The organism is Amycolatopsis sp. VS8301801F10 (assembly GCF_046195355.1).
GTDB lineage: Bacteria > Actinomycetota > Actinomycetes > Mycobacteriales > Pseudonocardiaceae > Amycolatopsis.
Genome location: NZ_CP176065.1, coordinates 8,014,268 through 8,070,923, shown reverse-complemented (window position 1 = coordinate 8,070,923; position 56,656 = coordinate 8,014,268). Strand labels below are relative to the sequence as shown.

The 56,656-nt window shown below is 69.5% G+C and carries 55 protein-coding genes (2 of these 55 cut by a window edge); 31 read left to right on the top strand and 24 right to left on the bottom strand.

Annotated elements, in window-relative coordinates; translation table 11 throughout:
- A protein-coding gene (locus tag F9C11_RS36965; protein ID WP_409181980.1) for a crotonase/enoyl-CoA hydratase family protein crosses the window boundary here: on the bottom strand, positions 1-3 show its 5' portion. The gene continues 786 nt to the left of window position 1, outside the view; 3 of the gene's 789 nt are visible here — the first part of the coding sequence; it begins with the start codon at positions 1-3; its stop codon lies beyond the left edge, outside the window.
- Positions 4-68: 65 nt separating this feature from the next.
- Between F9C11_RS36965 and F9C11_RS36960 the strand changes: the two genes are divergently transcribed.
- Both F9C11_RS36960 and F9C11_RS36955 read left to right on the top strand, forming a co-directional pair.
- On the top strand, positions 69-1,664 hold the full coding sequence (locus F9C11_RS36960; RefSeq protein ID WP_409181979.1) for an acyl-CoA synthetase: 1,596 nt from the start codon (positions 69-71) through the stop codon (positions 1,662-1,664).
- 8 nt (positions 1,665-1,672) lie between these two features.
- Complete coding sequence (locus tag F9C11_RS36955; protein WP_409181978.1) at positions 1,673-2,779, top strand: NAD(P)H-dependent flavin oxidoreductase; 1,107 nt, start codon at positions 1,673-1,675, stop codon at positions 2,777-2,779.
- Positions 2,780-2,782: 3 nt separating this feature from the next.
- On the opposite strand, the gene F9C11_RS36950 is transcribed toward F9C11_RS36955, so the two are convergent.
- Entirely contained in the window at positions 2,783-3,676 is an 894-nt protein-coding gene (locus F9C11_RS36950) for an alpha/beta hydrolase (protein WP_409181977.1), read from the bottom strand.
- A 61-nt stretch (positions 3,677-3,737) separates the two neighbouring features.
- On the opposite strand from F9C11_RS36950, the gene F9C11_RS36945 reads away from it, so the two are divergent.
- Entirely contained in the window at positions 3,738-4,199 is a 462-nt protein-coding gene (locus F9C11_RS36945; RefSeq protein WP_409181976.1) for a MarR family winged helix-turn-helix transcriptional regulator, read from the top strand.
- A gap of 736 nt (positions 4,200-4,935) precedes the next feature.
- On the opposite strand, the gene F9C11_RS36940 is transcribed toward F9C11_RS36945, so the two are convergent.
- Both F9C11_RS36940 and F9C11_RS36935 read right to left on the bottom strand, forming a co-directional pair.
- A complete protein-coding gene (locus F9C11_RS36940; protein ID WP_409181975.1) occupies positions 4,936-5,745 on the bottom strand; it encodes a S1 family peptidase in 810 nt (269 codons plus the stop codon).
- Positions 5,746-6,011: 266 nt separating this feature from the next.
- Positions 6,012-7,229: an APC family permease gene (locus tag F9C11_RS36935; protein ID WP_409181974.1), complete on the bottom strand. Its 1,218-nt coding sequence runs from the start codon at positions 7,227-7,229 to the stop codon at positions 6,012-6,014.
- 75 nt (positions 7,230-7,304) lie between these two features.
- Here F9C11_RS36935 and F9C11_RS36930 point away from each other — a divergent pair, with 75 nt between their 5' ends.
- The 10 genes from F9C11_RS36930 (at position 7,305) to F9C11_RS36885 (ending at position 15,731) form a co-directional block, all read left to right on the top strand.
- Positions 7,305-8,081 (top strand): GntR family transcriptional regulator, encoded by a 777-nt coding sequence (locus F9C11_RS36930; RefSeq protein WP_409181973.1) that lies wholly within the window; start codon positions 7,305-7,307, stop codon positions 8,079-8,081.
- A 251-nt stretch (positions 8,082-8,332) separates the two neighbouring features.
- Positions 8,333-9,451 (top strand): TIGR03364 family FAD-dependent oxidoreductase, encoded by a 1,119-nt coding sequence (locus tag F9C11_RS36925; RefSeq protein WP_409181972.1) that lies wholly within the window; start codon positions 8,333-8,335, stop codon positions 9,449-9,451.
- On the top strand, positions 9,445-10,131 hold the full coding sequence (locus tag F9C11_RS36920) for a phosphonatase-like hydrolase (protein WP_409187056.1): 687 nt from the start codon (positions 9,445-9,447) through the stop codon (positions 10,129-10,131). The genes F9C11_RS36925 and F9C11_RS36920 overlap by 7 nt, the downstream gene beginning before the upstream one ends.
- Entirely contained in the window at positions 10,128-11,162 is a 1,035-nt protein-coding gene (locus F9C11_RS36915) for a 2-aminoethylphosphonate ABC transporter substrate-binding protein (RefSeq protein WP_409181971.1), read from the top strand. Before F9C11_RS36920 ends, F9C11_RS36915 begins: the two co-directional genes overlap by 4 nt.
- Complete coding sequence (locus tag F9C11_RS36910) at positions 11,159-12,226, top strand: ABC transporter ATP-binding protein (RefSeq protein WP_409181970.1); 1,068 nt, start codon at positions 11,159-11,161, stop codon at positions 12,224-12,226. Before F9C11_RS36915 ends, F9C11_RS36910 begins: the two co-directional genes overlap by 4 nt.
- Positions 12,223-13,086 (top strand): 2-aminoethylphosphonate ABC transporter permease subunit, encoded by an 864-nt coding sequence (locus tag F9C11_RS36905; protein WP_409181969.1) that lies wholly within the window; start codon positions 12,223-12,225, stop codon positions 13,084-13,086. Before F9C11_RS36910 ends, F9C11_RS36905 begins: the two co-directional genes overlap by 4 nt.
- Positions 13,064-13,861 carry an ABC transporter permease gene (locus F9C11_RS36900; protein ID WP_409181968.1) on the top strand — a complete coding sequence of 266 codons (798 nt, stop codon included), beginning with the start codon at positions 13,064-13,066 and terminating at the stop codon, positions 13,859-13,861. Before F9C11_RS36905 ends, F9C11_RS36900 begins: the two co-directional genes overlap by 23 nt.
- A gap of 75 nt (positions 13,862-13,936) precedes the next feature.
- A complete protein-coding gene (locus tag F9C11_RS36895) occupies positions 13,937-14,419 on the top strand; it encodes a hypothetical protein (protein WP_409181967.1) in 483 nt (160 codons plus the stop codon).
- 44 nt (positions 14,420-14,463) lie between these two features.
- Positions 14,464-14,970, top strand: coding sequence for a hypothetical protein (locus F9C11_RS36890; protein WP_409181966.1), 507 nt, complete (start codon positions 14,464-14,466; stop codon positions 14,968-14,970).
- A gap of 323 nt (positions 14,971-15,293) precedes the next feature.
- Complete coding sequence (locus tag F9C11_RS36885; RefSeq protein ID WP_409181965.1) at positions 15,294-15,731, top strand: SRPBCC family protein; 438 nt, start codon at positions 15,294-15,296, stop codon at positions 15,729-15,731.
- A 21-nt stretch (positions 15,732-15,752) separates the two neighbouring features.
- Here F9C11_RS36885 and F9C11_RS36880 read toward each other — a convergent pair whose 3' ends face one another.
- From F9C11_RS36880 to F9C11_RS36865, 4 genes are all read right to left on the bottom strand, one after another.
- Entirely contained in the window at positions 15,753-17,414 is a 1,662-nt protein-coding gene (locus F9C11_RS36880) for a fumarate hydratase (RefSeq protein WP_409181964.1), read from the bottom strand.
- 957 nt (positions 17,415-18,371) lie between these two features.
- The gene (locus tag F9C11_RS36875) at positions 18,372-19,403 is read right to left on the bottom strand and encodes a sigma-70 family RNA polymerase sigma factor (RefSeq protein ID WP_409181963.1); all 1,032 of its coding nucleotides are present in this window, start codon (positions 19,401-19,403) and stop codon (positions 18,372-18,374) included.
- A 278-nt stretch (positions 19,404-19,681) separates the two neighbouring features.
- Positions 19,682-20,107 (bottom strand): D-aminoacyl-tRNA deacylase, encoded by a 426-nt coding sequence (gene dtd, locus F9C11_RS36870; RefSeq protein WP_409181962.1) that lies wholly within the window; start codon positions 20,105-20,107, stop codon positions 19,682-19,684.
- Entirely contained in the window at positions 20,104-21,636 is a 1,533-nt protein-coding gene (locus tag F9C11_RS36865; protein ID WP_409181961.1) for a methyltransferase, read from the bottom strand. Before F9C11_RS36865 ends, dtd begins: the two co-directional genes overlap by 4 nt.
- Here F9C11_RS36865 and F9C11_RS36860 point away from each other — a divergent pair.
- Together F9C11_RS36860 and F9C11_RS36855 are read left to right on the top strand one after the other, a co-directional pair.
- Positions 21,629-22,921 (top strand): amidohydrolase, encoded by a 1,293-nt coding sequence (locus tag F9C11_RS36860; RefSeq protein ID WP_409181960.1) that lies wholly within the window; start codon positions 21,629-21,631, stop codon positions 22,919-22,921. The two genes, F9C11_RS36865 and F9C11_RS36860, sit on opposite strands and share 8 nt — an antisense overlap.
- Positions 22,922-22,929: 8 nt before the next feature.
- Entirely contained in the window at positions 22,930-23,274 is a 345-nt protein-coding gene (locus F9C11_RS36855) for a DUF3099 domain-containing protein (RefSeq protein WP_409187055.1), read from the top strand.
- 263 nt (positions 23,275-23,537) lie between these two features.
- Here the strand turns inward: F9C11_RS36855 and F9C11_RS36850 are convergent, their stop codons facing one another.
- Genes F9C11_RS36850 through F9C11_RS36840 form a run of 3 tightly spaced genes read right to left on the bottom strand, consistent with a single transcriptional unit; the run spans position 23,538 to position 25,984 of the window.
- Positions 23,538-24,407 (bottom strand): carbohydrate kinase family protein, encoded by an 870-nt coding sequence (locus F9C11_RS36850; RefSeq protein WP_409181959.1) that lies wholly within the window; start codon positions 24,405-24,407, stop codon positions 23,538-23,540.
- A complete protein-coding gene (locus F9C11_RS36845; RefSeq protein WP_409181958.1) occupies positions 24,404-25,318 on the bottom strand; it encodes a pseudouridine-5'-phosphate glycosidase in 915 nt (304 codons plus the stop codon). Before F9C11_RS36845 ends, F9C11_RS36850 begins: the two co-directional genes overlap by 4 nt.
- Positions 25,319-25,327: 9 nt before the next feature.
- Positions 25,328-25,984 carry a hypothetical protein gene (locus tag F9C11_RS36840; protein WP_409181957.1) on the bottom strand — a complete coding sequence of 219 codons (657 nt, stop codon included), beginning with the start codon at positions 25,982-25,984 and terminating at the stop codon, positions 25,328-25,330.
- An 84-nt stretch (positions 25,985-26,068) separates the two neighbouring features.
- Between F9C11_RS36840 and F9C11_RS36835 the strand changes: the two genes are divergently transcribed.
- Both F9C11_RS36835 and F9C11_RS36830 read left to right on the top strand, forming a co-directional pair.
- Positions 26,069-26,311, top strand: a complete 243-nt coding sequence (locus F9C11_RS36835; RefSeq protein ID WP_037358817.1) for a DUF3039 domain-containing protein — start codon at positions 26,069-26,071, stop codon at positions 26,309-26,311.
- Positions 26,312-26,435: 124 nt separating this feature from the next.
- Positions 26,436-27,284, top strand: a complete 849-nt coding sequence (locus tag F9C11_RS36830; RefSeq protein WP_409181956.1) for a hypothetical protein — start codon at positions 26,436-26,438, stop codon at positions 27,282-27,284.
- A gap of 2 nt (positions 27,285-27,286) precedes the next feature.
- Here F9C11_RS36830 and F9C11_RS36825 read toward each other — a convergent pair whose 3' ends face one another.
- Positions 27,287-28,471 (bottom strand): YihY/virulence factor BrkB family protein, encoded by a 1,185-nt coding sequence (locus F9C11_RS36825; RefSeq protein ID WP_409181955.1) that lies wholly within the window; start codon positions 28,469-28,471, stop codon positions 27,287-27,289.
- A 227-nt stretch (positions 28,472-28,698) separates the two neighbouring features.
- On the opposite strand from F9C11_RS36825, the gene F9C11_RS36820 reads away from it, so the two are divergent.
- From F9C11_RS36820 to F9C11_RS36800, 5 genes are all read left to right on the top strand, one after another.
- Positions 28,699-30,444 (top strand): DEAD/DEAH box helicase, encoded by a 1,746-nt coding sequence (locus F9C11_RS36820; RefSeq protein WP_409187054.1) that lies wholly within the window; start codon positions 28,699-28,701, stop codon positions 30,442-30,444.
- Positions 30,445-30,793: 349 nt separating this feature from the next.
- On the top strand, positions 30,794-31,930 hold the full coding sequence (locus F9C11_RS36815; protein WP_409181954.1) for a sugar ABC transporter substrate-binding protein: 1,137 nt from the start codon (positions 30,794-30,796) through the stop codon (positions 31,928-31,930).
- A 96-nt stretch (positions 31,931-32,026) separates the two neighbouring features.
- A complete protein-coding gene (locus F9C11_RS36810; RefSeq protein WP_409181953.1) occupies positions 32,027-32,800 on the top strand; it encodes an ATP-binding cassette domain-containing protein in 774 nt (257 codons plus the stop codon).
- A gap of 17 nt (positions 32,801-32,817) precedes the next feature.
- Entirely contained in the window at positions 32,818-34,251 is a 1,434-nt protein-coding gene (locus F9C11_RS36805) for a sugar ABC transporter permease (protein ID WP_409181952.1), read from the top strand.
- Between the two features lie 22 nt (positions 34,252-34,273).
- Entirely contained in the window at positions 34,274-35,443 is a 1,170-nt protein-coding gene (locus tag F9C11_RS36800; RefSeq protein WP_409181951.1) for an ROK family protein, read from the top strand.
- Between the two features lie 600 nt (positions 35,444-36,043).
- Here F9C11_RS36800 and F9C11_RS36795 read toward each other — a convergent pair.
- Complete coding sequence (locus F9C11_RS36795) at positions 36,044-36,223, bottom strand: hypothetical protein (protein ID WP_037358805.1); 180 nt, start codon at positions 36,221-36,223, stop codon at positions 36,044-36,046.
- Positions 36,224-36,564: 341 nt separating this feature from the next.
- On the opposite strand from F9C11_RS36795, the gene F9C11_RS36790 reads away from it, so the two are divergent.
- From F9C11_RS36790 to F9C11_RS36780, 3 genes are all read left to right on the top strand, one after another.
- On the top strand, positions 36,565-37,365 hold the full coding sequence (locus F9C11_RS36790; RefSeq protein WP_409187053.1) for an EamA family transporter: 801 nt from the start codon (positions 36,565-36,567) through the stop codon (positions 37,363-37,365).
- 64 nt (positions 37,366-37,429) lie between these two features.
- A complete protein-coding gene (locus tag F9C11_RS36785) occupies positions 37,430-38,782 on the top strand; it encodes a glutamine synthetase (RefSeq protein ID WP_409181950.1) in 1,353 nt (450 codons plus the stop codon).
- Positions 38,770-39,528, top strand: a complete 759-nt coding sequence (locus F9C11_RS36780; protein ID WP_409181949.1) for a DUF6885 family protein — start codon at positions 38,770-38,772, stop codon at positions 39,526-39,528. Before F9C11_RS36785 ends, F9C11_RS36780 begins: the two co-directional genes overlap by 13 nt.
- Here F9C11_RS36780 and F9C11_RS36775 read toward each other — a convergent pair.
- Positions 39,495-39,884: a winged helix-turn-helix transcriptional regulator gene (locus F9C11_RS36775; protein ID WP_409181948.1), complete on the bottom strand. Its 390-nt coding sequence runs from the start codon at positions 39,882-39,884 to the stop codon at positions 39,495-39,497. The genes F9C11_RS36780 and F9C11_RS36775 overlap by 34 nt on opposite strands.
- 83 nt (positions 39,885-39,967) lie before the next feature.
- Here F9C11_RS36775 and F9C11_RS36770 point away from each other — a divergent pair, with 83 nt between their 5' ends.
- A complete protein-coding gene (locus tag F9C11_RS36770) occupies positions 39,968-40,588 on the top strand; it encodes an NAD(P)-dependent oxidoreductase (protein WP_409181947.1) in 621 nt (206 codons plus the stop codon).
- Between the two features lies 1 nt (position 40,589).
- Here the strand turns inward: F9C11_RS36770 and F9C11_RS36765 are convergent, their stop codons facing one another.
- The 3 genes from F9C11_RS36765 to F9C11_RS36755 all read right to left on the bottom strand — a co-directional run bounded on the left by F9C11_RS36765 (position 40,590) and on the right by F9C11_RS36755 (position 44,013).
- Positions 40,590-42,023, bottom strand: a complete 1,434-nt coding sequence (locus tag F9C11_RS36765) for an APC family permease (RefSeq protein ID WP_409181946.1) — start codon at positions 42,021-42,023, stop codon at positions 40,590-40,592.
- Positions 42,024-42,181: 158 nt separating this feature from the next.
- The gene (locus F9C11_RS36760) at positions 42,182-42,835 is read right to left on the bottom strand and encodes a response regulator (RefSeq protein ID WP_409181945.1); all 654 of its coding nucleotides are present in this window, start codon (positions 42,833-42,835) and stop codon (positions 42,182-42,184) included.
- Positions 42,832-44,013, bottom strand: coding sequence for a sensor histidine kinase (locus tag F9C11_RS36755; RefSeq protein ID WP_409187052.1), 1,182 nt, complete (start codon positions 44,011-44,013; stop codon positions 42,832-42,834). The genes F9C11_RS36760 and F9C11_RS36755 overlap by 4 nt, the downstream gene beginning before the upstream one ends.
- Before the next feature lie 124 nt (positions 44,014-44,137).
- On the opposite strand from F9C11_RS36755, the gene F9C11_RS36750 reads away from it, so the two are divergent.
- Genes F9C11_RS36750 through F9C11_RS36735 form a run of 4 tightly spaced genes read left to right on the top strand, consistent with a single transcriptional unit; the run spans position 44,138 to position 46,291 of the window.
- A complete protein-coding gene (locus tag F9C11_RS36750) occupies positions 44,138-44,707 on the top strand; it encodes a hypothetical protein (protein ID WP_409181944.1) in 570 nt (189 codons plus the stop codon).
- Positions 44,704-44,907, top strand: a complete 204-nt coding sequence (locus tag F9C11_RS36745; protein WP_409181943.1) for a hypothetical protein — start codon at positions 44,704-44,706, stop codon at positions 44,905-44,907. Before F9C11_RS36750 ends, F9C11_RS36745 begins: the two co-directional genes overlap by 4 nt.
- Before the next feature lie 10 nt (positions 44,908-44,917).
- Positions 44,918-45,295, top strand: a complete 378-nt coding sequence (locus F9C11_RS36740; RefSeq protein WP_409181942.1) for a hypothetical protein — start codon at positions 44,918-44,920, stop codon at positions 45,293-45,295.
- Between the two features lie 21 nt (positions 45,296-45,316).
- Positions 45,317-46,291 carry a phosphotransferase family protein gene (locus F9C11_RS36735; RefSeq protein WP_409181941.1) on the top strand — a complete coding sequence of 325 codons (975 nt, stop codon included), beginning with the start codon at positions 45,317-45,319 and terminating at the stop codon, positions 46,289-46,291.
- On the opposite strand, the gene F9C11_RS36730 is transcribed toward F9C11_RS36735, so the two are convergent.
- The 7 genes from F9C11_RS36730 to ppgK all read right to left on the bottom strand — a co-directional run bounded on the left by F9C11_RS36730 (position 46,283) and on the right by ppgK (position 56,219).
- Positions 46,283-47,218, bottom strand: coding sequence for a DUF3592 domain-containing protein (locus F9C11_RS36730; RefSeq protein ID WP_409181940.1), 936 nt, complete (start codon positions 47,216-47,218; stop codon positions 46,283-46,285). The two genes, F9C11_RS36735 and F9C11_RS36730, sit on opposite strands and share 9 nt — an antisense overlap.
- An 81-nt stretch (positions 47,219-47,299) precedes the next feature.
- Complete coding sequence (locus F9C11_RS36725) at positions 47,300-48,997, bottom strand: ABC transporter family substrate-binding protein (RefSeq protein ID WP_409181939.1); 1,698 nt, start codon at positions 48,995-48,997, stop codon at positions 47,300-47,302.
- 40 nt (positions 48,998-49,037) lie between these two features.
- Complete coding sequence (locus tag F9C11_RS36720) at positions 49,038-51,170, bottom strand: dipeptide ABC transporter ATP-binding protein (RefSeq protein ID WP_409181938.1); 2,133 nt, start codon at positions 51,168-51,170, stop codon at positions 49,038-49,040.
- Positions 51,171-51,204: 34 nt separating this feature from the next.
- A complete protein-coding gene (locus F9C11_RS36715; RefSeq protein WP_409181937.1) occupies positions 51,205-52,212 on the bottom strand; it encodes an ABC transporter permease in 1,008 nt (335 codons plus the stop codon).
- Positions 52,212-53,189: an ABC transporter permease gene (locus F9C11_RS36710; protein WP_409181936.1), complete on the bottom strand. Its 978-nt coding sequence runs from the start codon at positions 53,187-53,189 to the stop codon at positions 52,212-52,214. Before F9C11_RS36710 ends, F9C11_RS36715 begins: the two co-directional genes overlap by 1 nt.
- Before the next feature lie 615 nt (positions 53,190-53,804).
- A complete protein-coding gene (locus F9C11_RS36705; protein ID WP_409181935.1) occupies positions 53,805-55,235 on the bottom strand; it encodes an RNA polymerase sigma factor in 1,431 nt (476 codons plus the stop codon).
- Between the two features lie 222 nt (positions 55,236-55,457).
- Entirely contained in the window at positions 55,458-56,219 is a 762-nt protein-coding gene (gene ppgK, locus F9C11_RS36700) for a polyphosphate--glucose phosphotransferase (protein ID WP_409181934.1), read from the bottom strand.
- Between the two features lie 64 nt (positions 56,220-56,283).
- On the opposite strand from ppgK, the gene F9C11_RS36695 reads away from it, so the two are divergent.
- Positions 56,284-56,656, top strand: partial view of an inositol monophosphatase family protein gene (locus F9C11_RS36695; protein ID WP_409181933.1) — the start only. 464 nt of this gene lie beyond the right edge of the window; the window shows 373 of its 837 coding nt (coding positions 1-373); the start codon lies at positions 56,284-56,286; its stop codon lies beyond the right edge, outside the window.

Sequence of the window (56,656 nt, the reverse complement as noted above, 5' to 3'; positions counted from 1 at the left end):
CACCGGGGCCTCCTTCTCAGCTGGCCGGGGTCATTGCCCAGAACGATAACATGTTCTACTTTGGGTGCGTGGCACTCAACATCGCGGATCTACTCGAGCACGCCGTCGACGCCGTGCCGGAACGCGTCGCGGTCGTGTGCGGACCGCGCCAGGTCACCTTCGCGCAACTGGAGAAGCGCGCGAACAAGCTGGCGCACCACCTGGCCGCGCACGGCGTGGGACCCGGCTCCCACATCGGTGTCTATTCCCGGAACTCCATCGAAGCACTGGAAGCCATGTTCGCCGCGTACAAACTGCGCGCGATCGCGGTGAACGTGAACTACCGCTACGTCCACGGAGAGCTCCGCTATCTGTTCACCAACGCCGACCTGGTGGCGCTGGTGCACGAGCGGCGCTACTCCGACCGGGTGGCGGCGGTGCTGCCGGAAACGCCAAAACTGAAACACGTTGTAGTCGTCGAGGACGGTTCGGGCACGCCGTACGAGACCGGCGTCGAGTACGAGGCGGCGCTCGCGGCCGAGTCGGACGAACGCGACTTCGGCGAGCGCAGCGCCGACGATCTGTACATCCTCTACACCGGCGGCACCACCGGTTACCCCAAAGGGGTGCTGTGGCGGCACGAGGACATCTGGCGTGCGCTGGGCGGCGGCATCAACTTCGTCACCGGCGAGTACGTGCCGGACGAATGGACGCTCAGCGAACAAGGCAAATCGGGTTCGCTCGTGCGGTTGCCCGCCGCGCCGCTGATCCACGGGGCGGCGCAGTGGGCCGCGTTCGGCGCGCTGTTCACCGGCAGCCCGGTGGTGTTCGTCCCGCAGTTCGACGCGCACGACGTGTGGCGCGCGGTGCAGGAGCACAAGGTGCAGGTGCTGACGATCGTCGGCGACGCGATGGCGCGGCCGCTCGTGGACGCGTACCGCTCCGGCGATTACGACGCGTCGTCGCTGGTCGCGGTGTCGAGCCACGCGGCGCTGTTCTCGCATTCGGTGAAACAGGAATTCCTGGAGATGCTGCCGAACGTCGTGATCACCGACGCGATCGGCTCGTCGGAGAGCGGATTCACCGGAATTGGCATGGTGGGCAAGGATTCTGACCATTCCGCCGGTCCGCGAGTGAACTTCGGCAAGGACGCCATCCTGCTGGACGACAACGGCGAAGTGGTCGAACCGAAACCCGGAGCGGTCGGTTTGATCGGCCGCCGCGGCCACGTCCCGCTCGGCTATTACGGCGATCCGGAGAAAACCCGCACTATTTTCACTGAAGTGGACGGCGTCCGCTACGTCGTGCCGGGCGATTACGCACGCTACGAGGAAGACGGCACGGTTACCTTGCTGGGCCGGGGATCGCAGTGCGTGAACACCGGCGGCGAAAAGGTGTATCCGGAAGAAGTCGAAGGCGCGCTGAAATCGCACCCGGACGTTTTCGACGCATTGGTCATCGGCATCCCGGACGACCGGCTCGGCCAGCGCGTCGCCGCCGTCGTCCAGCCGAGGCCCGGCGTGAAACCGGATCTGGCCGCGCTGGAAGCGCACGTGCGGACCGAGATCGCCGGGTACAAGGTGCCGCGGACGGTGTGGCTGGCCGAGGAAATCGGCCGCTCGCCGAGCGGGAAGCCGGATTATCCGTGGGCCCAGCGGTACGCCGCCGAACACGAACCCGCCTAGGAGGGCGCATGCGCACATCGTTGTGCGACCGGTTCGGCATCGAGGTGCCGATCTTCGGATTCACCCCGTCGGAGCACGTCGCGGCCGCGATCAGCCGCGCGGGCGGCATGGGCGTGCTGGGCTGCGTCCGGTTCAACGACGCCGCCGAACTCGACGCGGTGCTGTCCTGGATGGACGAAAACACTGACGGAAAGCCTTACGGCGTCGACATCGTGATGCCGGCGAAGATCCCTTCCGAAGGCACCCAGACCGACCTGAACGAGCTGATCCCGCCGGGCCACCGGGCGTTTGTCGACAAAGTGCTGAAGGATCTCGCGGTCCCGCCGCTGCCCGACGACACCGACGAACGCGCCGGGGTGCTGGGCTGGCTGCACTCGGTCGCCCGGTCCCATGTGGACGTCGCGCTGAACCACCGGATCAGCCTCATCGCCAACGCACTGGGCTCGCCTCCGGTCGACGTGATCACCCGCGCGCACGACGCGGGCGTCCCGGTGGCGGCCCTGGCCGGAAAGGGCTCGCACGCCGCCCGGCACGTCGACAACGGCGTGGATCTCGTTGTCGCGCAAGGACATGAGGCAGGCGGCCATACCGGCGAAATCGCGACCATGGTGCTGGTCCCGGAAATCGTCGACGCCGTCGGCGACCGCGCCCCGGTGCTGGCGGCCGGAGGAATCGGCTCCGGCCGCCAGGTCGCCGCGGCACTGGCTTTGGGCGCTTCGGGCGCGTGGATGGGCTCGTATTGGCTCGCGACGCGGGAATACCTCCAAACGATGCCCGAATCGGAGGCAATGCAAAACGCACTGGTCGCGGCGACTTCCGCGGACACCGTCCGCACGCGGATCTACACCGGCAAACCCGCCCGCCTGCTGAAAACCCGCTGGACGGAAGCCTGGGCGGCGCCGGACGCGCCGGAACCGCTGCCGATGCCGCTGCAGAACCTGCTGGTTTCCCATGCCCACAACCGAATCCACGCCGCCGCGGACCCGTCGGTGGTGTCGATGCCGGTGGGCCAGATCGTCGGCAGGATGGACCGGGTCCGCCCGGTGGCCGAGGTGATGGCGGACCTGGTGCGGGGGTTCGAGGAGACTGTTTCCCGGTTGGACAAGATCCGCTGAGGTTCAGCCGAGGCGCTGCTTGATGAACAGGGCGGCCCGGTCCAGGGCTTGCCCTGCTTCGTCGAGCGTGTCGGTGAAGGTCTGGAACACGTGCGGGACGTCGGCGGTGATGTCGAGGAGCACGTCGACGTCTGCCTCGCGGGCGCGTTCTGCCAGCCGGACCGCGTCGTCCAGCAGGACTTCGTTCGAGCCGACCTGCAGGAGGATCGGCGGGAAGCCGGTCAGGTCGGCGTGGACCGCCGGGGCGAGGAGCGGCTGGGCGGGGTTCGCGCCGGCCAGGTACAGCTGGCCGGTCTTGCTCAGGCTTTCCCTGGTGAAGAACGGGTCGGTCTCCTCCTTGGTCACCATCGACTTCCCGGAATAGGTGTGGTCGAGGCCCGGCGAGAACGCGACGATCCCGGCGGGCAGCGGGAGTCCCGCGTCGCGGGCGGCCAGGGTGGTGGTCACCGACAGGCCGCCGCCCGCGGAGTCGCCCGCGAAGACGATCGAGGACGGGTCGTGGTCCTCCAGCAGGCTGCGGTAGGCGGCGACGCCGTCTTCGATCCCGGCGGGGAACGGGTGCTCGGGGGCGAGCCGGTAGTCCAGCGAGAGCGCGCGGATTCCAGTGCGCAGGACCAGATTCGCCGTCAGCGCCATCGCCGTGTGCGGCGAGCCCAGCGAGAAGGAGCCGCCGTGGAAGTACAGGATCGTGCCCGGCCGCGGGTCTCTTGGCGGCTCGACGAGGACGGCTGGCCGCCCGGCGAGCGTGGTCGGAGTTTCGCGATGCTCGGTCGGCACCGGGTACTGGCTCATCAACGCGGCGAACCCGGCGCGCATCTGGTCGATCGTCGTCGCCGCGGGCCGCTCCGGCGCCTGCCGCAGCTGCTCGGCGACCGCGCGGCGCTGTTCCCTGCTCATCTGCTCTCCTGAGAATTCTTGGGAAGTATATTCCGTGGCATGTAATGCTAGACTATATGCCATGGAAGGTACTTCGGCAAACGGGCAGCTCTTCGACCATCTGGTGCGCTGCGAGACCCGGATCTACAACGCGGTGAGCGACGGTCTCAAGGCCGAGCACGGGATCGGCGCGGCGCAGTTCGAGTTCCTGCAGTACCTGGCGCGACATCCGCGGTCGCGGGTCGCGGACCTCGCGGTGAACTTCGCCATCGGGATCGGGGCGACCAGCAAGGGCATCGACCGGCTCGAAACGCGGGGGTGGGCGCGCCGGGTGCCGAATCCGGAGGACCGGCGGTCGTCGCTGGTCGAGCTGACGCCCGCCGGACGTGAGCTGGCCGCGGCGATGGAGAAGACGTTCCGGAAGCAGCTCGACGAGCTGATCGGCTCGGTGGCGGGGGAGGACCGGCTCGCGACGGTGACCGCGGTGCTCGCCGAGCTGCGGGGGGCGCTGGAGGAGCGGAACGTCGGGCTTCCCGCGGGTTAGGTTCCTGGTTCCGGCGGCGCGTTTCGCACTTGCTCGCCGGAAGCGCGGAGTGGTGGGGATCCGGCTGCTCCTGCGGTTTCCCGGCGCGGGACCTTGCGCGGCTTACTGCGCCTCGGCGCGCCTGTCCTGCGTTCGGCGATGGGATCCGCACGGTGGGGAGCCTGCTCGGATTGGCTGCGTGGCCGCGGTTTCCGGTGCTCGGGGTGCCGTGTTGGTCGGCGGTAGCCGCATTCCCGCGCACTAAGGAGCCCGCTTCGGGTTGGTTGCCTGGCCGCAGTTCCCGCCGCCCGGGGTCCCGCGTTGGTCGGAGGTAGCCGCATTCCCACGCGCTAGGGGTGTCTGCTTCGGGTTGGCCGCAGTTCCGGTGCCCGGGGGTGCCGCGTTGGTCGGCGGTAGCCGCGTTCCCGCGCACTAAGGAGCCCGCTTCGGGTTGGTTGCCCGGCCGCAATTCCCGCCGCCCGGGGTCCCGTGTTGGTCGGAGGTAGCCGCACGCCCGCACACTGGGGAACCTGCCTCGGATTGGCTGCGCGGCCGCAGTTTCCGGCACTCCGGTCCCGCGTAGTTCGGCATCAGCCGCACTCCCGCCCACTGGCGTAGCGCAGGCCTGCCAACGACATAGCCTCGCGCCCTTCGCTTCAGCCCCACCCTCCACATGCGGCTCCCACACCAGGAAAACGCCGCCCAAACCGGGCACGGAACCCCTCGGAGTCCCGTGCCCGGCTCGGCAAGCAGGGGGTCAGAGCTTCCCGGCCGCCTCGGCGATGTCGGGGGCGAACGTGCTCACCTCGGTGTACACGCCGGGTGCGTGGGGCCGGGCGCAGCCGTCGCCCCAGCTGACGATGCCCACCTGGATCCAGTCGCCTGCTCCGTCGCGGCGGAACATCGGGCCGCCGGAGTCGCCCTGGCAGGTGTCGACGCCGCCGGTGTCGAGTTTGCCCGCGCAGAGTTCCGCGTCTGGCTTCAGGTCTGCGTAGTCGCCGCCCTGGGCCTGGCACGTCGAGTCGTCCACGAACGGGACCTCGGCCTTCAGCAGGTAGCGCTGCTGCGCGCCGCCTTCCTTGGCCGCGCCCCAGCCGGCGATGGTGAACGTGCCGGAGTTGTAGTCGGCGTTCTTCGCGATCGGCAGCGTCGGGATGCCGCTCACCGGGCTCGCCAGCTTGATCAGCGCCCAGTCGCCGCCGGTGGAGTCGTACGTCGGGGAGCGGTAGACGTAGCTCGAGCGCACCTTCTTCGCGCTCGAACTCTGCAGATCGACCACGCCGAGCGTCGCGGTGATCGACGAGTCCGCTCCGGTGCGGTCGACGCAGTGCGCGGCCGTCAGCACGATCTGGTTCGTGTACAGCGCGCCGCCGCAGCCCATCGAAAGCCGGACCATCCACGGGAATTCCCCTTGGCTGGCGCGAGTTCCGCCGACGACCTGAGGCTCCGCGCCCGGCGACGGCGGCGTCGACGCCACGGCGGGCGTCGCGAGTCCGGCGGCGGCCGCGAGGGCTGCCGCGCCTGCCAGTATTCGCGTGAGCATGCTGAAGTTTCGCTTGTCGGCCAAGGGGATGGTCCTTCCGGTGTCCACTGTGGAGCTTCCGCTCCCGGGGGCGGGGAGGTGTCGTGCGGTGACCAAACGACTACACCAGAGCCGCGGTAAGTGGACAACCAACTTTCTTCGGATCTTTCGGATTCTTCACCAGATCCGGCAGATTTCGGCACCGGCGACGGAGGTAAAAAGCAGCCTTGACCTGCGGATGTGCGCTTATCGAAGCAGTCGGGCCACGGCGGAGCGAGGGGGACTTTCGCGCACCGCGCCGGGAGCAGGACTCAGCGCGCGACCACCCGGCGGCGCACGAAGTACGCCGCCACGCCCAGCCCCAGCACCAAACACCCGCTGAGCACCGAGGCGAGCGGCAAGCTGAAGGCCAGCACTGCACACCCCGCCAATCCGCCGGCCGCGACCACCTTCGGCGCGGCCCCCTCGTCCCGGCGAAGCGTCAACGCGGAAGCATTCGCCACCGCGTAATAAGCGAGCACCGCGAAGGACGAAAACCCAATCGCACCACGCAAATCCGTCGTCGTAGCCAACACTGCGACCACTGCGCCCACCGTCAGCTCCGCCCGGTGCGGCACCGAGAACCGAGGATGCACCGCGGCCAGGAATCGCGGCAGATGCCCGTCCCGGGCCATCGCGAGCGTCGTCCGCGAAACGCCCAGCACCAAGGCCAGCAACGAACCCGACGCGGCCACCACGGCCCCGGCTCGAATCACCGGCGACAGCCACGGAACGGCCGAAGCGAGCGGATCTTCACTCGCCCCGATCCCGGCCGGTCCCAAGGTCACCAGCAGCACCACCGCCACCACGGCGTACCCCACGAGCGTCAGTCCCAAAGCGAGCGGAATGGCCCGCGGAATGGTGCGCGCCGGGTCGCGGACTTCCTCGCCCAGCGTGGCCAGCCGGGCATAACCGGCGAACGCGAAGAACAGCAAACCGGCCGCTTCGAGGATTCCGCCGCCGTGAAACGGGAGCCACGGCGAAACGTGCGGGCCGGCCAATCCGAAAACCGCGAACAGGGTGAGCACGACGAGGGTGAGGCAAACGATCACCCGGGTCGCCAAAGCAGAGCGATGCACGCCGAGACAATTCACGCCGGTGACCACTCCGATCACGCCCACCGCGAGCAAACTCCGCCAGGGCTGACCGAGTCCGGGCGCGGCGTACGCGACCACGGTCAGCGTCATCGCCGCGCAGCTCGCCGTTTTCCCGGCGACGAATCCCCAACCCGCCAAGTATCCCCAAAATTCACCCAGGCGAGCGCGTCCGTACACATAGGTGCCACCTGATTCCGGATACCGCGCGGCGAGCCGGGCGGAAGAAGTCGCGTTGCAGTAAGCGACCAACGCCGCCACGGCGAGCGCGGGCAGCAATCCCGAACCCGCGGCGCGCGCGGCCGGGGCGAACGCGGCGAAAACGCCGGCGCCGATCATCGAACCGAGTCCGATGAAAACGGCGTCGGCGAGGCCGAGCCTGCGGGCCAAAGGCATTGCGGAGTCCTTCCAATGGGTCAGTTCGCGAGACAGCGAACCACGCGCCGCGCGTCTGGCATAGGCTCGGGTCTCGTGCCCCCGACTTCGCCGCTGTCCCGCCTGTCCGCCGACGGACCGATCCGCGACGGCATCCCGGACCACGGCCGCGTGCCGCGCTACTACGCGGTGAAGGTCGAATTGCTGGCCGTCATCGCCGAATTGGGCGAAGGCAGCGCGCTGCCCACGGAACGCGAACTGTGCGAACGGTTCGAGGTTTCCCGCGCGACGGTCCGGCAGGCGGTGGGCGAACTGGTCCTCGAAGGCAGGCTGTCGCGACGGCAGGGGAGCGGCACGTACGTCGCTCCGCCGAAGCTGGTCCAGCCGCTCGCGCTCGTCAGCTACACCGAAGGCCTGCGCCGCCAGGGCATCCGGCCCGGTCGCACGCTGATCACCCTCGAACGCCGCGCCGCGGGCACCGGATTGGCCGCCGACCTGCGGATCGAACCAGCCGACGAGGTGCTCCACCTGGAACGCGTCCTGCTCGCCGACGACGAGCGCGTCGGCCTCGAATCGACCTTCCTCCGCGCCGACAAGTTCCCCACGCTGCTGGAGGATTTCGACCCGGAGCAGTCGCTGTACGCCTACCTGCGCGACGAGCTGGGCGTGGTCTTCGACGGGGCTGAGGAACGCGTGGAGACCGTGCTCGCGACCCCCCGCGAAGCCCTGCTCATCGGCACGAACCCGGCTCTGCCGATGCTGCTGATGCACCGCGTGTCGTGGGGTCCGGACGGCGAGCCGTTCGAGCGGGTCCGGTCGCTGTACCGCGGCGACCGGCTGAGCTTCGTGACGCGCCTGAACCGCGTCGAGTAGCTGTCGCATCCGGTGCCGCCGGTTCGTTTCCCAGCATCGAACGCTCCGGCGCGCTCAAGTCTGCGCGAAACGCGACACACGGGCGTGGCCGCGTATCCGATGCCGGTCGTGCGCTTCACCGCAGTGCTCGGCCTGGCCCACGACAAAGATAACGGAACGGTAACTCATCCGGTCCAATATTCGAGGCTGCTTCACCTGGCGTTCCCCGTGCCGACAGGCTCCGTTGAGCGCGGGCGGCGACTGTTGCGGCCGTGCGAATCCTCATCGTTGGCGGCGGCGTGCTCGGCACCCAGCACGCCTGGCAGGCCGTGGAACGCGGCCACGAAGTCCTTCAGCTCGAACGCGAGCCGGAGGCGCGCGGAGCGTCCGTCCGCAACTTCGGGCTGGTCTGGGTCGGCGGGCGCGCCGCCGGGCCGGAGCTGGAGACCGCGGTGCGCGCCCGGGAGCTGTGGGAGCGGATCGGCGAACGCGTGCCCGCGCTGGGTTTCCGGGCCAATGGCTCGCTGACGGTCGTCCGCACCGACGCCGAACTGGCGGTCGCGCAGGAGGTCGTGGCCGGGCCGGAAGCAGCCGAGCGCGGCTTCAAACTCCTCGACGCGAAGGAGACCCGGGCACTGAACCCGGCTCTGCGCGGCAACTTCGCCGGAGCGTTGTGGTGCGAGCGCGACGCGGCGGTCGAACCGCGGACCGCGCAGCCCGCCCTCCGGGAAGCGCTCGAAGCGAGCGGTCGTTATCGCTGGCTGCCGGGCCGCGAGGTGCGGAACCTGACGGAAAACGGCGTGGTCGACGATCACGGTGAGCGGCACGAGGGCGACGTCGTGGTGTTCTGCACCGGCGCGTGGCTCGGCGGGCTGGTCCGCGAGATCGCGGGCGAGATCCCGGTGCGCCGGGTCCGGCTGCAGATGGCGCAGACCGAACCGCTGGACGAGCCGCTGCCCACCAGCGTCGCGGACGGCGACAGCTTCCGGTACTACCCGGCTTATCGCGGCACGGCGCTGGACGCGATGAACGAACGCCAGCCGCAGGGCGAAGTCGCCGCGCGGAACGCGATGCAGCTGCTGATGGTCCAGCGTCGCGACGGTTCGCTCACCATCGGCGACACGCACGAATACGCGCAGCCGTTCTCCTTCGACGTCACCGAAGACCCGTACGACCACCTCGCCGAAGTGGCGGGCGCGTTGCTCGGCCGACCGCTGCCGAAGATCCGGCGCCGCTGGGCTGGCGTGTACGCCCAGGCGACCGACCAGGCCGCGGTCGTGCACCGGGAACGCTTGTCCGGCAACGCTTTCCTCGTCACCGGCCCTGGCGGCCGGGGGATGACCTGCTCGCCCGCAATCGCCGAAGACACCGCAAAGGAGCTGGGCTGGTGACCACCGAACTCGTCGTGTTCGACATGGCCGGAACCACCGTCGCGGACGACGGACTCGTCGAACGTGCTTTCACCGCGGCCATCGCGGCCGCCGGAGTGTCCGAAGAGGACGAACGGTACGCCGGGATGCTCGACTACGTCCGGGAAACCATGGGCCAGTCGAAGATCACCGTGTTCCGCGCGTTGCTCGGCGACGAAGACCTCGCCCAGCGCGCGAACGCCGAATTCGAGGGCTCGTACGGACGGCTGGTCGCGGCCGGGGAGTGCAAGCCGGTCCCCGGCGCCGAGGAAACGATCCGAGGCCTGCGCGAGCAAGGCGTCCGGGTCGCGTTCACCACCGGTTTCGCGCCCACGACCCAGCGCGCGCTGCTCGACGCGCTCGGCTGGCGCGACCTCGCCGACCTCGCGCTCGCACCCGGCGAAGGCGTGCGCGGCCGTCCGTATCCCGACCTGGTCCTCGCTGCCGCACTGAAACTGCAGGTCACCGACGTTCGCAACATCGCGGTCGTCGGCGACACCCCCGCTGATGTCCGCACCGGTCTCGCCGCCGGCGCCGGAATCGTCGCCGGAGTGCTCACCGGCGCCAGCGGCCGCGGCGAGCTGGAAGCCGCGCGCGCCACCCACGTTCTCGACTCCGTCTCCGCCCTCCCCGCCGTACTCGAAGGAGCCAATCAGCCATGAGAATCCGGAAAGCGACCGTCGTCGCTCTCGTCGCGGCCCTCGCCGGCCTGCTGTCCGCGTGCGGCGGCACGGCGGGCGGCGCGTCCGGCGACCAGACCGTCACCGTGTACACCGCGGACGGGCTGGAGGACTGGTACAACGCCCGGTTCGCCGAGTTCAAGCAGCAGACCGGGATCACCGTCCAGGCGGTCACCGCCGGTTCCGCCGAGGTCGTTTCGCGCGTGGGCAAGGAAAAGGCCAACACCCAGGCCGACGTCCTCGTGACGCTCCCGCCGTTCGTCCAGCAGGCGGCGAAGGAAGGCCTGCTCGCCGCGTCCGCGCCGAAGGGCGTCGACCAGGTTCCGGCCGCGCAGAAGGATCCGCAGGGCCGCTATTACGCCCTGATGAACAACTACCTCACCTTCATCTGCAACCCGCAGCAGGCGAATCCGGCTCCGAAAACCTGGAACGACCTGCTCGACCCGAAGTACAAGGGCAAGCTCCAGTACTCGACGCCCGGCGAGGCGGGCGACGGCACCGCCGTGCTGCTGCAGGCTCAGCACGTGTTCGGCGAGCAGGGTGCGCTCGACTACCTCGGCCGTCTGCAGGCGAACAACGTCGGGCCGTCGTCGTCCACCGGCAAACTGCAGCCGAAGGTGGCGAAGGGCGAGGTGCTCGTCGCCAACGGAGACCTGCAGATGAACCTCGCCGAGATCGACAAGAGCGGCGGGTTCTCGGTGTTCTTCCCGGCCGACGCGCAGGGCAAGCGGTCCACCTTCGCGCTGCCGTACTTCGCCGGTCTGGTCACCAACGCGCCGCACGCGGACAACGCTCGCAAACTGCTCGATTTCCTGTTCTCGCCGGAAACCCAGGCCAAGGCCAGCGACGCGTACGGCATCCCGGCCCGCGCCGACGTCAAACCGCAGGGTCCGAAGGCGGAGAAGATCACCGCCGCGATGTCCGGAGTGGACATTTGGACTCCGGACTGGGACGCCGTCCTCGGCCGCCTCGACGCCGACCTCGCCGCGTACCGGAAGGCCACCGGACAGTGACTCCGGCAGTAGAGTTCCGCGGCGTATCCGTCCATTTCGGAGCGACGCAAGCGCTTGCCCCGCTGGATCTTTCGGTCGCGCGCGGCGAAACGCTCGCGCTGCTCGGGCCGTCGGGCTCCGGCAAGTCGACCGCGCTCAAGGCGCTCGCCGGGTTCCTCCGGCCGAGCGCCGGACGGGTGCTGCTCGACGGCCAGGACGTCACCGACCTGCCGCCGCACCGGCGTGGTCTCGGCGTGGTAGTGCAGAGTTACGCGCTCTTCCCGCATCAGCGCGTCGCCGACAATGTCGCGTTTGGACTGAAGGCGCGGAAGATGCGCCGGGCAGACGTGACGAAGCGCGTCGGCGAGGTGCTGGAACTGGTCGGGATGAGCGAGTACGCGCGCCGATATCCCCGCGAGTTGTCCGGTGGGCAGCAGCAACGGGTCGCGTTGGCGCGGGCGCTCGCGATCCGGCCCAACGTGCTGCTGCTCGACGAACCACTGTCCGCTTTGGACGCCGCGCTGCGTGAGGACATGGTCGCGGAACTGCTGCGGCTGCGGGCAGAATTGCCCGACACGACACTGATCTACGTCACCCACGACCAGAGCGAAGCACTCGCGCTCGCCGATCGGATCGCGGTACTGCGCGACTCCCGGCTGGTCGAACTCGGTCCGTGCGAACAGCTTTACCGCCGCCCGGCCACCGAGTTCACCGCGAGCTTCCTCGGCGCGGCGAACCTCATTCCGGTGGAGCTGGTGCGTGCGGACGGGACGGTCGCGACGGTCCGGCTGGCCGGGCGGGAGCTGTCCGCCGAACCGTCCGGCCCGCTCCAGCCGGAGCGGCCGGTGGCGCTCGGCGTGCGGCCGCACCGGATCTCGGTCGGCGAACCCGGGCCGGACACCTTCCCCGCGCTGGTGCGCGGCGTGCAGTGGCGCGGTTCCGGGTACCGGCTCGACCTGCGGCTCACCGACGAGGTCTGCGACATCCGCGCCGAGGTGCCGGACAGTCCCGTGCTGCCCGCAGTCGGCGATCGCGTCGGAGTGTCCATTCCGGACGGCTGCCCGCTGGTGGGGGTGGGCGGATGACCGGCCTCGCACTCGGCACCGCCGCGGTCGCCCCCGCTCGGCGCGGTTCGCGGCACCGCCGGTACCGGATCGGCTGGCTGCTCCCACCCGCGCTCGTGGTCGCCGGTTTCTTCGGCTACCCGCTGGTGCTGGTGCTCTTGCAGTCGTTCACCGCACAGGACGGCAGTTTCGGGCTTTCGGTGTGGACGCAGGTGCTGTCGTCGCCGGAATTCGGCCGAGCGGTCTGGCAGACGGTGTTGCTGGCACTGGGTTCCACGGTCGGTTGCGTGCTGCTCGGCGGGTTCCTCGCGCTCATTGTCGCGTTCGTCCCGTTTCCCGGAGCGACGCTGCTCGCCCGGCTCGTGGACACCGTTCTGGCGTTCCCGTCGTTCCTGATCGCGCTGGCCTTCACCTTCCTCTACGGCGGCGCGGGAGTCTTTGGTACCGCGGGGTTTCTGTACTCGCCGTGGGGCGTGCTGCTCGCCGAGATCACCTTCTACACACCCTTCGTGATGCGGCCCGCGCTCGCCGCGTTCAGCCAAGTCCCGTCGGCGCAATTGGACGTGGCGGCGAGCCTCGGCGCGCGGCCAGGCAGGGTGTTGTGGCGAGTCGTGCTGCCGGAAGCGTTGCCGTCGCTCGCGTCCGGCGCGTGCCTGGTGCTGCTGTTGACGATGAACGAGTTCGGCATCGTCTTGTTCCTCGGTGCCAAGGGTGTTTCGACGTTGCCAATGCTGGTGTACGGCAAGGGAATCGTCACATTCGACTTCCCGGCGGCTTCGGTGGTCGCGGTAGTGAATGTGGTGCTGTCGCTGGTGCTCTACGCGGTTTACCGGCGAGTGGTTGGGAAGGGAGGCCGTCGTGCTGCTGTGGACGCGGCGTAGCCGGTTGCTGGTGTGGCTGGTGTTCGGCGTGGTTTTCCTCGGGGTGGTGGCCGCGCCGCTGGTGATGATCGTGCTGGCGTCGTTCGCTGGCAGCTGGACCGGCGTGCTGCCCAGCGGGCTCACCGGTTCGCATTATGCCGAGGCGTTGTCCGGTGAGACCTTCGCGAGCTTGTCGGTAAGCGTGCAGACCGGGATGATCACGTCGCTGGTCTCGGTGCTGCTCGGGACCTGGGCCGCGCTGGCCGTCGACCACGCGCCGCCGCGACTGCGCCGGATCGCGGACTCGCTGTTCCACCTGCCGATCGTGGTGCCGTCGGTGGTGCTGGGGCTGGCGTTGCTGGTGGCGTTCAGCCGTCCGCCGCTGGCGTTCAACGGCACGCGCTGGATCGTCCTGGTTGGACACTTGATGATCCTGCTGCCCTTCGCCTACAGCACGGTTTCGGCCGCGCTGCAACGCGTTGACCCGCTGCTAGCCCAGGCCGCGGCGAGTCTCGGCGCGCGTCCGTTGCGAGTGTTGCTGCGAGTGCGGTTGCCGGCGCTATTGCCCGCCATGTCGGCTTCGGCCGGTTTGGCGCTGGCGATGTCGATGGGCGAATTGGGCGCGACGATGATGCTTTATCCACCGGACTGGCGGACGCTCCCGGCGACCATTTTCTCCCTGACTGACCGCGGACAGGTGTTTCTCGCGTCGGCGAGCACGGTGCTGTTGCTGGTGGTGACACTGGCCGGGGTGGTGCTGCTGGGGCTGGTGCGAGGGAAGGCTTCGGCCCGGTGAAATAGTTTCCCCCCTCGGATGCAACCTCGCGCGCCGCGATTACGTCCGCGATGCATGCGGACTACAGGAAAAATCGTGGGAGCGAGCGCGCTGCTGCTGACGGTCGCGGCGTGCGGCAGCAACGGGACCACAGCCGCGCCGGTTTCCTCCGGCCCGGCGTCCAGTTCGGTGCCGGTTTCCTCGCCGCCGCCGTCTTCGGTCGCGCCTCCGCCGGTGACAGCGCCGCCGAAGAGCCGTCCTACGCAGGGTGTCCCGCCTGGGGACACCGCGCCTGCTGCCGGACAGGTCAACGCGTCGGCACTTCCGCCTGAGTATCCGCACGACGTCACCCTCGCGGAGGGCGGCTCCGTCGTGGTGATTCAGGCCGAGGAGGGCGGGTGCGACAAGATCAGCGCGAAGGCGGGCGAGCAGACGGCGGCTCAGGTCGTCGTGCTGGTGACGGTCACCAAGGCGCCGCACGGGCAGATGTGCCCGATGCACGTGCGGGAGATCTCGCTGCCGGTCCGGCTCGCCGCGCCGCTGGGCGGGCGGGAATTGGTGCTGAAGCCGGGTCCGTGAAGATCGGGTGCAACCCCGCGGGGCGGCCGGTCCGTCTAGGGAGCATGAGGTACTCGACGAAGCTGATCGGAACGACACGACTGGCGGGCGCGGCACTGGTGCTCACGATGGCGGCCGCGTGCGGCAGCCCGACGAGCATGGCGAACGCACCGGCGTCCGGGACCGAGTCTGCGCCGCCGAGCGGCAGCACCAGCACCTCGACCTCGGTGCCGCCGCCGGGGAAGCCTCAGTTCGACCCTCCGCAGGGGGCTGAGCGGGTGCCGGACAACCGGGTGGACGGGGCTGCGTTGCCCAAGACGTTCCCCAAGGAGGTCTATGCGGACAACGGGGGGACAGTGCTCGTGGTGCGGGCTGAGGAAGGGGGGTGCGGGCATGCGCTCGGGGAGGCTGTGGAGCAGACCGCCCAGAAGGTGGTGGTGGATTTGAGCGAGACCAAGGCGCAGACCGGGCAGATGTGCACGATGGATTTGCGGCATCCGGTGATTTCGGTGGCGTTGGCGGCGCCGTTGGGGGAGAGGACTGTGGTTTTGAAGCAGTCTCCGCCTCGGTGAGGTCCGTGGGATGAGGGTCGGACGGCTTCGTCGGGGGGTCGTTCGGCTCGTCGCCCTGGCGGGCGACATTGCCGGTTTAGTGGTTGCGTGGCCCCCCGATTTTTTAGTGTGACTACGGCGCTGGGGTGCTTGTCAAGGCGGGAAAGATGCCTTGACAAGCACCCCAGCGCCGTGTTTTTGGCTGTGTATCGGGGGTGGGGGAGGGGTGGGTGCTTCGCTTGTTGGGTGCGTCGGTGCGGTTTCGGGGTCCACTGTGGACAGGGTGGTGGGTTGGGGGGCTGTGTCGATGGGCTGTGGAGGGCCTGTGGCCCTAGGCTTGTCTGATGGGAACTCGCCAGGTTTCGCGCAGTGTGGTTGTTGCTGCTGAGCCGGAACGGATTTTCGCGTTGCTTGCCGATCCGGCGCGGCATCCGTTGATTGACGGGTCGGGGACCGTGCGGGCCAGTGCGGGGGCGGCGCCTGCGCGGTTGTCGTTGGGGGCGCAGTTCGGCATGCAGATGCGGATGGGGGCGCCGTATCGGATTCGGAACACCGTGGTCGAGTTCGAGGAGAATCGGCTGATTGCCTGGCGGCATTTCGCCGGGCATCGGTGGCGTTGGCTGCTCGAGCCGGCCGGGGACGGGCGCACGCAGGTTACCGAGACTTTCGACTGGTCTACTGCGCGGTCGCCGCTCGCTATTCGGTTGCTCGGGTTTCCCAAGCGCAACGCCGAGGCCATCGAGAAGACTCTCGCCCGGTTGGGCGGAATGTTTCCCGGATGACCTCGGCGCGGGCTTCGGGGGTCAGCGGAAGCTGATCTGCAGGACTGGTTCGCTGGTTTCGGAGAAGAAGTCGTTGCCCTTGTCGTCGATCACGATGAACGCGGGGAACTCTTCGACCTCGATTTTCCAGACTGCTTCCATGCCGAGTTCGGCGTACTCGAGCACGTCGACCTTCTTGATGCAGTCCTTCGCCAGCCGCGCGGCCGGGCCGCCGATCGAGCCCAGGTAGAAGCCGCCGTGTTTCTTGCACGCGGCGGTCACCTGCTTCGAGCGGTTGCCCTTCGCCAGCATCACCAGCGAGCCGCCCGCTGCCTGGAACTGGGCGACGTACGAGTCCATCCGGCCGGCCGTGGTCGGGCCGAACGAGCCGGACGCGTAGCCGTCCGGGGTCTTCGCCGGGCCCGCGTAGTAGACCGGGTGGTCGCGGAGGTACTGCGGCATCTCCTCGCCGGCGTCCAGGCGTTCGGCGATCTTGGCGTGCGCGATGTCGCGCGCCACGACCAGCGGGCCGGTCAGCGACAGGCGCGTCTTCACCGGCAGCTGGGACAGCTGCGCGCGGATCTGGTCCATCGGCTGGTTCAGATCCACCGACACGACCTCGTCGGACAGGTCGTCCTCGGTGACGTCCGGCAGGAAGCGGGCCGGGTCGCGTTCGAGTTGCTCGATGAACACGCCCTCGCTGGTGATTTTCGCCTTCGCCTGGCGGTCGGCCGAGCAGGACACCGCCACGCCGACCGGGCAGCTCGCGCCGTGCCGCGGCAGGCGGATCACCCGGACGTCGTGGCAGAAGTACTTGCCGCCGAACTGCGCGCCGATGCCGAACTGGCGCGTCATCTCCAGCACCTGCTGCTCGAGGTCGCGGTCGCGGAACGCGTGGCCCAGCTCGGAACCCTCGGCAGGCAGATTGTCCAGGTAGCGCGCGGAGGCGAGCTTCGCGACCTTGAGGTTGAACTCGGCCGACATGCCGCCGACGACGATCGCCAGGTGGTACGGCGGGCACGCGGCCGTGCCCAGGCTGCGCAGCTTCTCGTCCAGGAACCGGGCGAGCCGCTTCGGGTTCAGGACCGCCTTGGTTTCCTGGTACAGGAACGTTTTGTTGGCGCTGCCGCCGCCCTTGGCCATGAACAGGAACTCGTACGACGGGTCCGCCGCGTCGCTGTCTTTGTGATACAGCTCGATCTGCGCGGGCAGGTTCGTGCCGGTGTTGCGCTCTTCCCAGAAGTTGAGGGGGGCCATCTGCGAATAGCGCAGGTTCAGCTGCTGGTACGCGTCGAAAATGCCCTTCGACAGCGCGCGCTCGTCATCGCCGCCGGACAGCACGCCCTCCGTGCGCTTGCCGATGACGATCGCGGTGCCGGTGTCCTGGCACATCGGCAGCACGCCGCCGGCCGAGATGGCCGCGTTGCGCAGCAGGTCCATCGCGACGAACCGGTCGTTGCCGCTCGCTTCGGGGTCGTCGACGATCGCGCGCAGCTGCTGCAGATGTGACGTACGCAACAGGTGCTGGATGTCGGTGATCGCCGTGCGCGCGAGCGTCGTCAGCGCTTCCGGATCGACCTTCAGAAACTTCCGCCCGGCGGCTTCGACGGTCTCGACGCCGTCGGCGGTGACCAGCCGGTACTCGGTGGTGGTGTCCTTGCCGAGCGGCAGGACTTCGGTGTGCTGGAACGTGGTGGGCGGCACAGCGAGGCTCCTTTGCCCTGATCGGGATTGGCTCACGGTACTCAGCCGTTTCCGCCCGGTCGCACGGACGCGGGGACGCTGTGGGATAGCGCACGCCGACGGTGCCCTCTGCCGATGAGGAGCGGGCATGGTCGGGAGGCCGGGCCCACCCCGACGGACCCGACCTCCCGGGGAAAGCGGACCGGATGCGCACACACCCGCCCCGCGTGACTAACGGGACCACCGCCGGCGCGTTGACCGGACGCCGCCCAGCGGGGGTCGCGAACGCTTGCTACCCACTGCCCGGAACGGCCAAACGCGAACGAGAGGCGAATTCCTCGATCGGGTGCGCGGAGTGGTGAGGGGATTGCGCTGGGTGTCAGCAGGAACGGGAGGAATGGGAGGAATCGGGGCGCGGAAGGAGGGTTTTGCACTCAGGAGTGAATGGAGAGGCTGGCGGGGCTCTTGGGGCTGCTGGGGCTGGTGGTGTTGATGTGGCGATTTGTCGGCACTTCTTGGGGTCCTTCGAGGCGGCCGAGCACCGGGCTGGACATGACGACACCCCCGGTCCGGAAGCCGAACCGGGGGTTGTGCGCAACCAGCGGCGCGAACCGCTGCCCACCGAAACATCTTTTGGCCGAGAGTCTCCGTCCCGCCTGGCCGGGCCCCACCCCGGTCCCTGCGGAAACCCTGGCCTGCCTGCGTGCTTGCCGCGACCGGGCTCACCGAACCCCACACTCGGTCACCCTGTCGCGGCGTCCCGAATCAGCCCGCTGACCGACCCTTCCGGAACCCGGGCCCCGAACCCAGGCTCCTGCGGAAACCACGGCCTCCCCGCGTGCCTGCCGCGACTAGACTCACCGAACCCCACGCCCGGCAAGCCTCCCGCAGCAGCACGAATCAGCCCGCTGACCGGCATTCCCGCCGCTCCGGAAGGCCCGGGCCCCGAACCCCGGCCCCGGAGAAGCAAGGAAAAACTCAGCTGGCGTACGCCCGCAGCCGGTCGGCCCGCTCGCCCTGGCGCAGTTTCGCCATGACTTCGCGTTCGATCTGCCGCACGCGTTCCCGCGAGAGGCCGAAGTGCTTGCCGATCTGGTCGAGGGTGCGGGGCTGGCCGTCGTCGAGGCCGTAGCGGAGGCGGATGACGTGCTGTTCGCGGTCGTCCAGCGTGGCCAGTACGCGGCGGAGGTCGTCCTGCAGCAGGCCGGAGATCACGGCGCTCTCCGCGTCGGTCGCCTCCGAGTCCTCGATGAAGTCGCCCAGCGGGGCGTCCTCCTCGGTGCCCACCGGCATGTCGAGACTCACCGGGTCGCGGGACTGGTCGAGCAGGTCCGAGATCTTGTGCACCGGAATGCCCGATTCGGCGCTCAGTTCCTCGTGGGTCGCGTCGCGGCCCAGCTGCTGGTGCAGGTCGCGGCGGATCCGGGCCAGCTTGTTCACCTGCTCGACCAGGTGGACCGGCAGCCGGATCGTGCGGCCCTGGTCCGCCATGCCGCGGGTGATGGCCTGGCGGATCCACCACGTGGCGTACGTGGAGAACTTGAACCCCTTGGAGTAGTCGAACTTCTCCACCGCGCGGATCAGGCCCAGGTTCCCCTCCTGGATCAGGTCGAGCAGCGGCATCCCCCGTCCGGTGTAGCGCTTCGCGAGCGACACCACGAGCCGGAGGTTGGCCTCCAGCAGGTGGTTCTTCGCGGTGTGCCCGTCGCGCACCAGCGCGCGCAGCTCCTTGCGGCGCTGCGGCGTGAGGTCCTCGGCGGTGTCGAGCATGTGCTGGGCGAAGACCCCGGCTTCGATCCGCTTCGCCAGCTCGACCTCGTCGGCCGCGGTGAGCAGCGCGGTCTTGCCGATGCCGTTCAGGTACACGCGCACCAGGTCGGCGGCGGGGCTCTGGGCGTCGAGGTCGGCGTCGGTGAGCGCCCCCACGCTCACCCGCTCCTCGGTCTGCTGTGCTGGAATCCCGCGCTCGCGAATCCCGCGCGCTTCGCGTTCGAGAGTCTGGACTGACATTCTGCCTCCCCGGTCACGGGCTGAACGTGTCTCGCCGGCGCCTGCGGGAACGGGGCCTGTGGAATCCCGTGTCCGCGGGCCCAGCCGGCTTGGCTGGACACTGGTCTCAACGCCCCGGGAAGGCGAAACGTTCCCGGCTCGCTGAAAAGAGGACGGGCGTACCCGCCCCTCGGTTGCTCCACCAAAACTGAGGTTTTGCTGAGAACCGCTGCGCTCCGGGAAAAGCGCTCGAATCGCGCTCCGTGTCTTCGAGGTTACGCGGCCTTCTCCACTGTGGTCTAGACCTCAACGAGAACGGTGAACGGGCCGTCGTTCACGCTTTCCACCGCCATCTCCGCGCCGAACCGTCCGGTCGAGACGGTCGCGCCGCGGCCGCGCAGTTCCGCGACCACGGCGTCCACCAGGGGTTCGGCGATTTCCGGCCGGGCGGCGGCGGTCCACGACGGGCGGCGGCCCTTGCGGGTGTCGCCGTAGAGCGTGAACTGCGACACCACGAGCAGCGGAGCGCCGGTCGTCGCACACGATTCCTCGTCGCGGAGCAACCGCAGTTCGTGCAGTTTGCGGGCCATCGTCCCGGCTTTCGCGAGATCGTCGTCCCGGTGCACGCCCAGCAGCACGAGCAGTCCGGGTTCCTTGATCTCTCCGGCGATCTCCCCCGCGACGGTCACGCTCGCGCGGGTGACCCGCGCCGCCACCGCCCTCACCGCGGCGAACCCGGCACGAGCATGCCGTGCCGCACAAGTTCGCGGACGATCGGCAACGCGGCGGCAGTCAGTTCGGCCGAATCGAGGCCTTGCGCGGCGGACAACAGGTCCAGCAGATCCGACAGCGGCAACGCACCGCGGCAACCCGCGAGAAGCCGCGTAGTGAGTTCGTCGACCTCGTGCTGCCAACCCGGTCCGTCCGTGCGATGCAACCGCCGCACGGTTGTTTCCCAGCCTTCATCGCCGGGAGAGTCGACGCGTTCGAGCAGCACTGTGTCGGGTACCCGGAACGCTACGTCCAACACATTGTCGCCGTGCGTACGCAGCCACTCGACGCGATCGAGCCAGTTCGCAGCTTCAGGACCCAGCGGGTCGTCGTAAGCCTGTCGCAGGTCTTCGCAGACAACAGTCGGCGTCTGACCGTTTGCGCGCCGCAGTGTCACGAAGCCGAAACCGATGCCCTGTACGTCGTTTTCGGTGAACCAGTCGAGCCACGCCGCCGCTTTGGCGCGGCCTTCGGGCGAGCGTGGGTCGATGCCTTCGTCGCGCAACCAGGTGCCCACGTACAGTCCGGGATCGGCGACGTCGCGCTGTACGAACCAGGCGTCGGTTTCAGGCGGCAGCCAGCGCGCGACGCGGTCGCCCCAGTCTTCGCCGCTTCGGTGCAGCCACGACGCGAGAAGCTGACCGGTGCCGCCATCGTTGAGGAAGCTCGGCAGCTGACGGACGACGAGCGCACTCGCGTCGTCGCCGGCCAGGCCGGAGTCGCGGTAGGTGTAGTCGACGCGCGGCGGACCGACCACGAATGGCGGATTGCACACGATCTGGTCGAAGCGGCGGCGCGCGACCGGTGCGAACCATTCGCCGCGCAGCAGTTCGACCTCCAGCTCGTTCAGCCGGAACGTGCCCGCCGCCAGTGCGAGCGCGCGGGCCGACACGTCGGTCGCGGTCACCCGCTGCGCGTGCCGGGTCGCGTGCAGGGCTTGGACGCCGTTGCCGGTGCCCAGGTCGAGCAGGGTGCCGACCGGGCGGCGGCTGGTCGCGCGGATCAGGCTCAGCGACGCGTGCCCGACGCCGAGCACGTGGTCCTCGGGAACGACGTGGCCGAGCATGTCGGCGTCGAGGTCGGAGACGACCCACCACGAACCGTCTTCGTCGCCGTGCGGGCGGATGTCGAGCGCCGCGCGGAACTCGTCCCCGACGGTCCGCAGGATGCCCGCGGCCACCGCGTCGTCCACGCTGAGCGGCGCGAACGCCGACGAGACGGTCTTCTCCGGCTCGGCGAGACCGAGCAGGAACAGCCGGATGAAGACGCCGAGGTCGCCGGCGTCGAGGCTGGCGCGGCGGGCGGGTTCGGGCTCGCCGCGGCCGAGCGCCGTGTGCGCTGCGCCGCCGAGCGCGTCTACGACGCCGTCAGCGTCGTAGCCGGTGCGTCGGAACGTTTCGCGCAGCCGCGCGCAGACGTCGTCGGAAAGGTCAGGAAGAGGCGTGTTCGTGCTCACGGTGGGTAAGCCTGCCACGATGAGCATCGTGACCACCGAGACCACCGAGCGTGTCCTGGCTCCGCTTGAAGCGGTACTGCCGGAGCTTGAAGCGCTGTACGTCGATTTGCACCGGCATCCCGAGCTGGCTTTCACCGAAACCCGCACCGCGGCGGAGTTGGCGCGAAGGCTGACTGAAGCCGGCTTCGAGGTGCACACCGGCATCGGTCGCACTGGTGTCGTCGGCGTCCTGCGCAACGGCGAAGGACCGACTGTGCTGCTTCGCGCCGACATCGACGCGTTGCCGGTCGAGGAGCAGACCGGGCTCTCGTACGCGAGCACTGCGCGCGGCGTCGACTCCGAGGGCCGCGATGTGCCGCTGATGCATGCCTGCGGACACGACATGCACGCGACGTGGCTCTCGGGTGCCGCGCATCTTCTCGCTGCTTCGCGGGACGAGTGGTCCGGCACGTTGCTCGCGCTGTTCCAGCCGGGCGAGGAGGCCGGGGACGGTGCGGCCGGGATGGTTCGCGACGGGCTTTTTGAGCGGGTCGGCCGCCCGGACGTGGTCTTCGGGCAGCACATCGTGCCTGGTCCGGCCGGGTGGGTGCTGACTCGTCCCGGGGTGATCATGGCGGCGACCGACACCTTGCGGATCACCCTGCACGGACGCGGCGGGCATGGGTCGCGGCCGGAAACCACGGTGGACCCGGCGGTGCTGGCGGCGTCGGTGGTGCTCAAGCTGCAGACGATCGTGTCGCGCGAGATCGCGGCGACTGAGCCGGCGGTGGTGACGGTCGGCTCGATGCACGTCGGGACCGCGGCGAACGTGATCGCGGACCATGCCGTGCTGGAGGTCAACACTCGCGCTTTCGACGACGCTGTGCTGCTGCGGCTGCGCAAGGCGATCGAGCGGATCGTGAACGGCGAGGCGGCGGCTGCGGGAGCGCCTCAGCCGCCGACGGTGGAGGTCGTCGCGTCTTATCCGGTCACGGCGAACGACGCTGCCGCGTCGGATGAACTGACTGAGGTGTTTCGCGCGCACTTCGGGGCGGAGGCGACGATGCCCGCGCCGTTGGTCACCGGCAGCGAGGACTTCAGCGAGTTCGGGCGGGCGGCTGGGGTGCCATCGGTGTTCTGGCTGGTCGGCGGGTTCGACGCGCAGCAGGTGATCACGGCGATGACCGAGGGGCGGTTCGAGACCGACGTGCCTTCGAACCATTCGTCCAAGTTCGCGCCGGTGCTGCATCCGACCTTGCGGACCGGGGTCGAGACGCTGGTCGTCGCCGCGTTGTCCCGGTTCGCCCGCCCGGGTGTCGCGGAAGGGCGGTGAGTGAGACGATGGAACGCGGAGGTGGTGCTGTGAACGCACCCCACGGACCCGATCCCCGCCCCGAGCCGGTGTTGATCACCGAGGCCGAGCCGTCGCTCGACGATCAGCTGGCGGCGCGGAAGCGCAAGTACGTCATCATGATGGTGTGCCGGATTCCCTGCCTGGTGCTGGCCGGGTTGACTTATCACACGTGGTGGCTGGCTATTTTGTTCTTGGTGATCTCGGTGCCGTTGCCTTGGATCGCGGTGTTGATCGCCAATGACCGGCCGCCGCGGAAGTCGGAGAAGGTCAGCCGGTATTCGCGGGACGCTCGGGCGGTCGAGGGGCGGAAGCATCGGGTGATTGACGGGTAGGTTCGTTCTCGTTCGGCTCGTCGCCCTGGCGGGCGACATTGCCGATTAAGTGGTCGCGTGGGGCACCCCGATTTTTCATTGTGCTGACGGTTCGGGGGTGCTTGTCAAGGCGGGAAAGATGCCTTGACAAGCACCCCCGAACCGCAGGGAGGCTTCGTATCGGGGGCGGGGGGAGGTGTGGGTGCCTCGCTTTTTGGGTGCGGCGGTGCGGTTTTTTGGGCGGTGAGGGAATCAGGGGTGTGGGGTTCCCTCACGGGCCGGGGTCAGGGTTGGGGGCCGATTCTGCTTACTGCCAGTGCGCCCAGTCTGGTGCCGGTGCGTAGGACGTCCATTGTGGACTTTCCGGCCAGCCAGGTGGTGAGGACGCCTGCGTCGAAGGCGTCGCCTGCGCCGGTCGAGTCTACGCAGGTGGTTTCTACTGCGGGGGCTGAGGTGATTCCTTGTGCGTCGATCCAGCTCGCGCCGTTGAGGCCTGCGGTGACTACGACCGCGCCGACGGTGTTCAGCAGTTCGGTTGCGGAGGACGGGTCTGCGGAGCCGGTCAGGGCGACTAACTCTTCCGTGTTCGGCATGAGCAGGTCGGTGCCGCGTACGTCGTCCAGGAAGGCTGCTGCGTCGTGGATGTGGGCGGCTGCTTGCGGGTCTACCGAGGTGGTCAGGCCTGCTTTCTTGGCGGCGGCCAGCGCGGCCAGGCCTGCGGGGCGCGAGGACGGGTCCAGCAGGACGTAGCCGGACAGGTGCAGGTGGCTGGAGCCAGCCAGGGCCTCGGGCGTTACGTCTTCGGGGGCGAAGCGTTTGTTCGCGCCTCGGTCGGCGAGCATGCTGCGTTGGCCATCGCCGTCGACGATGACTACGACGCAGCAAGTGGGGGCTTCGGGGTCGGTCGCGAAGGCGCAGCGGACGCCTGCCGCCTCCAGTTCCGTGCGGATCAGGCGGCCGCCCGAGTCGTCGCCGATTCGGGCGATCAGGGTGGTTTCCGCGCCCAGGGACCGTAGCCACAGTGCGGTGTTCGCTCCGGCGCCGCCGCCGGTGAAGCGGATCGCGGCTCTGGCGTCGCCGCCGTGGGGGAGCGGCTGGTCGTGCCTCGCGACGACATCCAGGCCCGCGTCGCCGACTACTACGATTCCCGTCACGACAGGGCCACCGCTACTTCGGTCGCCAGTTTGGCGTTGGACAGCACCAAAGCTTCGTTCGCGTCGATGCTGACTCCGTCGCTCGCGGTGTGGAAGTGTTCCAGCAGCACGGGAGTCACGTCCGCGCCGTGTACGTCCGCGTCGGCCAGTTTTGCCAGACCCTCTCGCAGCAGGCGATCGTGCAGTGCACGGTCCATTTCGGACTCTTCCGGGATCGGGTTCGTCAGCAGGACACCGGAATTCGCGTAGCGGCGGTGGGCGGAGATGACCGCGGCGGCCTGTTTCGGGTCGTCCACCCGCCAGCCGACCGGGTGGCCCGACGAGCGGAGGTAGAACGCGGGGAAATCGTCGGTGCGGTAGCCGAGGACGGGCACCGAGTTCGTTTCCAGCACCTCGAGCGTGGCGGGGATGTCCAGGACGGACTTCACGCCGGAGCACACGACCACGGTCGGCACCTTGGCCAGGACGCCGAGGTCTGCCGAGACGTCCCAGCTCTGCGCCGCGCCCAGGTGCACGCCGCCGAGGCCGCCGGTCGCGAAGACGCCGATTCCGGCTGCGGCGGCGAGCGCGGAGGTTCCGGCGACGGTGGTGGCGCCGGAACGGCCGAGGCCGACTGCGGGACCCAGGTCGCGCAGGGACAGTTTGTCCAAATTGGCGTCGGGAGCGCAGACGCGCTCCAGTTCGGCGGGGGAGAGGCCGACGACCGGCCGTCCGTCCAGCACGGCGATGGTGGCCGGCACGGCGCCGCCGTCCCGCACGGTTTGCTCGATTCGGCGGCCGACGTCGAGGTTCCGGCCGTAAGGAAGGCCGTGCGACAGGATCGTGCTCTCGAGCGCGACGACGGGGTGACCGTCACGCAACGCCGAGGCGACTTCCTCGTGGACGAACAGGGGAGTGGTCTGGGTGGTCACGGACGGACATCATCTGTGATCGCCGCGCGCACTGCGGCATCGGGTCAGCTCTGCCTGCAGATTTTGCCGCGCCGCGGTCTCCCAGCGTGAGCGGGCGCTTTCGGTGAGGTACAGCGCGGGCCGGGCGAGGAGGCTTTCCAGGACGGCGGCGCGGCCGGTCGCCCAGGCGTCGTCGGGGTAGCGCGCGTACTCCTGGCGCACGTTGTCCACGTACGCGGCGTACACGGCGGGCGGTGCGCCGAGGATGGCTAGGTCCGCATCGAGGAGGGCCGCTGCGGCTAGGTCGCCTTCGGGCGCTTCGTGGGCCGCGGTGGCGAGTACGAGGGCTTCGGCCTGGTCGATGTGCGCGTCGGCAACCTCCGCGCGCGTGAGCCAGCGGCGAAGCCATTCCGCGCTGCGTTGTTCGTCTTGGCCGGGTACGGCGTCGTAGACCACGTCGTGTGCCCACGCGGCGAGTACGACGACGGCGCGTTCGTGGAAGGGCAGGTCCGCCGCCAGTTGCTCCGCGTCGTGCGCGACGGCCGTGGCGTGGGCGAGGTCGTGGTAGCGGCGGTGCGGTTCGGTGTAGCGCGTTTCCAGATCCGCCCAAGCGTCGCGGCCGACGTGGTGGTCGCCGCCGAGCCGGGTCAGGCAGCTGTGCCAGCGGGGTGCGGACTCGTGCGGCATGGGCGCTCCTGAAGGGTCCCTTGGCAGGTCAGACGAGCCTAGCCGGGCATGACCGCGGGTGCGGTGCTGAGGCATGATGGTGACGTGAGCACCGAAACGCTGACCAAGCCGGAGACCGACAGCACCGAGTCGACCGACGACGACTCGCCGAAGATGTTCCACTACGTGCGCAAGAACAAGATCGCCGAAAGCGCGGTCATGGGCACGCACGTCGTGGCGCTCTGCGGCGAGGTCTTCCCGGTCACGAAGTCGCCCAAGCCGGGGTCCCCGGTCTGCCCCAAGTGCAAGAAGATCTACGACGGCCTGCGTCCCGGCGGCGACGACTGAGGTTCCCGCGCGTCCCGGTGCGCGGGAACAAAGGTGAAAATCCTTCACTCGGTGGCTGTGCACCCGGGGAGGAACTGGTAGACCTGCAGTCCGGCCAGTCGCCTCCCCGCAGGAGTGTCCCCGCATGCGCGCAACCGGGATCGTGCTTTCCCTCGTCGTCCTCCTGTCCGCCTTCAGCGCCGTCGCGGCGGGCGCCGCGGACGCGGTGACCGGGTGGACCACCGTCGGCTCGGACCGGGCCCGTCCGCTCGACGAGAGCCAGGGCCTCGCCACCGTCGAGCGCCCGTCCGGCGCCAGCATCCGCTACACCGGCATCGGCACCGTCGATCCGGGTCTGGCCGCGAAGGGCTGGAACCACATCGGCGACCCCGGGTCCGCGAAGGGTTGGTACGTCGAGCCCTACCAGCGCGACGACCGCGGCGCGAAACTCTTCCGCGTCGAGGCCCCGGACGGCTCCCGCGCCGACTACCAGCACGCGCTGGAATCGTGGGAGGCCAACAACAATTCGTTCGCCGCGGTGTCGCCCGACGCGCGCTGGCTCGTCTCCGGCGAGTGGGGCACGATGGACCGCCTGCTCGTCTACCCGATGCCCGGCGTCGCGGCCACTGATCCCGGCCAGAACCTGCCGTACGCGTCGGCGATCCGGCTCGACCACCAGGTGCGCGACGTCCAGGGCTGCGATTTCGTGTCCGCCACCCGGCTGATGTGCTCGTCCGACGACCCGGACGGCAGCCTCTTCGGTGCCGCCAAACCCTTGCTGCAGGTCGATCTCTCCGGCGCGGTCTCCGGCTCCGACGTTACCGGGCACGTGACTTCGCTCGGCCAGCTTCCGCTGCGAAGCGGCTGCAGCGGCAACTTCGAGGTCGAGGGCATCGACTTCGACGAGCGCGACGGGACCCTGCGGGTGGTGGTGATGTCGCCGAGCGTCTGCATCGCTTTCGACAGCAAGACGTGGCGGTTCCGGCAGGGCTGACGTCAGCCCTGCCGCGGTCGGCGCTGGTGCGGTTCCGGGCCGGGCGAAGGCTCGTCGGGCCGGGCGAGCTGCACGGTCTCCGAGTCGGTGTGGTTCGCCTCGGCGCCGCTGGGCTCCTCGTCCTCAGGATGCCGCTTCGGCCGCCGCAACGGCAGTGTCGTGCGGTCCCACAGGCGGCGGCCTTCCTCGGCCCGCATCCGTTCGTTCGCGCGTTCCATCTCCAGCCGCCGCCACTTGCGCCGCTGCCGCCGGGTCGCCTTGGCCGGCCACAGCTCTTGGATCGCGCTGTTGAAGTACGCGCCGCCGACCACCGCGAGGCCGATGAAGAACATCAGCAGCAGGAACGCGATCGGCGCGGCCAGCGCGCCGTAGGTGTAGCCGGTTTTGGTGATCCAGTTCAGGTAGATCCGCAGCCCGATGCTCGACACCAGGAACACCACGCCGGCCAGCATCGCGCCCGGCAGGCCGCGGTGCCACGGCAGCCGGCGCGGCAGTGCAAGCTTGTACAGCGTCGTCAGCGCGAGCGCGATCATCACGCCCAGCACCGGGTAGTAGAGCGTGCCGACCCACGACGAGACCGTCGGCCGCCAGTCGACCGGGAAGAACTCCGGCAGCAGGTCCGGCCCGATCGCCAGCAGCGGCAGCCCGACCACGAGCCCGATCAGCGCGCCCAGGTACAGCAGCAGCGCGAAAATCCGCTGCCACACCTCGTTGCGGACGCCGTACTGGTCGTGCGCGACGGTGATCGCGTCGACGAACGACGACATCGCCGACGAACCCGCCCACAGCGAGATCACGAAGCCCACGGACACGATCTCGCCCTTGCCGACGGTGAGGATGCTGTTCACCGTCGGCTCGATGATCTCCTGCACCGCGTTCGCGCTGAAAACGGTGTGGCTGAAGGTGATGATCCGGTCGTGCACCGCGGTGACCACGTTCTGGCCGAACCACTCGCCGATGAAGCCGACGCTGCCCAGCAGCCCGAGCAGCAGCGGCGGGAGCGACAGCGTCTGCCAGAACGCCGCCTCGGCGGCCTCGGAGAAGATGTTGCCGTCCCACGCTTTCGCGAGCGTGCGGGTCAGCAGCCGCCACGGCCCCCTGCGCACGGTCTTCTCCGGCACGCTCTTCTTCGGCGTCGCCTCGCCGTTCGGCGCTGCCTCGCCAGCGTCCGGTGTCACCTCGCCCATGGTGGGTCCCAGCATGGTCCATGCGCGCGGTTTTGGCTCGTCACCCCCGCCGAGACGGGGCGTGTCGGAGGACACCACCCGTGGCGGTGGCGGGCGCCGGGGGACTCGGAAGGTAAGCTGGCCGACGTGCCCTCATCGCGGCGCCCGGCGGCGAAGCCGGTGCCACAGTGGGGGTTTTCGCACGTCACGGCCGCGCCGAGCGGCCGGAGGAGGGGGTGAACCGAGTTTTGTCCGAGACGACCCAGCCGGTCCTCGGGGCGCCGCCCGCAGCGACGGACTCCACCGCGCGCCCGCTGCGCGCCTGGCAGCGCCGAGCGCTCACGAAGTACCTGTCGAGCAAGCCGAAGGACTTCCTCGCGGTCGCGACGCCGGGCGCGGGCAAGACCGTCTTCGGCCTCCGGATCGCCGCCGAACTGCTGTCGGACCGCACCGTCGAGGCGGTCACCATCGTCACCCCGACCGAGCACCTGAAGCACCAGTGGGCGGCCTCGGCCGCGGCGGCGGGCATCCCGATCGACTCGAACTTCCGCAACACCACCGGCGTCACGTCGTCGGACTACCGCGGGGTCGCGGTCACCTACGCGCAGGTCGCCGCGCACCCCACGCTGCACCGGGTGCGCACGGAGAACCGCAAGACCCTGGTGATCCTCGACGAGATCCACCACGCGGGAGACGCGAAGTCCTGGGGCGACGCGACGCGCGAGGCGTTCACCCCGGCGGTGCGCCGGCTGGCGCTCACCGGCACCCCGTTCCGCAGCGACGACTCGGCCATCCCGTTCGTCACCTACGAACCGGACGCCGGCGGGTTCCAGCGCAGCAAGGCCGACCACTCCTACGGCTACTCCGACGCCCTCGCCGACGGCGTGGTCCGGCCGGTCGTCTTCCTCGCCTACTCCGGCGAGGCGTCGTGGCGCACCAGCGCGGGCGAGGAGTTCACCGCGCGGCTGGGCGAGCCGCTCACCGCGGAGCAGAACGCGCGCGCCTGGCGCACCGCGCTCGACCCGGCGGGCGAGTGGATCCCGGCGGTGCTGCAGGCCGCCGACACCCGGCTCAGCCAGGTCCGCCAGGGCATCCCGGACGCGGGCGGCCTGGTGATCGCCACCGACCAGGAAACCGCGCGCGCCTACGCCAAGATCCTGGAGCGGATCTGCGGCGAAACGCCGACGCTGGTGCTTTCGGACGACCCGAAGGCGTCCGGGCGGATCAAGGAGTTCTCCGAGACCAAGGAACGCTGGATCGTCGCGGTCCGGATGGTGTCCGAGGGCGTCGACGTGCCGCGGCTGGCCGTCGGCGTGTACGCGACCAGCGCGTCCACCCCGCTGTTCTTCGCACAGGCCATCGGCCGCTACGTGCGGGCCCGGAAAAAGGGCGAGACGGCGAGCATCTTCCTGCCGAGCGTCCCGGTGCTGCTGGAGCTGGCCAGCGAGCTGGAAGCGCAGCGCGACCACGTGCTCGGCAAACCGCACCGGGAGAAGGAAGGCTGGGACGACGAACTGCTCGCCCAGGCCAACCGCACCGAGGACGAACCGGGCGAGGAGGAGAAGGCGTTCACCTCGCTGCACGCCTCGGCCGAGCTCGACCAGGTCATCTACGACGGCAACTCGTTCGGCACCGCGGTCTTCTCCGGTTCCGACGAGGAGCAGGAGTACCTCGGCCTCCCCGGCCTGCTGGAGCCGGACCAGGTCCGCGCGCTGCTGCGCAAGCGGCAGGAAGAGCAGATCTCCGACGAGAAGAAGCGCAAGCCGAAGGCCGAGGAGCAGGCCGCGCCGGCGCCCCGGCCGCAGTCGGTGACCGAACGGCTCGGCGCGCTGCGCAAGGAACTCAACGCGCTGGTCGGCGTGTATCACCACCGCACGAAGAAACCGCACGGCGCGATCCACAACGAACTGCGCCGCCAATGCGGCGGCCCGCCCACCGCGATGGCGACGGTGGAGCAGCTCGAGGAACGCATCGTCACGCTGCGCTCCTGGTAGTCCTTCGGCCCGAGCGAAGGGGCGCACGGCGGGTCCGTGCGCCCCTTTTCCTGGTAGATCGGTTCGTCCGGTTCGATCCGGGCGCCTGAACGGGCACGCCTGCCCTCACGACCGGACAAGACCGGACAACTTCTCGTTACTTTCGGTGCGTGGCAGGGATCACTCAGTCAGCGCACCGCGCGGATGAGGCCTGCGTTGCCGAACCGTGTCCATTTGGTTTCGGTTACTCGATCCCGCCATCTTCCGCAGAGCCGCCGCGCGGCATATGTTGTCGGCCACAACATATCTGCGACGGTGCACGGGGACCCCTCCCGATCACCCCGCGAGCATGATCGGAGAAGGAACGAGGATGCGCACCAGAACCCTTACCCTCCTCGCCGCGACGGTGAGCGCCGGCCTGGCGCTTTCGGCGTGCGGCGCCAACAGCGCGGGCTCCGGGAGCTCGGGGGACAGCAAGAGCTCCGCGTCCGCCCCGGCGGGCGGCGGCGCCAGCGGCAAGGTCGGCGTGATCCTGCCGGAGACCGCCACGTCGGCCCGCTGGGAAGCCTTCGACAAGCCGATGCTGCAGGCCGCGCTCTCCGCGCAGGGCTTCAGCGCCGACATCCAGAACGCCCAGGGCGACAACCAGAAGTTCTCCACCCTCGCCGACGGCTTCATCAGCTCGGGCGTCAAGGTGCTGATCATCGCCCCGTCCGACCCGGCGGTCGGCGCGGCGATCGAGGCCAAGGCCAAGAACGCGGGCATCCCGGTCATCGACTACGACCGCCCGAGCCTCGGCGGTTCGGCCGACTACTACGTCTCGTTCGACAACGAGAAGGTCGGCGAGATCCAGGCGCAGGGCCTGGCCGACGCGCTGAAGAGCAAGCCGGGAGCCAACGTCGTCCAGATCGAGGGCGCGCCGACGGACAACAACGCGACGCTCTTCGGCAACGGCCACGACAAGGTGCTCAAGCCGCTGTACGACTCGAAGGCGCTGAACCTCGTGCAGAAGCAGCCGATCGACAACTGGGACGCCCAGGTCGGCGGCACGACCTTCGAGCAGATCTTCACCCGCGTCAACGGCAAGGTCGACGGCGTCGTCGCGGCGAACGACGAACTGGCCGGCGCGGTGATCACCGTGCTGAAGAAGAACGGGCTCAACGGGAAGGTCCCGGTCACCGGCCAGGACTCGACCGCGGCCGGCCTGCAGGCGATCCTGCGCGGCGACCAGACGCTGACGATCTTCAAGCCGATCAAGGAAGAGGCGGAGAACACCGCGAAGCTCGCCGCCGCGCTGGCCAAGAACGACAAGGCCGCCGCGGACGCGATCGCCACCGGCAAGCTGCACGACCCGAAGAACAACCGCGACCTGAAGTCGGTCCTGCTGCAGCCGCAGCTGATCACGATCAAGGACATCAAGACCGTCGTCCAGCAGGGCTACGTCAAGGCGTCCGACATCTGCACCGGCGACCTCGCCGCCAAGTGCGCCGAAAACGGCATCTCCTGACGCCGTAGCCACTCCCCGCCAAGAGCAGCCGGGCCGGGACGCGTTCCCCCGACACGCGTTCCGGCCCGGCACCCACGCGAGAGACAAGCGAATCCCATGAGCGAGCCCATTCTCGACATCACCGGCCTGAACAAGAGCTTCGGCCCGGTCCACGTCCTGCACGACGTGGACTTCGCCGTGCGGGCGGGCGAAGTGACCGCGCTCGTCGGCGACAACGGGGCCGGCAAGTCCACTTTGGTCAAATGCATCGCGGGCATCCACCCGTACGACACCGGTTCCGTGCGGTTCAACGGCGCGGACGCGCACATCCGCGGCCCCAAGGACGCCGCCGGGCTCGGCATCGAGGTCGTGTACCAGGACCTCGCGCTCGCCGACAACCTCGACATCGTGCAGAACATGTTCCTCGGCCGCGAGCGCGGCAGCAGCTGGCTGCTCGACGAGGCCAGCATGGAGAAGGCCGCGCGCGAAACGCTGGCGTCGCTGGGCGTGCGCACGGTGAAATCGGTCCGCACGCCGGTTTCCTCGCTGTCCGGCGGGCAGCGCCAGACGGTCGCGATCGCGAAATCGGTGCTGTGGAACAGCAAAGTCGTCATCCTCGACGAGCCGACCGCCGCGCTCGGCGTCGCGCAGACCAAGCAGGTGCTCGACCTGGTGCGCCGGCTGGCCGAACAGGGCCTCGGCGTCGTGCTGATCAGCCACAACATGGCCGACGTGTTCGAGGTCGCGGACCGGATCGCGGTGCTGTACCTCGGCCGGCTGGTCGCGGAGGTCCAGACCGGCGACGTCACGCACAGTCAGGTCGTCGAACTCATCACCGCGGGCCGGTCGGGCGATCTCGGCCTGGCCCGTCCCGAAGCTGTCGCGCTGTGAGCGAGAAAGAACCCGCCATGACCGAAACTTCCGAGAAGCCGCAGACGCCGGACGCGCCCGCCGGGGCGATCGCCGACTTCGGCATCGACACCACCTCGCTGTCCACCGGCGAGGCGATCAGGGACTACTTCGCGCGGATGAAGGACGGGCAGCTCGGCTCGATTCCCGCCGTGCTCGGCGTGATCGTGCTCGCCGTGTTGTTCAGCGCGCTGTCCGGCGACTTCTTCACCCTGGCGAACATCGCCAACCTGCTGGAGCAGGGCGCGGGCCAGACCATCATCGCGATGGGCATCGTGTTCGTGCTGCTGCTGGGCGAGATCGACCTGTCCGCGGGCACCGCTTCCGGCGTCTGCGCCTCGCTGATGGCGCTGCATTACGTGCGCAACGGAAACCTGCTGGGCTCCATGGGAACCGGCGTGTTCATCACGTTCATCGCGGTGCTCGTGCTCGCGGTGGTGCTGGCGCTGCTGCAGAAAATCTGGGCCGGGGCGGCGGTTTCGCTGGTCGGCATCGTGGTGATCCTGATCGGCGCGCCGGTCAACGCGTGGGTCGAAATCGTCATCGCGATCTGCACCGGCACCGCGATCGGCTGCATCACCGGTTTCCTGGTGTCGAAGATCGGGATGCCGTCCTTCGTCGTCACGCTGGCGCTGTTCATCGTGTGGCAGGGCGTGATCCTGCAGTTCGTCGGCGAAGGCGGCACGCTGCCGATCAGCACGAGCGACACGCTCAACGCGGTCGCCAACGGCAACCTCTCGGTCGTCGGCAGCTGGGTGCTGTTCGCGGTCGCGGCGGGCGGATACGCGGTGCTCGCGCTCGGACAGCACTTCTCGCGGCTGAAGCGCGGGCTGGTCGTGCAGCCGACGCCGATCGTGCTGGCGAAAGTCGGCACCATCGCGGTCATCGCGGCGGTCGCGACCTACCTGCTCACCATCAACCGGGCGTCGAACGACCTCGTCGTGATCGCGGGCGTGCCGTACGTGGTGCCGATCGTGCTGGTCCTGCTGGTGGCGGGCACGTACGTGCTCAACCGCACCAAGTACGGCCGGCACCTGTACGCGGTGGGCGGCAACAAGGAGGCCGCGCGCCGGGCCGGCATCAACGTGCCGAAGCTGCGCACCAGCGTGTTCGTGATCAGCTCGTCGTTCGCGGCGATCGGCGCGATCGTGTACTCGTCGAAGGTCGGCTCGGTCAGCGGCCAGTCCGGCGGCCTGAACACGCTGCTGTTCGCGGTCGGCGCGGCGGTCATCGGCGGAACCTCGCTCTTCGGCGGCAAGGGCCGGATCATGGACGCGGTGATCGGCGGCGCGGTGCTGGCGATCGTCAACAACGGTCTGGGCCTGCTCCAGCAGAAGGCCGCGGTGGTCAACATCATCACCGGCCTGGTGCTGCTGCTGGCCGCTTCGGTGGACGCGTTGTCGCGACGGCGGGCTGAGGCGTCGGCCCGCTGAGGGCTGATGGGAAGATGACGCGGTGAGCAGCCCGCCCGTCGCCCGCCCGGACGAGGTGCGCCGGCACAACCGCACGACTCTGCTGCGCCTGCTGCACGTCGGCGGGCCCAGCACTCGGGCTGCCCTGGCCACCGAGATGGGGCTCAACCGGAGCACCATCAAGACCCTCGTCGACGGCCTCGCCGAGGCCGGCGTGGTCGAGGAGAAAGTGCCGAGGCCGGGACGAGGGGCGGGCCGCCCCTCGCTCCTGGTCCTGCCGCAGCCGCACGCCGCGGTCGTGCTCGCGGTCGACCTGCAGGTCGAACACGTGGCGATCGCGCTGGTCGGGCTCGGCGGGCAGATCCTCGGCCGCAACAGCTGGAACCTGCACGCCCGGACGCGGACCGCGGACGAGGTCATCACCCACGTCATCGAATCGACCCGGGTGCTGGCCGCCGACCTCGGCGTGGAACCGGTGGCGGTCGGGGTGTCGGTGCCCGGCGTGGTGCGGCGGGCCGACGGCCTGGTGCACGAGGCGCCCAACCTGCGCTGGACCGACGTGGCTCTCGGCGACCGGCTGTCGGCGGTGCTGAGGATTCCGGTGCTGGTGGGCAACGACGCCGAGCTGGGCGCGGTCGCGGAGCACCTGCGCGGGGCGGCCCGGGGGTCCTCGGACTCGGTGTACGTGTCCGCGGATGTCGGCGTCGGCGGCGGGGTGATTTCGCAGGGGTCTTCGCTGCGCGGGGGCTCCGGGTACGTCGGCGAGATCGGGCATATGGCGATCCGGCCCGGCGGGCGGGGCTGTTACTGCGGGAGCCGCGGGTGCTGGGAGACCGAAATCGGCGAGGCGGCGCTGTGCCGGGCCCTGGGGTTGCCGGAGGACACGCCTCGGGGGGTGATCCTCGTTGAGCTGCGGGAGCTGGGGCTGGATGCCGCCGCGGCCGCTTCCCGGCTGGGGGAGTATGCGGAGTGGCTCACGTTGGGGCTGGTCAACGTGGTCAATCTGCTGGGGCCTGAGCTGGTGGTGCTGGGGGATTTGCTGACGGTGCTGCCGGAGTCGGTGATGCGGGCGGTCGCGGAGGAGGTTCGGCGGCGGAGTCTGGTTTCGCGGGCGGTGGGGGGGACTCGGATCGTCAGTTCGGCGTTGGGGGCGGATGTGAAGCTGCTGGGGGCTGCTGAGGTGGCTTTTGAGGTGGTTTTGGACAGGGTGTGAGTTTAGGGGGCGGCTCGTCGCCCTGGCGGGCGACATTGCGCTTTGTTGGGTTGCGTGGGGCCCCCGAAGCTTGATTGTGCTGACGGTTCGGGGTGCTTGTCAAGGCGGGAAAGATGCCTTGACAAGCACCCCCGAACCGCAGGGAGGCTTCGTATCGGGGGCGGGGGGAGGGGCGGGTGCCTCGCTGTTTGGGTGCATCGGTGGCGGTTTTTGGGTTGGGGCTTGCGCCCCAACCAGGGGCGGTGGCGTCGTGAAGTCCGTTAGGGCGGGAGCTGTGGAGCTTCGGTCTTGGCTCTGAGGGGATTCTCTTCCCATAGGAAGCCCATCACGGACTTTTGGGGAAAGCGGCTTGTTCGCCCGAGGGGCGCGGAGCACGTGCCCGGAAGGCCGTGGGATGCCGGTCAGTGCTGGCCTGGCGGGTGTCGGGAAGGCCAGCGCGGGTCTAAGCGCACCAGGCGGCCTGGGTCAGCACGTCGAGAGACAAGCCGGAAGACACCGAGGCGGCACCAAACCGCCAGCCTGAACGGCCTCGTCCGGAAAAAGCCGGAGGCGGCAAGCGCGTGCGCCTGCCGCCTCCGGGAACTGTCTTGGTGAGCGAAGTTACTTCTGGATCTCCGCGGCCAGTTCCTTGAGCTTGGCCTCGTGCTCGCGGGCGTGGTGCCCGCAGAAGAGCAGCTCGCCTCCGGAGCTGAGGACAGCGCGTACCTGTGCTGCTGCGCCGCACCGGTCGCATCGGTCGGCTGCGGTCAATTCGGGGCGGGTGAGCGTCGGTGTTGTCATGGGGGTCTCCCTCCGTCCCGGCACCGGTCGCCCGGTGCCTCGATCCAGCTACGCCCACTTCGGTCTCGATGCCTTCGGCGGGGATCGCTTCCGGCTCCGCGGTGTTCGTGCTTCCACTCTTGCAGACGTTTGGCGGCCCGCAAGTGTTCCCGCGCCGGTGGGAGGTGCGTCACGCCGAATTAGCCCGGTTGCCGCAACGATGTTCCACTCCGTAGGACCAGACCACCCGATGCCGGGCGTTTTCCGTGGTCAGGCACCATTTGGGAGTGGGCATCGCACTCTCCTGGAAACGCGTGAACGCGATTCCGGCACCGGTCTTGTTCGTTCTCAGCGGAATTTCTCTGTATGCCGGTGCGGCCATCGCGGTCGACCTCTTCGGGCACGCCACGCCCTCTGGGGTCGCGTGGCTGCGCTGTCTCGGGGCGGCCGTCGTGCTGCTGCTGTGGCGGCGGCCGCCGAAAGCCGCCTGGCGGGGCAAGCGGTTGCTGCTCGCGGGGGCTTTCGGGGTCGTCACCGCGGGGATGAACGTGGTCTTTTACGAGGCCATCGCGCGGCTTCCGCTGGGCACGGTCGTCGCGCTGGAGTTCGCCGGGCCGGTCGTCGTGGCGGCGATCGGGTCGCGGACCCGGCGCGATTTCCTCGCGCTGGTCCTGGTGGCGCTCGGCGTGGTCGCGATCGCGGACGTGCGGATCGCGGGCAGTCCGCTCGGCGTCGTGTTCGCGCTGGCCGCGGCGGCTGCTTGGGCCGGGTACATCGTGCTCGGCAAGCGGGTCGCGATCGGCGGGGACGGGCTGGATTCGCTGGCGGTCGGGTTCGTGGTGGCGACCGTCGTGCTGTCGCCGCTCGCATGGGGCACCGGCGAAGTGTGGGCTTCGCCACGCATGCTGCTGCTCGGGATCGGCGTCGGCGTGCTGTCGACCGTCGTGCCGTACGCGCTCGACCAAGTGGTCCTGCGCCGGCTCGGCCAGGCTCGGTTCGCCGTCCTGCTGGCGTTGCTGCCGGTGACGGCGGGCGTCGTCGGGTTCCTCGTGCTCGCGCAGGTGCCGAGCGTCGTCGAGGCGCTGGGGACGCTCGCCGTCGTCGCGGGAGTGGCGTTGCGCAGCCGGGACGACGCCGGGCCGGTCGCTGAGCCGCCCGGGTGAATCCTCGCGGATGGCCGGGGCGGCCCGGGCCCGCGATACTGATCCCGAGCCCGAGGAGGTTGCCATGACCAAGGCGGCGTCGGCGGCGGCGAAGGACCTGGCCGCGGCGGGGGTCGGCGGCGTCCACCTGGCCTGGGCGGACAACAACGGCATCCCGCGTTCGCGCGTGGTCCCGGTCGGCGGGCTGGCCGACGCGGCGGTCCGCGGCGTCGGCGCGACCTCGCTGTTCGCGGTCTTCGACAGCCACGACGCCATCACCTACGCCCATTCCGGCCTCGGCACCCCGTCCGGCGACATCCGGCTCGTGCCGGTCGTGGAACGGCTCCGCCGGCTCTCCGGGCAGCCCGCGCTCGCCTGGGCTCCGGTGCGGCAGCTCGCCGCGGACGGTTCGCCGTGGCCGTACTGCCAGCGTTCCGTGCTGGAACGCCAAGTCTCCGAGGCGGCGCGGCGCGGACTCGAATTCCGGGCCGGGTACGAGCTGGAGTTCTCCGTCGCGCCGGCGGGCAGCCAGGACGTCGTGTCCGCGCCGGGACACCGCGGTCCCGCCTACAGCCCGCACGCGCTGATCGGCCTGGACGAGTTCGTCGCCGCGCTGCTGCACGATTTCGCCGCGAACGGCCTGCAGATCGGCCAGTTGCACGCGGAATACGGCGTGGCACAGCTGGAATTGTCGCTCGCCGCCACCGATCCGGTGTCCGCGGCCGACGATCAGCTGCTGGCCCGCCAGACCATTCACGCGGCCGCGCACGCACACGGGCTCGTGGCGAGTTTCGCGCCGATGATCGGGCTCGGGGCCGCCGGGAACGGCTGGCATCTGCACACTTCCGTCCGGCGCAAGGGCCGGAACCTGCTGACCGGCGACGGCGTGCCGGAAGGCGAAGGCGCGGCCTACGTCGGCGGGTTGTTGCGGGATTTGCCCGCGCTGACGGCGGTCACGGCGCCGAGCGTGCCCTCGACGATGCGGTTGCGGCCGGGGTTTTTCGCTGGTGCGTATGCGTTTTGGGGCGTGGAGAACCGCGAAGCGCCGCTGCGGTACGTCCCGGGCACGGCGTTGCTCGGGGCGGAGCACGCGAATGTCGAGCTGAAAACGTCGGACGCGTCGGCCAATCCGTATCTCGCGCTGGCCGTGGTGCTCGCCGCCGGGATGGCCGGGATCGAGGACAGCGCGGTCCTGCCGGAGCCGATCGCGGACGACCCGGGCAGCTGGAGCGAAGGGGAACGGAACACCGCGGGCGTACTGCCGCTTCCGGCGAGTCCGTCCGAACAGGACACTGCGCTGCTGGCGAATCCGCGCGTGTCCGGGGTGCTGGGGGACGAGCTGCTCGGCGCGTTCCGCGCGGTGCGCGCCTCGGACGCGGCGTGGGCCGTCGACCGGGCGCCTGAGGAGATCGTGGCGGCGCATCTGTGGCGGTACTGAACACGGGGCTTTCCGACGTCCATTGGCTTCCCGGCGGTGCGCGCCTGGTCGCCGAAGCCCGGGCGGAACTGCCGCAAAAGGACGGCTTGGCGGCGGCCTTCGCCGGGCTCGTGACGTTGCGCGCGGCGGACGTCGCGGTGCCGGACCAGGACGAGGTCGCGATCGCCGCCGGGACCGTGCGCGCGCCGGCCGTTCTTCCGGCAGGTGCGTTGTCCCGCAACGACTTCCGCCTTCCGATCCCGTTCGACGAGACGGCCGCGGGCACGTCTTTGGAAGAGCTGGCTGAGGCGATCCGGACGCTGTCGCAGGGAAAGCTGGCGGTGGTCCCGGCGTTGGGGGAGTGGAGCACTTCGACGGTTTCGGATCTCTTGCTGGGCCTGTGGGAATTGCCGCGGGTGGCGGTGCTGGCGCGGGTCGATCCGGCGGAACTGGGCTCGCCGGACACGCCGGAACGCGCGCTGCAGGACTACCTCGACACCGGCATCCCTCCACTGTGGACGAACCGGTGGCGGCCGCCCGCGCCGCACCACGTGCTGCTCGCCGGCGTGCGGCTGGGCGCGGAGGGAACGCTGTTGTCCGTTGTGGACACTTACCGCGAGCTGGGCGACGAAGGCGTGCACGACCAGCCGGTGGAGTGGGTCGCGGCGGGACTGGAATCGGTGCTGCTGGTGGCGGACACCCGGTATGAGGAAGCGTTGGCGCAGGCGGCTTCCTACGCCGGGTTGCGCAGCTGCGGTGCGTCGTAGCGCTCTTGCGCGTCCAGCAGTTCGTCCCAGTGCTCGGCGACCCAGTCGTAGACGACCTGCATCGGCTCCAGCAGGCTGCGGCCGAGCGGCGTCAGCGCGTACTCCACCCCCAACGCGGGATCCTCGTGCGCCGTCCGGGACACCAGCCCTGAGCGTTCGAGGCCGCGCAAAGTCTGGGTCAGCACCTTCGGCGTGACGCGGGGCAGCGGCACCCGCAGTTCGGAGAATCGGCGCGGCCCGTCTGCCAGGCAGTGGAGCACCAGGGCGGACCACTTGTCCCCGAACCGGAACGGCACCAGCGAGGACGGGCACAGCTCCTCGAACAGGTCGGGAGGCAATGGCTGCCGAACGGTCATCGCGGACTCCTCTCAGTATCCCGGAGGGAACCGGCCCCCTGGCTACCTTCCAGAGCATCGACACCCCAGGAGGTATTCCCACGATGAGCAAGATCGTCATTTTCGGGGCGGGCGGCCGGACCGGGCGGCAGGCGGTCGCGGAGGCCCGGCGGCGCGGGCACGACGTCACCGCGGTGGTCCGCGATCCCGCCCGCTACCAGGACTTGGCGGACGCAGTCGCCGGCGACGTCACCAGCGCGGCCGAGGTCGCCGCCCTCGCCGCCGGGCACGACGCGGCCGTCAACGCGGCCGCGGTTTACGGCGAGGGCACCGATCCGGAGGCGTTCTTCACCGGCGCCGCCCGCGCTCTCGTCACCGGCCTGGCGCGGGCGGGAGTGGACCGGCTGGTCGCGGTCGGGCTGTCCGCGCTGCTGCCGGCCGCCGACGGAACCTCGGTGCTGGACTCGATTCCGGCCGAGTTCCGCCCGTTCTGCCTGGCCCACGCGGCGGGACTCGAGGTGTTGCGCACCGAGGGCGCCGGGCTGGACTGGGTGTATGTCAGCCCGGCCGGCGACTTCGACCACGACGGCGAGCGCACCGGTCGCTACGAAATCGGCGAGCACGGCGACCTCGCGCGCAAGATCTCGTACGCTGATTTCGCCGTGGCGCTGCTCGACGAGATCGAGAACCCGCGGCACCACCGCGTCCACCTCGCGGTGGCCTGACCTACTTCGCGAAGCGGGAGTGCTTGCGGCCGTAGAAGAAGTAGATCAGCAGGCCGAGCACGAGCCACGCGGCGAACCGGAGCCAGGTCATCACGTCGAGGTTCAGCATCAGGTAGAAGCACGCCACCGCGGCGACGATCGGCAGCACCGGCGAGAACGGCACGGTGAACGGCCGCTTCAGGTCCGGGCGGCGTTTGCGCAGCACCGGCACCGCGACCGCGACGATGATCATCGCCGACAGCGCGCCGATGCTGACCATGTCGGCCAGCGCCGAGATCGGCACGAACGCCGCCAGCACGGCGATCAGTGCGGCCCCGCCGATGGTCATCCGGTGCGGCGTGCCCCAGCGCGGGTGCGCCGTGCCGATGGCCTTGGGCAGCAGGCCGTCGCGGCCCATCGCGAAGCCGATCCGGCCGATCGTGACCAGTTCGACCATCATCACCGACGTCAGCCCGGTGACCGCGCCCAGCGAGATCAGCGCGCCGACCCAGTGCTGGCCGACCCGGTCGAACGCGTCCGCGAGCGGTGCGCCGGAGTCGATGTCGGAGTAGTGCACCATGCCGGTGAGCACGATCGACACGCCGATGTAGAGGACCGCGCACACGGCCAGCGCGCCGAGGATGCCGACGCGGAGGTCCTTGCGCGGGTTGATGGTTTCCTCGCCGAGGTTGGCGAGCGCTTCGAACCCGGTGTAGGCGAAGAACACGACGGCCGCGGCGGTGACCATGCCGGCGATGCCGTACACCGACTGCTCGAGCCCGAGCACGGCCTGGACCACTGGCTGGTGCAACGCGTTGGCGCTGCTCGACGGCGGCTGCGCGGGCGGGACGAACGGGGTGAGGTTCGAGCCCTTCACGAAGAACACGCCGACGGCGAGGATGAGCACGCAGACGGCGACCTTGACGAGCACCAGCAGATTCGTGAGCCACGAGGACTCCTTGATGCCGACCACGGCCACCACCGTCAGGACCGCGATGATCAGCACCGCGCCGACGTTGACCGTCGCGTTTTCGCCGAACCACTCCGGCGAGAGGCCGAGCAGATTCGCGAGATAGCCGGACCAGCTGCGCGACACCACGGCCGCGCCGAGCGCGAACTCCAGCAGCAGGTCCCAGCCGATGATCCAGGCGAAAACCTCGCCGAGGGTGGCGAAGGCGTAGGTGTAGGCGCTGCCCGCAGTCGGCACGCTGGACGCGAGTTCGGCATAACACAGCGCGGCGAGCCCGGCGACCACCGCGCCGATCACGAACGAAAGCGTGACCGACGGCCCGGCATGCGTCTTCGCCTCCACCCCGGCGAGGGTGAAAATGCCGGTGCCGATGATGATGCCGACGCCGAACCCGATCAGGTCGCGCCCCCTGAGCCGCCGCTTCAGCTCGCCGGATTCCTGCCGCTTGAGGACTTCGTCGACGTCGAGAGTTCTCCGCTCGCCCATGGGGGAACGTTAGAAGGTCGCGCGCGGATGCGCAGATCGGCTAACCGGGTGGCTCGATGCCGTGGTCTTGGCGGGGATCGTGGCTTGGCCGCGGGAGGCGCGGGTTTTCTTGCTCGGTCGGGGACGGTGGGAAGGTCGTGCGCGGATGCGCAGATCGGCTAACCGGGTGGGTCGATGCCGTGGTCCTGGGCGAGGATCGCGGCCTGCACCCGCGACCGCAGGCCGAGCTTGGCCAGCACCCGGGAAACGTGCGTTTTCACCGTCGCCTCGCCGATGTACAGCCGGGCCCCGATCTCGGCGTTCGACAGGCCCGCGCCCAGGCAGCCCAGTACCTCGCGTTCGCGTTCGGTGAGGTCCGCGAGTCCGGCCGGCGTGGGCGACGGTCCGGCCGGGGTGTTGGCGAAGGCGGTGATCAGCCGTTTCGTGACCTGCGGCGCGAGTACGCCCTCGCCCGCCGCGACCAGGCGGACGGCCTCGATCAGGCGCGGGGCCTCCACCGATTTCAGCAGGAATCCGGCGGCTCCGGCGCGCAGTGCGGCGTGCACGTACTCGTCGAGGTCGAAGGTGGTGAGGACCAGGACCTCGGCGAGCCCCTCGGCGATCAGCTGGCGGGTGGCGGTGATCCCGTCGGTGCCGGGCATCCGGACGTCCATCAGGACGACGTCCGGCCGCAGCGCGCGGGCCTGGCGCAGCGCGACCTCGCCGTCGGCGGCTTCGCCGACCACCTCGATGCCTTCGGCGTTGCCGAGGATGAGCGCGAGCCCGGCGCGGATGGCGCCGTGGTCGTCGGCGACGAGGACTCGGATGGTCATGACGGCTCTCCGGCGAGGGGAAGTTCGGCGTGGACAAGCCAGCGCGGCCCGGACGGACCCGCTCGCAGGGTGCCGCCGACGGCGTGCGCGCGCTCGCGCATGCTCAGCAAACCGTGTCCGCCGCTGTCGGACTGGGTCGGCGCGCCGAGCAGGTCGTTGCCGATTTCGACGCTCAGCGTGCCGTCGGCCGCGCGCAGCCGCACGGTCACCCGGCCGCCCGGCGCGTGTTTCACCGCGTTCGTCAGCGATTCCTGCGCGATCCGGTACGCGGTGAGGTCGACCGCCGTCGGCAGCGCGAGTTCTTCGTCCACAGTGGAATCCACGGTCACCGTCATGCCCGCCGCTCGCGCCGATTCCACCAGCCGGGTCAGCTCGGCCAGCCGGGCCGGAGCGGTCACCTCGTCCTCCGCGGATTCCGAACGCAGCAGGCCGATCATCGCGCGCATTTCCTCCAGCGCGCGCACGCTGTTCTCGCGCACCGCGACGAGCACGGTCTGCGCGGTCTTCGGATCGTCCGCCATGGACAGTGCCGCCTCCGACTGGATGGCGATCGCGGACAGGTGCCCGGCGACGACGTCGTGCAGGTCGCGGGCCATCCGCGCGCGTTCGGCCGCCACCGCCGCCCGCCGGTCCAGCGCGGCGATCGTCGCGAGCTGCTCGGCGTTGGCGCGTTCGGACGCCGCGATGTCGCTCTGCTGGCGTACGTTCGCCCCCCACCACACCGGGACCAGCAGGAACGACAGCATGCTGAACGCGCCCAGCGCCGCCGCCCGCCAGCCCGCGACGGCCAGGAACACGAACAGCACGGTGAGCGTGACCGTCGCGGTCAGCCCGACCAGCACCCGGGTCGTCCAGCGGGAGCCGTACAGCATCGCGGAGTACAGGAAGTCCGTGTACGCGATGGCGATCGGCAGCGAGAGGCCCAGCACGACGTCGACGCCGACGATCCCGGTGGCGATGAGCAGTCCCCACGGCACTTTCCGGCGGAGAAACGTGGCGAGACAGATCGCGCCGAGTTCGGCGAACCGGATCCAGAGCGGGAAGGGGTCGCCGTTCGGCAGCAGGCGGTGGCTGTCGGTGAAGTACAGCATCGTGCCGCCGGCGAACACCGCGAGCGCGATGAGGCCGTTCTGCTGCCACGGCGGCAGTTCGCGCGGCCGGGGGAGGGCCGAGCGCAGGTCTCGCAGGCGCACCCGACCATGACAGCACACCGCGGCGTCCCGGTCGTCCTACGAAATGATGACCCCCCGATCGTGCCGTCCGCTGACGCGCGCTGACGTCCGCACCCGCCACAGTGGAGCCATGGACGAGATTTTGGCCAGTCCGATGACCATCGCCATCGTGGCGTGCGAGATCGGGTTCTGGGTCTTCATCGCGGCCGGGCTGCTGGCCCGGTACGCGCTGCGCAAGCAGAAGGCCAGCACCGTGCTGCTGGCGCTGGTTCCGGTGGTCGACCTGGCGCTGCTGGTGATCACCGTGATCGACCTGATGAACGGCGCGAAGCCGAACGTGACGCACGGGCTGGCCGCGGTGTACCTGGGCTTCTCGGTGGTGTTCGGGCCCTCGATGGTGGAGTGGGCCGACGTCCGGTTCGCGCACCGGTTCGCCGGAGGACCGCGGCCGGAGAAGCCGACCGGCCGCGCCAAGGCCCGCAAGGAATGGCGCGAATGGGGCAAATGCGTGCTGGCGTCCGCGATCAGCGCCGGACTGCTGCTGCTCGCGATCGTGGTGGTCGGCGATCCGGACCGCGTCGAGCCGCTGTGGGGCTGGCTGCCGAGGCTGGGCACGGTCGCCGGCCTGTGGTTCGTCTTCGGGCCGCTGTGGCAGGAGATCTTCGGTTCCTCCGCGTCGAAAAAGGAGGCGTCGCGGTGATCGAGCTGTTCGGGATTCTCCTGGTGGTGCAGGGCGCGGGCGGGCTGATCAACCGGCTGGCCGGGGCGGGGCACCCGAGCTGGTTCGTCCAGCTTCACGTGCTGCCGCCGAACCTGCACGTCATCGCCAGCGTGGTGCTGCTCGGGGCGGGCGTGGCGGTGCTGTTCGCGAACCGGGCGCGCAAAAGCCGCCGCGGCTAAACTCGGGAGCATGGCGGCCGGTCCGGTACTGCTGTTCGCCGTGGTCAGCGTGGCGCCCTCGGCGTTGTTCTGGGCTGCCCTCCGCGTTCCGGCGCTCTGCCGCTGGCTGCGTCGGCGCCGCGCGGCTCCAGTGCCGTCCGAACCGCCGGTGGAGCAGGTGGCCGCCGATCTGCGCCGGGTACGCCGGACGCTCGCGGAACTTCCCGCCGGAACGCCCGCCGCGCGCCGGTTCGGCACCCGGCAGGCGTACGACGAACTGCTCGTCACCGCCTGCCGCGAGATCGGCGTCGAGCACCGGCTCGACGGATTGCGCGAGGGTGCCGACCGGGACCTCGAACGGCTGCGGATCGAGGATTCGCTGAGCCGTAAAGGATTCGTGCTGTCCTGAGCGGAGTGGCAGGATGCCTGGGTGGACTTCCAGCCGAAAGACCGGCCCGCGGACGCGTTCCAGCAACCTCTCACCGCCGACCAGATCGAGCTGCTGTGCCGCCGCGCGCTCGGCTCCGGCGTGCGGTCCGCGGCCGAAATCGGCTGGGGCGGCTACAACAACACCTACCGGGTGGAGCTGGCCGACGGTCCGGCGATCCTGCGCGTCGCCCCGGAACCGGCGCGGCAGACCCGGATCGAGCACCAGTTCATGCGCAACGAATACCTTGCCGCGCCGTACTTCGCGCCGATTTCGCCGTTGCTGCCGCGCACGCTCGCCGCCGACTTCACCCACCAGGTCATCGGCCGCGATTACGTGCTGCAGGCCGTTCTCCCCGGAGAGCCGGGCCCGGAAATCCTCTCCGGCTTCGAGCCGGAGGAGCGGGCGCCGTACTTCCGCCGGCTCGGCGAAATCACCCGCGCGATCCACGACGTGCGCGGGCCCGGTTTCGGTCTCGTCGCCGGACCGCATTTCGCGACCTGGAGCGAAGCGCTGGTCGCGTACTTCGAGGACAACGCCGCGGACGTCGAAGACCTCGGCCTCGACGGGTCCGACCTGCGCGCGGTGGCCGCCTGGGCGAAGCGCGACGCCGCGCTGCTCGACGAGATCACCGAACCGCGCCTGCTGCACGGGGATCTGTGGCACGTGAACGTGATGCTGACCCCGGCGCTGGAGATCGTCGGGGTGTTCGACCACGACCGCAGCTGGTGGGGCGACCCGGCGGCGGACTGGACGATCCGCATGGCGTCGGTGAAAACGGGCTCGAAACGGGATTGGTTCTGGGACACCTACGGGCGGCCGGACGAGTCTCCGTCGGCGCGGCGGCGCGCGTTGTACTACGAAGCCCGCCACCTCGGCGCGGTCCGGCTGGAGCGGTACCGGCTCGGCAAGGAGGGGAAGGTCGAGGAGTCGTATCCGGAGCTGGCCGAGATCCTGGCGGCGCTGGAGTCAGAGTGACGGATCCGAGCCGCGCAGCGCGGCCCACCAGAAGCCGAACGTCGCGATCAGCACGCTGACCGTCAGCCAGCCCGCGAACCCGCTGCCGTCGACCAGCGCCCAAAACGCCCCCACCACCGGCGCGACCGCCAGCACCGGCAGATCGACCCGGAACTGCCGCGCGAGCCCTACCGGCGTGGCCGCGGCGAGCGCGCGTTCCTCGTCCGGTTCGGAAGGGTTGTCCAGGCGACGGCCGCGAGGCTCGCCAGTGCGCACCGAGCCCGCCGGATACAGCACCTCGTCCTCGATCCGCACGGCGACGTGACGGTCCGTGCGCAGGTCGCCCAGCACCTCGACCCGCGAGGGCGACGGCAGGCCGATCAGCGTCGGCGAGAAGTACACCGGGATCCACCGCGGCGTCGCGGTGTCGGTCTCCAGCCAGGACCGGGTCAGCAGGCCGCGCTGCACCTTGATCCGGCGCACCGGCACCGAAGCGCCCGCCTTGCGCCGCGAGGGCTGCACAAAACGCGTGAAAAGCAGGAATCCGTCCACCGCGAGCATCGCGACGACCGCGACCACCGTGACCGTCGCGTACGTCGAGGCGCGGTCAGCGGTCACCAGGGCCGAAGCGCCGGCCGTGACTGCCCGCGAAGGCGCTGACGGGTCGTATCGCACCGGAACCTTCGCGCCCAGCCGCGGGGGAGTGGTGTCCAGCTCGACCGCCGCGCTCGCTTCCGGCTGGTTCGGCACCGGGAACCGCACCGTGACGGTGGCGTCGTCGACCCGCGACACGATGCCGGTCGCGGTCGCGGTGAGTCCCTGCAGCCGCGGCCGGGTGCTGTTGAACTCCAGCAGCTGCACCACGAACACCACAGCGCACGCGACGAACACGACCGCACTCGTCACCAGGATGTGCCGCACCGGCCGCGACCGCAGGAAATTCCGCACAAGGCTCACCTTAACCGTCCAAAAAAAGGAAGGAGCGGCGCGGGAGTCCGCGCCGCTCCTTCGATTCCCGCTAGGGGAGGATTACTTCACGAACCCGATCTTCGGGTAGTCGTACGGGTTGTTCGCGTAGCCCGGCGAACCGAAGTTGCCGACCGTCTTGCGCACGGCGAACGCGCCGACCGACTGGAAGATCGGAAGCTGGTGGCCCAGCGCCCAGATCTCCTTGTCCGCGGCGTTGATGTCCGCGGCCCGCTTCGTGTCGTCCAGTTCCTGCGCGGCGGCGTCGAGCAGCTGGTTTTCCTTGTCGCTGCCGATCCGGCCGTAGTTCTGGTTGACGTTCTTCGGGTCGAGGTAGTAGATGCCCTTGCTGCCGCCGATCGGGAACGAGTTCGAGATCCAGCGGAACAGCGTGAGGTCGAAGTTGCCGACGTTGACGTAGTTCTTGAAGAACTCGGTCGACGGGACGGCCACGATGTCGATGCCGACGCCGATCGCCTTCAGCTGCGACTGCAGGATCTGCGCGGTCTGCTGGCTGATCGGGGTGCCGGTCGGGATCACCAGGCGCAGCTTGAGCTGCTTGCCGTCCTTGGCGCGCAGGTCGCCGGACTGCTTCCAGCCCAGCTTGTCCAGCTCCGCCTTGGCCGCGTTCTGGTCGAACTTGTACGGGCCGCTGTTGTCCTCGTAGGTCTTGGAGCCCTTGAGGAACAGGTGGTTGCCGATCGGCGTGGTGTCCTTCTGCATCTGGCCGAGGATCGACTTCGCGATGGTCACCGTGTCGACGCCGCGCATGACCGCCAGCCGCAGGTCCTTGTCCGCGAGGATCGAGGACGGGGCGCCGTTGAGCGTCATGTGCGTGTAGTCGGGGTAGGCCGACTGGCGCACGACCGCGTTCGGGTCCGCCTGGGCCCGCTTGAACGCGTTGATGTCGTTGTTCAGCGGGTAGAAGTCGATCTGCCCGTTGGCGAACGCGTCCGCCAGCGCCGGCCGGTCCACGACCTTGTAGGTCACGGTGTCCAGCTTCGGCTTGTCGCCCCACCAGTTCGGGTCGCGCTCGAACACCGCGGTCTTGGCGGTGTAGTCCACGCTCTTGATCTTGAACGGACCCGCGGTGATCTGCGCCTTCTGCGCCCAGCCCTTGTTGAAGGTGTTGGCGTCGGCCATCGCCTCCTTCGGGTACAGCGGCGAGAACAGCGACTTCCACTCCGCGAACTTCTTCGCGAAGGTGACCTTGACGTCGAGGTCGTCAGCGCCCTTCTCGACCTTGGCGATGTCCTCGTAGCCGGTGGTGCTGGAGACCTGGTAGGCGGTGTCCTTGCCGGTCAGCGCCTTCGCCATGGCGGCGAAGTCCTCCCAGGAGAACTGGCGCCCGTTGCTCCACTTGGCCTTCGGGTTGATCTTGTACTCGATGACCTGCGGGTCCTGGCTGACGATCTCGGCCGAGGTCAGGTAGTTCTTGTCGATGCCGACCGTCGCGTCCGCGTTCTGCGGGAACGGGTAGGGCAGGATCGCGCCGAACATGCTCGCGCCGTCCAGGACGGTGCCGTCGACCTGGTAGTAGTTCCAGTTGTCCGGCAGCTGGTCGACCGGCCACTTGAAGTCGCCGCCGTCCTTCAGCTTGTCCAGCGGCTGCTCGTTGATGTCCGCGGTCTTGACGGCGGACGAGCCGGTGTCCTGCAGGTTCTTGTCGCCGCCGCCGCCGCCGCTGCCGCCGCCGCAGGCGGCGAGCAGGAGCCCCAGAGCGGCAACGGGGGCCACGATCGCGGCCATTCTCCGTCGCATGTGTTTACCTTCCTTCTTCTGGTGTGCCAACGGATCGTGGCTACACGACTTCGCGGGTTTTGGCGTAGTGGCACGCCACGTCGTGGTCCTGCGCGCGGGATTCGCGCGGAGGTTCGACGTCGACGCACTTGCGCTTGTCCTCTTCGGACAGTTGCGAGAAAACGAAACAGCGGGTCCGGAACCGGCAGCCCGACGGCGGGTTCGCCGGGCTGGGCAGGTCGCCGGTGAGGATGATCCGGCCGCGCTCGCGTTCCTTGGCCGGGTCCGGGATCGGGATCGCGGACAGCAGCGCCTGCGTGTACGGATGCTGCGGCGCCTCGAAAACCGTGCGGACGTCGCCGATCTCCACGATCTTGCCGAGGTACATCACCGCCACGCGGTCGGCGATGTGCCGGACCACCGACAGGTCGTGCGCCACGAACAGGTACGACAGGCCCAGCTTGGCCTTCAGCTCGTCCAGCAGGTTGATCACGCCGGCCTGGATCGACACGTCGAGCGCGGACACCGGCTCGTCGAGCACGATCAGCTTCGGCTCCAGCGCGAGCGCCCGCGCGATGCCGATGCGCTGGCGCTGCCCGCCGGAGAACTCCGCCGGGTACCGGTCGGCGTGCTCGGCGCGCAGGCCGACCAGTCCGAGCAGTTCCGGCACGCGCTGGTCGATCCGCTCCTTCGAGAACCCGTGCGTCACCATCGGTTCGGCGATGATGTCGCCGATCGGCAGCCGGGGGTCGAGCGCGGCCATCGGGTCCTGGAAGACCACCTGCAGGTCGCGGCGGATCGCCTTGCGGTCCTTGCCCGCGAGCTTCGCGACGTCCTTGCCGAGCACCGCGACCGAACCGTGCGACGGGGCCGCCAGTTCGAGGATCTCCATCAGCGTGGTCGACTTGCCGCAGCCGGATTCGCCGACCAGGCCGAGGGTTTCGCCTTCGACGATGTCGAAGGTGATCCCGTCCACCGCGCGCACGGTGCCGACCTTGCGCTTGAAGACGGTGCCCTTGCTGACCGCGTAGTGCTTCTGCAGGTCCCGCACGTCCAGCACGGTCGAGCGCTGGGTGCGCGGCAGGGACGCGACCGCGGCCTCCTCGATCACCTCGGCGCCGTAGACCTCGGCGGCGTCCGCTTCGGGACGGCCGAGTTCCTCGGTGCGGATGCAGGCGGCCCGGTGCGTGGTGTCGACCGGCGCGTTCGGATTGCCCGGCGTGATCGTGAACAGCTCCGGCTCAGCCGTGCGGCAGGCGTCGATCGCCAGCGGGCAGCGCGGCGCGAACGGGCAGCCCTGCGGCAGGTTCACCAGCGACGGCGGCTGACCCTCGATAGGCACCAGCGGCTGCTTCTCCCGCGCGTCGACGCGGGGGATCGAACCGAGCAGGCCCAGCGTGTACGGCATCCGCGGCTGGGCGTAGATCGTGTCGACCGGACCCTGCTCGACCGCGCGCCCGGCGTACATCACCATCAGCCGGTCGGCGAACCCGGCGACCACGCCGAGGTCGTGCGTGATGATCACGATGCCGGCGCCGGTGACCTCCTGCGCGGTCTTCAGCACCTCCAGCACCTGCGCCTGCACCGTCACGTCGAGCGCGGTGGTCGGCTCGTCGGCGATGATCAGGTCCGGGTCGTTGGCGATCGCGATCGCGATCACCGCGCGCTGGCGCATGCCGCCGGAGAACTCGTGCGGGAACGCCTTCGCCCGCGCCGCCGCGTTCGGGATGCCGACGAGGTCGAGCAGTTCGACCGCGCGGTTGTTCGCCTGCTGCTTGGTGATCGTGCCCTTGCCGTGCACCAGCAGCGCTTCGGCGATCTGCGCCCCGACGGTGTACACCGGGGTCAGCGCGGACAGCGGGTCCTGGAAGACCATCGAGATCTTCTTGCCGCGGATCTTCGACAGCTCGGTGTCGGACTTGCCGATCAGTTCGCGGTCCTGGAACCGGATCGAGCCCGAAACCCGCGCCTGCGGCGGCAGCAGCCCCATCACCGCGAGCGACGAAACCGACTTGCCGGAACCGGACTCGCCGACGATGCCGAGCACCTCGCCCGCGGCGACCTGGTAGCTCAGCCCGCGCACCGCGTGCACGCGGCCGGACTCGGATGGGAAAGACACTTCGAGGTTCGAGACCTCGAGCACGGTTCCGGTGGGCTTCTCAGTGTCCACGGTCAGCTCGAGTGCGCTGCTCATTCCGCCTCCGCGGTGAAAAGTACGTCGGCGGTGCTCATGCTTCTGCTCCCACGGTCTGCGTCGAGGCGGTCGACTTGGTCTTTTCTTCGATCCGCTTGCGTTCCTTGCGCCGCGAACGGCTGGACGACGGGTCGAGCGCGTCGCGCAGGCCGTCGCCGACGAAGTTCACCGCGAGCACGGTGAACACCAGGAAGCCAGCCGGGATGTAGAACAGCCACGGGAACGTCCGGACCGCGTCGGAGCCCGCCGAGATCAGCGTGCCCAGCGAAACGTCCGGGGCCTGCACGCCGAAGCCGAAGAACGACAGCGACGTCTCCATGATGATCGCGACGCCGACGTTGATCGTCGCGTCGATGATCAGCAGCGACGCCATGTTCGGCACGATGTGCTTGAAGATGATCCGCCACGGGGACTGGCCCATGAACTTCGCGGCCTTCACGAACTCGCGTTCGCGCAGCGTCAGCGTCATGCCGCGGACGATCCGGGCGGTGATCATCCACTGGAACAGCGCGATCAGGCCGACCAGGATCAGCCAGGTCTTGCCGCGGAAGGCCGGCGACAGGATCGAGATGATCAGGAACGGCGGCAGGATCAGCAGCAGGTCGACGACCCACATCGACACCCGGTCGGTCCAGCCGCCGAAGTACCCGGCCGCGGAGCCGACGATCGAGGCCACGCCGGTGGAGAACAGCGCGGCCAGCAGGCCGATGGTGAGCGACTTCTGCAGCCCGCGCATGGTCTGCGCGAACATGTCGCCGCCGATCTGGTTGGTGCCGAACCAGTGCGTGCCGTCCGGCGGCATCAGCGTCGCGGCCGGGTCGAGTTCGTCGTAGCCCCACGGCGAATACCAGCTGTAGGTGAACGCCAGCACGTAGAACAGCAGGATGACGACGAGCCCGACGAGCGCCAGTTTGTTGCGGAAGAACCGGCGGGCGACGAGCTTGCCGCGGCTGGAGGACTTCCCGCCCTGCTGCTCGGTTGCCGTGTCGGTGGCGGCGACGGCCGAATCGGCGAGGTCGGCCTCGTTCAATGGGGCGGCCATCAGATCCTCACCCTCGGGTCGAGCGCGGCGTAGAGCACGTCCGCGAGCCAGCCGGCGAGCAGCACGCAGATCGCGATGAACAGGGTCACGGTGGTGACGATGTTGGTGTCCTGCTTCTGGATGCCGGTCACCAGCCAGTCGCCCATGCCGTACCAGCCGAAGATCTTCTCGGTGAAGACGCCGCCGGTGATGAGCAGGCCGAAGCCGAACGCGAACAGCGTCGCCATCGGGATCAGCGCGGTGCGCAGGCCGTGCTTGAACAGCGCGCGCCTGCGGGTGAGGCCCTTGGCCTGCGCGGTGCGCAGGAAGTCCGAGCCGAGCACGTCGAGCATCGCCGAACGCTGGTAGCGGCTGTAGTAGGCGACCTGGGTCAGCACGATCGCCAGGGTCGGCACGATGATGTGCTGCAGCCGGTCGAGCAGGACGTCGCCGAAACCGCCGTCGACCGCGCCGCCCTCGCCCTGCACGATGAAGAACTGGTAGCCGTCGAGCAGGTTGTCGTTGACCGACTGCGCGCCCGCCTTGAGGATCGTGGCGATCACGAACACCGGCGTCGACAGCACCACGAAGGAGAACGTGGTGGCGATGTAGTCGCTGACCTTGTACTGCCGGATCGCGCTGACCACGCCGACGAGCACGCCGATGATGATGCCGATGGTGATCCCGAGCAGGAACAGCCGCAGGCTCACGCCCGCGCGGCGGAACAGCTCGTCGGTGATCGCCTGATCGGCGACGGTGCGGCCGAAGTCGCCCTGGAAGACGCCGCCCAGCCAGGTGAAGAACCGGTGCGGGATCGCCTGGTCCAGGTGCAGCTCGGCGGCCTTCGCGTCGATGGTCGCCTGCGGGGCGGGCGGGTTGCGCAGCTTGAGCGCGTCCAGCGGGCTGAAGGACAGCGACGCCAGGGAGAACGCCGCGAAGGTCGCGACGAGGCAGAGGGCGATGTAGTTGACGAGTCTGCGGAGGAGGAACCCGATCACAGTTGCCTCGCTTCACCGGGGCCGGAGGATCCGCTCCGCGCCGCCGGGCATCCCTGGCTCGCTCGCGATTGAGTTTTCGTCGAAAACACTGGGCGGTGCTGCCTTCCAATACTGACGCTCGTTGTGGGCGCAGCCTAATGGCGATCAGCCGTTGCGATCTTCGTTTTCAGGCAACCAAACAATCACGATTTCCGGCGCGAGGGGGAGAACAACCGACTTTAGCCTCTTGCCGGGGGCCCGCTGTCGCTTTGGGTGCGCGACCGTGCACCGGGGATGAGTATTCCGGAACGGTTCCGGGGTTCCGGGTGAACGGTTGTGAACGGGAAACGGACACGCGTGCAACGACCAAGGCTCGGAAGGTCCGCGGAGTCGCACGTTCGGGCGCCCGTTCGCCCGCCGGGATTCACCCCGTGGATTCCCCTTGCGCCGCAGCGTAATTCGCATCGAGGCGCGCGTCGCCGGGTTTTCGGGACTTGTCCGGCGTCCACTGTGGCCGGCCGAAGGAAGGATTTCGCGGAAATGCCGGACCGGTTCTCGCGCGGGCGTTGTCGCTAAACGCGGAAACCCCGCCGCCGCGTAGTGCGGGGCGGGGTTTCTCGCGAGAGGGGAAGCGGCTCAGTCGAGGTAGTCGCGCAGGACCTGCGAACGCGACGGGTGGCGCAGCTTCGACATCGTCTTCGACTCGATCTGCCGGATCCGCTCGCGCGTGACCCCGTACACCTGGCCGATCTCGTCGAGGGTGCGCGGCTGGCCGTCGGTGAGGCCGAAGCGCAGCCGGACCACGCCCGCCTCGCGCTCGGACAGCGTCTGCAGCACCGACTGGAGCTGGTCCTGCAGCAGCGTGAACGACACCGCGTCGACCGCGACGACCGCCTCGGAGTCCTCGATGAAGTCGCCGAGCTGCGAATCGCCCTCGTCGCCGATGGTCTGGTCCAGCGAGATCGGCTCGCGCGCGTACTGCTGGATCTCCAGGACCTTCTCCGGCGAGATGTCCATTTCCTTGGCGAGTTCTTCCGGGGTCGGCTCGCGGCCGAGGTCCTGAAGCAGCTCGCGCTGGATGCGGCCCAGCTTGTTGATGACCTCGACCATGTGCACCGGGATGCGGATGGTGCGCGCCTGGTCGGCCATCGCGCGGGTGATCGCCTGGCGGATCCACCACGTGGCGTACGTGGAGAACTTGTAGCCCTTGGTGTAGTCGAACTTCTCCACCGCGCGGATCAGGCCGAGGTTGCCCTCCTGGATCAGGTCCAGGAACGCCATGCCGCGGCCGGTGTAGCGCTTGGCCAGCGACACCACGAGCCGGAGGTTCGCCTCCAGCAGGTGGTTCTTGGCCCGCTCGCCGTCGCGCACGATCCACTTGAGGTCGCGGCGCATCTGGGTGACGAGCTTCTCGCCCTCCTCCTCGGCGGTGCGCACGCGCTCGGCGGCGTAGAGCCCGGCCTCGATCCGCTTGGCGAGCTCCACCTCCTCCTCGGCGTTCAGCAGCGCGACCTTGCCGATCTGCTTGAGGTAGGCGCGGACCGAGTCGGCCGACGCGGTGAGCTCGGCGTCCTTGCGCGCCTGGCGCAGCGCCTCGGACTCCTCCTCGTCCCACACGAAGTCCGGGTTGTCCGAGGACTTGCCGCCCTTGTCGGCCGCGGCCGCGCGGCGGCGCGCCGCGGTCGAGGAAGCCGCGCCCGCGGTCCCGTCGGCCGCTTCGGCCTCGTCCTCGGTGTCGTCGTCCTCGTCGTCGTCGGGCTCGTCGTTGACCGTCTCGTCGACGACGTCGACCTCGACCTCTTCGAGATCGGACAGGTCCGGGCTGTCGAGTTCGGCCTCGTCGAGGTCGACCGGGCCGTCGGGATCGCCGTCGTCGGTCTTCGGACCCTTCGCGGCGGCCTTCTTCGCCGGAGCCTTCTTGGCCGGAGTCTTCTTCGCGCCCGCCGGCTTCGCGGCGGTCTTGCGCGCCGGGGACTTCGCCGCTCCGGTGGCTGCCTCGTCGGCCGGCTCGCCGGCTTCGGTCGCTGTCTTCGTCCCGCCTCGGGTTGCGGTTCTTGCGGCTGCCACTTACGCCCTTTCGCAGCGGTCGATCATGACGAGCCGAGATGTCGCCACCTCAGCTGCCTCACATTCGGGGAACACGCCTCGGCCTGCGGTTTTGCCTCCGCAGCTCCTGCGCCGTGTTCCATTGTAACGACGCCGGCCCACTGCGTCGCGAAGCGATCACCCTCCGGCCCCCTTCCCGGCGCCTCGCGGTGACCGGTCCGAGACCCGGCGCGGACCTCCTCGTCAGTGCCCGGCGCCCTCCGCGGCGGCCGCGGCGGCCCCGACGATGCCCGCGTTGTTCTGCAGCGACGCGACGACCACCGGGGTGCGGATGTCGAGCAGCGGCACCCACTTCTCGGCCTTCTTGCTGACGCCGCCGCCGACGATGAACAGGTCCGGCCAGATCAGGTTCTCCAGCACCGTGAGGTACCGGTGCACCCGCTTGGCCCACTGCGGGTACGACAGGCCCTCGTTGTCCTTCACCGAAGCGGCGGCGCGTTTTTCCGCGTCGTGGCCGTCGACCTCCAGATGGCCGAATTCGGTGTTGGGCACGAGCTTGCCGTCGTGGAACAGCGCGCTGCCGATTCCGGTGCCGAAGGTGAGCAGCGCGGTCACGCCGGTGCGCGCGGCCGGGTCGCCGAAGCGGATCTCGGCGAGGCCGGCGGCGTCGGCGTCGTTGAGCATCGTGACTTCCTCGACGCTCTTGCCGAGCCGCTTCGCGAACAGCGCCTCGGCGTCCGTGCCGATCCACTTGTGGTCGATGTTGGCCGCGGTGTGCGCGGTGCCCTTCTTGACCACCGCGGGAAGCGTCACGCCGACCGGGCCGTCCCATTCCGCCGCGCGGACGATCTCGGCGACGACGTCCGCCACCGCGTCCGGCGTCGACGGCTGCGGAGTTTCGATCCGGTGCCGGTCCCCGATGAGCTGTCCCTGTTCCAAATCGACCAGCGCGCCCTTGATCCCGCTGCCGCCGATGTCGATTCCGAAGCCTCGGGTCGCCGTCACTGACGTGGTCCCTTCTCGCACGATTCAGAAGTCTGCTGCGGAGACTTTAACCGGATGTGGTGACATGGCGGGCGTGGGAGTTGACGAGGCGATGCTGAACGACCTGAAGACCACCGCCGAACAGGTCGCGGTCGAGGCCGCGCACCTGGTCCGGACGGCGTGGGCGCGGATGCGGTCCGGCGGCGAGGTCGCGGTGGACACCAAGTCGGCGGAGACCGACGTGGTGACGGCGGTGGACCGGGAGTCGGAGGAACTGGTCCGCGCCCGGCTGGAGCGGATCCGGCCCGGGGAACCGGTGCTCGGCGAGGAAGGCGGGGGAGCGGGCGGCGGCGCTTCCGGAGGGGTCGTCTGGGTGGTCGACCCGATCGACGGAACGGTCAATTTCCTTTACGGCTTGCCGGCCTTCGCGGTGTCGGTCGCGGCGCAGATCGACGGGG

Coding starts and splice junctions, on each gene's coding strand:
- F9C11_RS36955 (WP_409181978.1), top strand. CDS start 1,673: ATGCGCACATCGTTGTGCGACCGGTTCGGCATCGAGGTGCCGATCTTC.
- F9C11_RS36950 (WP_409181977.1), bottom strand. CDS start 3,676: ATGAGCAGGGAACAGCGCCGCGCGGTCGCCGAGCAGCTGCGGCAGGCG.
- F9C11_RS36945 (WP_409181976.1), top strand. CDS start 3,738: ATGGAAGGTACTTCGGCAAACGGGCAGCTCTTCGACCATCTGGTGCGC.
- F9C11_RS36935 (WP_409181974.1), bottom strand. CDS start 7,229: ATGCCTTTGGCCCGCAGGCTCGGCCTCGCCGACGCCGTTTTCATCGGA.
- F9C11_RS36915 (WP_409181971.1), top strand. CDS start 10,128: ATGAGAATCCGGAAAGCGACCGTCGTCGCTCTCGTCGCGGCCCTCGCC.
- F9C11_RS36905 (WP_409181969.1), top strand. CDS start 12,223: ATGACCGGCCTCGCACTCGGCACCGCCGCGGTCGCCCCCGCTCGGCGC.
- F9C11_RS36890 (WP_409181966.1), top strand. CDS start 14,464: ATGAGGTACTCGACGAAGCTGATCGGAACGACACGACTGGCGGGCGCG.
- F9C11_RS36885 (WP_409181965.1), top strand. CDS start 15,294: ATGGGAACTCGCCAGGTTTCGCGCAGTGTGGTTGTTGCTGCTGAGCCG.
- F9C11_RS36875 (WP_409181963.1), bottom strand. CDS start 19,403: ATGTCAGTCCAGACTCTCGAACGCGAAGCGCGCGGGATTCGCGAGCGC.
- F9C11_RS36860 (WP_409181960.1), top strand. CDS start 21,629: ATGAGCATCGTGACCACCGAGACCACCGAGCGTGTCCTGGCTCCGCTT.
- F9C11_RS36865 (WP_409181961.1), bottom strand. CDS start 21,636: ATGCTCATCGTGGCAGGCTTACCCACCGTGAGCACGAACACGCCTCTT.
- F9C11_RS36855 (WP_409187055.1), top strand. CDS start 22,930: ATGGAACGCGGAGGTGGTGCTGTGAACGCACCCCACGGACCCGATCCC.
- F9C11_RS36840 (WP_409181957.1), bottom strand. CDS start 25,984: ATGCCGCACGAGTCCGCACCCCGCTGGCACAGCTGCCTGACCCGGCTC.
- F9C11_RS36830 (WP_409181956.1), top strand. CDS start 26,436: ATGCGCGCAACCGGGATCGTGCTTTCCCTCGTCGTCCTCCTGTCCGCC.
- F9C11_RS36825 (WP_409181955.1), bottom strand. CDS start 28,471: ATGGGCGAGGTGACACCGGACGCTGGCGAGGCAGCGCCGAACGGCGAG.
- F9C11_RS36815 (WP_409181954.1), top strand. CDS start 30,794: ATGCGCACCAGAACCCTTACCCTCCTCGCCGCGACGGTGAGCGCCGGC.
- F9C11_RS36810 (WP_409181953.1), top strand. CDS start 32,027: ATGAGCGAGCCCATTCTCGACATCACCGGCCTGAACAAGAGCTTCGGC.
- F9C11_RS36805 (WP_409181952.1), top strand. CDS start 32,818: ATGACCGAAACTTCCGAGAAGCCGCAGACGCCGGACGCGCCCGCCGGG.
- F9C11_RS36795 (WP_037358805.1), bottom strand. CDS start 36,223: ATGACAACACCGACGCTCACCCGCCCCGAATTGACCGCAGCCGACCGA.
- F9C11_RS36785 (WP_409181950.1), top strand. CDS start 37,430: ATGACCAAGGCGGCGTCGGCGGCGGCGAAGGACCTGGCCGCGGCGGGG.
- F9C11_RS36775 (WP_409181948.1), bottom strand. CDS start 39,884: ATGACCGTTCGGCAGCCATTGCCTCCCGACCTGTTCGAGGAGCTGTGC.
- F9C11_RS36770 (WP_409181947.1), top strand. CDS start 39,968: ATGAGCAAGATCGTCATTTTCGGGGCGGGCGGCCGGACCGGGCGGCAG.
- F9C11_RS36765 (WP_409181946.1), bottom strand. CDS start 42,023: ATGGGCGAGCGGAGAACTCTCGACGTCGACGAAGTCCTCAAGCGGCAG.
- F9C11_RS36760 (WP_409181945.1), bottom strand. CDS start 42,835: ATGACCATCCGAGTCCTCGTCGCCGACGACCACGGCGCCATCCGCGCC.
- F9C11_RS36750 (WP_409181944.1), top strand. CDS start 44,138: ATGGACGAGATTTTGGCCAGTCCGATGACCATCGCCATCGTGGCGTGC.
- F9C11_RS36740 (WP_409181942.1), top strand. CDS start 44,918: ATGGCGGCCGGTCCGGTACTGCTGTTCGCCGTGGTCAGCGTGGCGCCC.
- F9C11_RS36725 (WP_409181939.1), bottom strand. CDS start 48,997: ATGCGACGGAGAATGGCCGCGATCGTGGCCCCCGTTGCCGCTCTGGGG.
- F9C11_RS36720 (WP_409181938.1), bottom strand. CDS start 51,170: ATGAGCAGCGCACTCGAGCTGACCGTGGACACTGAGAAGCCCACCGGA.
- F9C11_RS36715 (WP_409181937.1), bottom strand. CDS start 52,212: ATGGCCGCCCCATTGAACGAGGCCGACCTCGCCGATTCGGCCGTCGCC.